The organism is Antarcticimicrobium luteum (genome assembly GCF_004358185.1).
Taxonomy (GTDB): domain Bacteria; phylum Pseudomonadota; class Alphaproteobacteria; order Rhodobacterales; family Rhodobacteraceae; genus Antarcticimicrobium; species Antarcticimicrobium luteum.
This window is the reverse complement of record NZ_SMUV01000073.1, coordinates 164,925-220,033: the sequence shown is the minus strand read 5'-3', so window position 1 is coordinate 220,033 and position 55,109 is coordinate 164,925. Positions and strand designations below refer to the sequence as shown.

The 55,109-nt window shown below is 66.3% G+C and carries 55 protein-coding genes (1 of these 55 only partly in view); 32 read left to right on the top strand and 23 right to left on the bottom strand.

Annotation, left to right across the window (positions count from 1 at the left end; all coding sequences use genetic code 11):
• Positions 1-7: 7 nt before the first annotated feature.
• Positions 8-841 (bottom strand): prephenate dehydratase, encoded by an 834-nt coding sequence (locus E1832_RS19555; protein ID WP_133361463.1) that lies wholly within the window; start codon positions 839-841, stop codon positions 8-10.
• A 119-nt stretch (positions 842-960) separates the two neighbouring features.
• Here E1832_RS19555 and E1832_RS19550 point away from each other — a divergent pair, with 119 nt between their 5' ends.
• From E1832_RS19550 to E1832_RS19530, 5 genes are all read left to right on the top strand, one after another.
• A complete protein-coding gene (locus E1832_RS19550; protein ID WP_133361462.1) occupies positions 961-1,464 on the top strand; it encodes a c-type cytochrome in 504 nt (167 codons plus the stop codon).
• A gap of 188 nt (positions 1,465-1,652) precedes the next feature.
• Positions 1,653-3,614: an extracellular solute-binding protein gene (locus E1832_RS19545; protein WP_425358988.1), complete on the top strand. Its 1,962-nt coding sequence runs from the start codon at positions 1,653-1,655 to the stop codon at positions 3,612-3,614.
• 22 nt (positions 3,615-3,636) lie between these two features.
• Positions 3,637-4,728, top strand: coding sequence for a microcin C ABC transporter permease YejB (locus tag E1832_RS19540; protein WP_133361461.1), 1,092 nt, complete (start codon positions 3,637-3,639; stop codon positions 4,726-4,728).
• A 3-nt stretch (positions 4,729-4,731) separates the two neighbouring features.
• A complete protein-coding gene (locus E1832_RS19535) occupies positions 4,732-5,844 on the top strand; it encodes an ABC transporter permease (protein WP_133361460.1) in 1,113 nt (370 codons plus the stop codon).
• The gene (locus E1832_RS19530) at positions 5,841-7,418 is read left to right on the top strand and encodes an ABC transporter ATP-binding protein (RefSeq protein WP_133361459.1); all 1,578 of its coding nucleotides are present in this window, start codon (positions 5,841-5,843) and stop codon (positions 7,416-7,418) included. Before E1832_RS19535 ends, E1832_RS19530 begins: the two co-directional genes overlap by 4 nt.
• Before the next feature lie 77 nt (positions 7,419-7,495).
• Here E1832_RS19530 and hemN read toward each other — a convergent pair whose 3' ends face one another.
• The gene (gene hemN, locus E1832_RS19525) at positions 7,496-8,851 is read right to left on the bottom strand and encodes an oxygen-independent coproporphyrinogen III oxidase (protein ID WP_133361458.1); all 1,356 of its coding nucleotides are present in this window, start codon (positions 8,849-8,851) and stop codon (positions 7,496-7,498) included.
• A gap of 70 nt (positions 8,852-8,921) precedes the next feature.
• Here hemN and fnrL point away from each other — a divergent pair, with 70 nt between their 5' ends.
• Both fnrL and E1832_RS19515 read left to right on the top strand, forming a co-directional pair.
• Complete coding sequence (gene fnrL / locus E1832_RS19520; protein WP_425358987.1) at positions 8,922-9,659, top strand: transcriptional regulator FnrL; 738 nt, start codon at positions 8,922-8,924, stop codon at positions 9,657-9,659.
• A 136-nt stretch (positions 9,660-9,795) separates the two neighbouring features.
• Positions 9,796-11,118, top strand: coding sequence for a serine hydroxymethyltransferase (locus E1832_RS19515; RefSeq protein ID WP_133361456.1), 1,323 nt, complete (start codon positions 9,796-9,798; stop codon positions 11,116-11,118).
• 114 nt (positions 11,119-11,232) lie between these two features.
• Here E1832_RS19515 and E1832_RS19510 read toward each other — a convergent pair whose 3' ends face one another.
• The 3 genes from E1832_RS19510 to E1832_RS19500 form a co-directional block, all read right to left on the bottom strand.
• The gene (locus tag E1832_RS19510; protein ID WP_133361455.1) at positions 11,233-12,264 is read right to left on the bottom strand and encodes a hypothetical protein; all 1,032 of its coding nucleotides are present in this window, start codon (positions 12,262-12,264) and stop codon (positions 11,233-11,235) included.
• Positions 12,265-12,277: 13 nt separating this feature from the next.
• A complete protein-coding gene (gene greA, locus E1832_RS19505; RefSeq protein ID WP_133361454.1) occupies positions 12,278-12,748 on the bottom strand; it encodes a transcription elongation factor GreA in 471 nt (156 codons plus the stop codon).
• A gap of 238 nt (positions 12,749-12,986) precedes the next feature.
• Complete coding sequence (locus tag E1832_RS19500; protein WP_133361453.1) at positions 12,987-13,370, bottom strand: VOC family protein; 384 nt, start codon at positions 13,368-13,370, stop codon at positions 12,987-12,989.
• 86 nt (positions 13,371-13,456) lie between these two features.
• Here E1832_RS19500 and soxR point away from each other — a divergent pair, with 86 nt between their 5' ends.
• From soxR to E1832_RS19480, 4 genes are all read left to right on the top strand, one after another.
• Positions 13,457-13,912 (top strand): redox-sensitive transcriptional activator SoxR, encoded by a 456-nt coding sequence (soxR, locus tag E1832_RS19495; RefSeq protein WP_133361452.1) that lies wholly within the window; start codon positions 13,457-13,459, stop codon positions 13,910-13,912.
• Positions 13,913-14,050: 138 nt separating this feature from the next.
• On the top strand, positions 14,051-15,700 hold the full coding sequence (locus E1832_RS19490) for an electron transfer flavoprotein-ubiquinone oxidoreductase (protein ID WP_133361451.1): 1,650 nt from the start codon (positions 14,051-14,053) through the stop codon (positions 15,698-15,700).
• Between the two features lie 71 nt (positions 15,701-15,771).
• Positions 15,772-17,514 carry a tetratricopeptide repeat protein gene (locus E1832_RS19485; protein WP_133361450.1) on the top strand — a complete coding sequence of 581 codons (1,743 nt, stop codon included), beginning with the start codon at positions 15,772-15,774 and terminating at the stop codon, positions 17,512-17,514.
• Positions 17,504-18,322: a 4-(cytidine 5'-diphospho)-2-C-methyl-D-erythritol kinase gene (locus E1832_RS19480; RefSeq protein ID WP_133361449.1), complete on the top strand. Its 819-nt coding sequence runs from the start codon at positions 17,504-17,506 to the stop codon at positions 18,320-18,322. The genes E1832_RS19485 and E1832_RS19480 overlap by 11 nt, the downstream gene beginning before the upstream one ends.
• Before the next feature lie 87 nt (positions 18,323-18,409).
• On the opposite strand, the gene E1832_RS19475 is transcribed toward E1832_RS19480, so the two are convergent.
• On the bottom strand, positions 18,410-19,396 hold the full coding sequence (locus E1832_RS19475; RefSeq protein ID WP_425358986.1) for a polyprenyl synthetase family protein: 987 nt from the start codon (positions 19,394-19,396) through the stop codon (positions 18,410-18,412).
• Positions 19,397-19,465: 69 nt separating this feature from the next.
• On the opposite strand from E1832_RS19475, the gene E1832_RS19470 reads away from it, so the two are divergent.
• The 3 genes from E1832_RS19470 (at position 19,466) to E1832_RS19460 (ending at position 20,739) form a co-directional block, all read left to right on the top strand.
• Positions 19,466-19,681 (top strand): putative signal transducing protein, encoded by a 216-nt coding sequence (locus tag E1832_RS19470; protein WP_133361447.1) that lies wholly within the window; start codon positions 19,466-19,468, stop codon positions 19,679-19,681.
• Positions 19,678-20,445, top strand: coding sequence for a tRNA1(Val) (adenine(37)-N6)-methyltransferase (locus E1832_RS19465; protein WP_133361446.1), 768 nt, complete (start codon positions 19,678-19,680; stop codon positions 20,443-20,445). Before E1832_RS19470 ends, E1832_RS19465 begins: the two co-directional genes overlap by 4 nt.
• A 129-nt stretch (positions 20,446-20,574) precedes the next feature.
• A complete protein-coding gene (locus E1832_RS19460; protein ID WP_133361445.1) occupies positions 20,575-20,739 on the top strand; it encodes a YdcH family protein in 165 nt (54 codons plus the stop codon).
• 232 nt (positions 20,740-20,971) lie between these two features.
• Here the strand turns inward: E1832_RS19460 and phbB are convergent, their stop codons facing one another.
• The 3 genes from phbB to E1832_RS19445 form a co-directional block, all read right to left on the bottom strand.
• A complete protein-coding gene (gene phbB / locus E1832_RS19455; RefSeq protein ID WP_133361444.1) occupies positions 20,972-21,694 on the bottom strand; it encodes an acetoacetyl-CoA reductase in 723 nt (240 codons plus the stop codon).
• A gap of 188 nt (positions 21,695-21,882) precedes the next feature.
• Positions 21,883-23,058, bottom strand: a complete 1,176-nt coding sequence (locus E1832_RS19450) for an acetyl-CoA C-acetyltransferase (protein ID WP_133361443.1) — start codon at positions 23,056-23,058, stop codon at positions 21,883-21,885.
• A gap of 219 nt (positions 23,059-23,277) precedes the next feature.
• Complete coding sequence (locus tag E1832_RS19445) at positions 23,278-24,126, bottom strand: EAL domain-containing protein (RefSeq protein ID WP_133361442.1); 849 nt, start codon at positions 24,124-24,126, stop codon at positions 23,278-23,280.
• Positions 24,127-24,236: 110 nt separating this feature from the next.
• Here E1832_RS19445 and E1832_RS19440 point away from each other — a divergent pair, with 110 nt between their 5' ends.
• On the top strand, positions 24,237-24,815 hold the full coding sequence (locus E1832_RS19440) for a DNA-3-methyladenine glycosylase I (protein WP_133361560.1): 579 nt from the start codon (positions 24,237-24,239) through the stop codon (positions 24,813-24,815).
• Here the strand turns inward: E1832_RS19440 and E1832_RS19435 are convergent.
• The 4 genes from E1832_RS19435 to E1832_RS19420 form a co-directional block, all read right to left on the bottom strand.
• Entirely contained in the window at positions 24,812-25,225 is a 414-nt protein-coding gene (locus E1832_RS19435; protein WP_133361441.1) for a lysozyme inhibitor LprI family protein, read from the bottom strand. The genes E1832_RS19440 and E1832_RS19435 overlap by 4 nt on opposite strands.
• Before the next feature lie 72 nt (positions 25,226-25,297).
• A complete protein-coding gene (locus tag E1832_RS19430) occupies positions 25,298-26,248 on the bottom strand; it encodes a sterol desaturase family protein (RefSeq protein WP_133361440.1) in 951 nt (316 codons plus the stop codon).
• Positions 26,245-26,631, bottom strand: a complete 387-nt coding sequence (locus E1832_RS19425; protein WP_133361439.1) for a hypothetical protein — start codon at positions 26,629-26,631, stop codon at positions 26,245-26,247. Before E1832_RS19425 ends, E1832_RS19430 begins: the two co-directional genes overlap by 4 nt.
• Positions 26,632-26,794: 163 nt before the next feature.
• The gene (locus E1832_RS19420; RefSeq protein ID WP_133361438.1) at positions 26,795-27,361 is read right to left on the bottom strand and encodes a TlpA family protein disulfide reductase; all 567 of its coding nucleotides are present in this window, start codon (positions 27,359-27,361) and stop codon (positions 26,795-26,797) included.
• A gap of 22 nt (positions 27,362-27,383) precedes the next feature.
• On the opposite strand from E1832_RS19420, the gene argH reads away from it, so the two are divergent.
• The 4 genes from argH (at position 27,384) to E1832_RS19400 (ending at position 33,232) form a co-directional block, all read left to right on the top strand.
• Positions 27,384-28,775, top strand: a complete 1,392-nt coding sequence (argH, locus tag E1832_RS19415; protein ID WP_133361437.1) for an argininosuccinate lyase — start codon at positions 27,384-27,386, stop codon at positions 28,773-28,775.
• Between the two features lie 186 nt (positions 28,776-28,961).
• Positions 28,962-29,279: a DUF2834 domain-containing protein gene (locus E1832_RS19410; protein WP_133361436.1), complete on the top strand. Its 318-nt coding sequence runs from the start codon at positions 28,962-28,964 to the stop codon at positions 29,277-29,279.
• Positions 29,280-29,320: 41 nt separating this feature from the next.
• Complete coding sequence (gene lysA / locus E1832_RS19405; protein ID WP_133361435.1) at positions 29,321-30,586, top strand: diaminopimelate decarboxylase; 1,266 nt, start codon at positions 29,321-29,323, stop codon at positions 30,584-30,586.
• Between the two features lie 36 nt (positions 30,587-30,622).
• Complete coding sequence (locus E1832_RS19400; protein WP_133361434.1) at positions 30,623-33,232, top strand: TIGR02302 family protein; 2,610 nt, start codon at positions 30,623-30,625, stop codon at positions 33,230-33,232.
• A 43-nt stretch (positions 33,233-33,275) separates the two neighbouring features.
• Here E1832_RS19400 and E1832_RS19395 read toward each other — a convergent pair whose 3' ends face one another.
• Positions 33,276-34,208, bottom strand: a complete 933-nt coding sequence (locus tag E1832_RS19395; RefSeq protein ID WP_133361433.1) for a zinc-ribbon domain-containing protein — start codon at positions 34,206-34,208, stop codon at positions 33,276-33,278.
• 178 nt (positions 34,209-34,386) lie between these two features.
• Between E1832_RS19395 and E1832_RS19390 the strand changes: the two genes are divergently transcribed.
• Genes E1832_RS19390 through E1832_RS19375 form a run of 4 tightly spaced genes read left to right on the top strand, consistent with a single transcriptional unit; the run spans position 34,387 to position 37,282 of the window.
• The gene (locus tag E1832_RS19390) at positions 34,387-35,064 is read left to right on the top strand and encodes a cell division ATP-binding protein FtsE (RefSeq protein ID WP_133361432.1); all 678 of its coding nucleotides are present in this window, start codon (positions 34,387-34,389) and stop codon (positions 35,062-35,064) included.
• Positions 35,061-35,960: a cell division protein FtsX gene (locus E1832_RS19385; RefSeq protein WP_133361431.1), complete on the top strand. Its 900-nt coding sequence runs from the start codon at positions 35,061-35,063 to the stop codon at positions 35,958-35,960. The genes E1832_RS19390 and E1832_RS19385 overlap by 4 nt, the downstream gene beginning before the upstream one ends.
• Positions 35,960-36,673, top strand: a complete 714-nt coding sequence (locus E1832_RS19380) for a lysophospholipid acyltransferase family protein (protein ID WP_245514052.1) — start codon at positions 35,960-35,962, stop codon at positions 36,671-36,673. The genes E1832_RS19385 and E1832_RS19380 overlap by 1 nt, the downstream gene beginning before the upstream one ends.
• Positions 36,674-36,676: 3 nt before the next feature.
• Positions 36,677-37,282, top strand: a complete 606-nt coding sequence (locus tag E1832_RS19375; RefSeq protein WP_133361429.1) for a pyridoxamine 5'-phosphate oxidase family protein — start codon at positions 36,677-36,679, stop codon at positions 37,280-37,282.
• Positions 37,283-37,286: 4 nt separating this feature from the next.
• On the opposite strand, the gene E1832_RS19370 is transcribed toward E1832_RS19375, so the two are convergent.
• From E1832_RS19370 to sucC, 8 genes are all read right to left on the bottom strand, one after another.
• A complete protein-coding gene (locus E1832_RS19370; RefSeq protein ID WP_133361428.1) occupies positions 37,287-37,658 on the bottom strand; it encodes a hypothetical protein in 372 nt (123 codons plus the stop codon).
• Between the two features lie 66 nt (positions 37,659-37,724).
• Positions 37,725-38,534: an arylamine N-acetyltransferase family protein gene (locus E1832_RS19365; RefSeq protein WP_133361427.1), complete on the bottom strand. Its 810-nt coding sequence runs from the start codon at positions 38,532-38,534 to the stop codon at positions 37,725-37,727.
• 106 nt (positions 38,535-38,640) lie between these two features.
• Positions 38,641-40,029, bottom strand: a complete 1,389-nt coding sequence (gene lpdA / locus E1832_RS19360; protein ID WP_133361426.1) for a dihydrolipoyl dehydrogenase — start codon at positions 40,027-40,029, stop codon at positions 38,641-38,643.
• A gap of 327 nt (positions 40,030-40,356) precedes the next feature.
• Complete coding sequence (odhB, locus tag E1832_RS19355) at positions 40,357-41,868, bottom strand: 2-oxoglutarate dehydrogenase complex dihydrolipoyllysine-residue succinyltransferase (protein WP_133361425.1); 1,512 nt, start codon at positions 41,866-41,868, stop codon at positions 40,357-40,359.
• Between the two features lie 6 nt (positions 41,869-41,874).
• On the bottom strand, positions 41,875-44,829 hold the full coding sequence (locus E1832_RS19350) for a 2-oxoglutarate dehydrogenase E1 component (RefSeq protein ID WP_133361424.1): 2,955 nt from the start codon (positions 44,827-44,829) through the stop codon (positions 41,875-41,877).
• A 315-nt stretch (positions 44,830-45,144) separates the two neighbouring features.
• Entirely contained in the window at positions 45,145-46,026 is an 882-nt protein-coding gene (gene sucD / locus E1832_RS19345; protein ID WP_133361423.1) for a succinate--CoA ligase subunit alpha, read from the bottom strand.
• 1 nt (position 46,027) lies between these two features.
• Complete coding sequence (locus E1832_RS19340) at positions 46,028-46,453, bottom strand: hypothetical protein (RefSeq protein WP_133361422.1); 426 nt, start codon at positions 46,451-46,453, stop codon at positions 46,028-46,030.
• A gap of 3 nt (positions 46,454-46,456) precedes the next feature.
• A complete protein-coding gene (gene sucC, locus E1832_RS19335) occupies positions 46,457-47,650 on the bottom strand; it encodes an ADP-forming succinate--CoA ligase subunit beta (RefSeq protein WP_133361421.1) in 1,194 nt (397 codons plus the stop codon).
• Between the two features lie 521 nt (positions 47,651-48,171).
• On the opposite strand from sucC, the gene E1832_RS19330 reads away from it, so the two are divergent.
• Positions 48,172-48,567: a DUF4345 domain-containing protein gene (locus tag E1832_RS19330; protein ID WP_165978932.1), complete on the top strand. Its 396-nt coding sequence runs from the start codon at positions 48,172-48,174 to the stop codon at positions 48,565-48,567.
• A gap of 98 nt (positions 48,568-48,665) precedes the next feature.
• Here E1832_RS19330 and mdh read toward each other — a convergent pair whose 3' ends face one another.
• The gene (gene mdh / locus E1832_RS19325; protein WP_133361419.1) at positions 48,666-49,628 is read right to left on the bottom strand and encodes a malate dehydrogenase; all 963 of its coding nucleotides are present in this window, start codon (positions 49,626-49,628) and stop codon (positions 48,666-48,668) included.
• Positions 49,629-49,787: 159 nt separating this feature from the next.
• On the opposite strand from mdh, the gene E1832_RS19320 reads away from it, so the two are divergent.
• The 8 genes from E1832_RS19320 to sdhA all read left to right on the top strand — a co-directional run.
• Positions 49,788-50,543 (top strand): sulfite exporter TauE/SafE family protein, encoded by a 756-nt coding sequence (locus E1832_RS19320; protein WP_133361418.1) that lies wholly within the window; start codon positions 49,788-49,790, stop codon positions 50,541-50,543.
• Positions 50,544-50,771: 228 nt separating this feature from the next.
• Positions 50,772-51,629, top strand: coding sequence for an HpcH/HpaI aldolase/citrate lyase family protein (locus E1832_RS19315; RefSeq protein ID WP_133361417.1), 858 nt, complete (start codon positions 50,772-50,774; stop codon positions 51,627-51,629).
• A 6-nt stretch (positions 51,630-51,635) separates the two neighbouring features.
• On the top strand, positions 51,636-52,187 hold the full coding sequence (locus tag E1832_RS19310) for an NnrU family protein (protein WP_133361416.1): 552 nt from the start codon (positions 51,636-51,638) through the stop codon (positions 52,185-52,187).
• 8 nt (positions 52,188-52,195) lie between these two features.
• Entirely contained in the window at positions 52,196-52,402 is a 207-nt protein-coding gene (locus E1832_RS19305; protein ID WP_133361415.1) for a DUF1737 domain-containing protein, read from the top strand.
• Complete coding sequence (locus E1832_RS19300) at positions 52,402-53,442, top strand: MaoC family dehydratase (RefSeq protein WP_133361414.1); 1,041 nt, start codon at positions 52,402-52,404, stop codon at positions 53,440-53,442. Before E1832_RS19305 ends, E1832_RS19300 begins: the two co-directional genes overlap by 1 nt.
• 265 nt (positions 53,443-53,707) lie before the next feature.
• Complete coding sequence (gene sdhC, locus E1832_RS19295; protein ID WP_133361413.1) at positions 53,708-54,091, top strand: succinate dehydrogenase, cytochrome b556 subunit; 384 nt, start codon at positions 53,708-53,710, stop codon at positions 54,089-54,091.
• A gap of 11 nt (positions 54,092-54,102) precedes the next feature.
• Positions 54,103-54,474: a succinate dehydrogenase, hydrophobic membrane anchor protein gene (gene sdhD / locus E1832_RS19290; RefSeq protein ID WP_133361412.1), complete on the top strand. Its 372-nt coding sequence runs from the start codon at positions 54,103-54,105 to the stop codon at positions 54,472-54,474.
• Between the two features lie 23 nt (positions 54,475-54,497).
• On the top strand, positions 54,498-55,109 hold the start of the coding sequence (sdhA, locus tag E1832_RS19285; protein WP_133361411.1) for a succinate dehydrogenase flavoprotein subunit. It continues 1,194 nt past the right edge of the window; 612 of the gene's 1,806 nt are visible here — the first part of the coding sequence; it begins with the start codon at positions 54,498-54,500; its stop codon lies off the right edge, out of view.

The following is a 55,109-nucleotide window of genomic DNA, read 5'->3' as shown; positions in this document are numbered from 1 at the left end:
TGCCGGTTCAGCCGCGCTCGGGCGAGGCCGGGTAAACACCGAGGATTTCCACGTCGGTGGTGAAGTAGGCAAGCTCGTCCAGCGCCAGCCGCACGTTCTCATCCTCAGGGTGCCCCTCGATGTCGGCATAGAACCGGGTCGCGGTGAACGAGCCGTCGACCATGTAGCTTTCCAGCTTGGTCATGTTGACGCCGTTGGTGGCAAATCCACCCATCGCCTTGTAGAGGGCGGCGGGAATGTTGCGCACCTGAAAGACAAAGCTGGTGATCATCCCGTGCCGGCCCCGGCGCGAGAGGTCGGCGGCACGCGACATGATCAGGAACCTTGTGGTGTTGTTGGAATGGTCCTCGATATGCCGCGCCAGCACGTTCAGCCCATAGATCTCGCCCGCCAGTTCGCTGGCCAGCGCGGCAGTGCCGCGTTCGCCCTGTTCGGACACCTGCCGGGCAGAGCCGGCGGTGTCCGCGCCGGTGATGCGGTGGATGCCGTGCTGTTGCAAAAAGGTCTTGCACTGGCCCAGCAGGACCGTGTGGCTCATCGCGTGGGTGATGTCCGAGAGCTGCGCGCCGGGCACGCCGAGCAGGTTGATATGGACACGGACAAAGGCCTCTTCGATGATGTGAAGCCCCGATTGCGGCAGCAGCGTGTGAATGTCCGCCACCCGGCCATAGGTCGAGTTCTCGACCGGCAGCATGGCCAGGTCCGCCTGGCCGCTCCGAACCGCCTCGATCGCGTCCTCGAAGGTGCGGCAGGGCAGCGCCTCCATGTCGGGGCGGGCCTTGCGGCAGGCTTCGTGGCTGTAGGCCCCGGGTTCCCCCTGGAAGGCGATGCGGTTCGTCATGGGTTCGGATTCCGTGCAACAATGGCAATTTGGTCGATTGGTCGCGCTGTCTATACCTTGCCACGGGCAAGGGGAAGCCTTAGACAACCTCGCAAACAGCTAGAATGGACGTGCGATCAATGTTTGACACGATGACAGTAACCAAAGCTGCCGCCGGCTTTCTTGGTGCCTTCCTGGTGCTTCTTCTGGCGAAATGGGCGGCCGAGGGGATCTATCACACGGGGACCCACGGGGAAGCGTCCTACGTGATCGAGACCGAGGACGCGGGTGCGACCGAAGAGGTTGCCGAGGTCAGCTTCGACGAGCTGATGGCGTCGGCCGATCCGGCAAAGGGCGCCAAGGTGTTCAAGAAATGCCAAGCCTGCCACAAGATCGAACCGGGTGCCAATGCCACCGGCCCGACCCTTTATGGCGTTGTCGGCCGTACGGTCGCCTCGGTTGACGGCTTTGGCTATTCCGCGCCGATGATCGACCATGGCGGCGACTGGACGCCGGAGGTGCTGGACGAATTCCTCGCCAAGCCCAGCGCAGCCGTGCCGGGCACCGCGATGAGCTTTGCCGGCCTGAAAAAGCAGGACGACCGGGTGAACGTGATCGCCTATCTCGACAGCCTGGACAACTGATCCTGTCCCGCTTCGGGCGTGAATTGAAAGCCGCTGCGCCATGCGCAGCGGCTTTTGTCTTTTTGCCGCTCCGGGTTCACGGAATCGCAACTTGAACATTGGCGGCGCGCGCCATTAGCTTACATCCCGACCCAAAGAGGCTGAACCGCCCGTTTCGAGAGAGCCCGTTTCAACAGAGGATGCGCCTGATGACCCAATCCCGTGCCGCCACGGACGCCGCCCGCGCGACCCCGCATGCCCGGGCGCGCTGCCAATCCCGTGTCTCCGCCCGCCCCATGCCGGACCGCATCCTGCCGGCGCTGGTGCTGGCGCTGCTGATTCTGCTGGCCTGGACCGGGCTGCTGGCCGCCGAGGGCGACAAAATCATCAAGAGCCACGGGTATTCCTATTTCGGGGATCTGAAATACGGACCCGATTTTCAGAACTACGACTACGTCAATCCCGACGCGCCCAAGGGGGGCGAGCTGTCCTTTGCCCAGCTTGGCACCTTTGATTCAATGAACCCCTATACGATCAAGGGACGCTCCGGGGCGCTGAGCTCGATCATGTATGAAAGCCTGCTGGGGGACATGCCGGCGGACGCTTATGGCGAAGGCTACGGGCTGCTGGCCGAATCCGTCGAATACCCCGAGAGCAAGGATTGGGTGATCTTCCACCTGCGTCCCGAGGCGCGGTTTTCCGACGGCACCCCGGTGACCGCGCAGGACGTGCTGTTCAGCCACAATCTGCTGCTGGAACAGGGGCTGCCCTCTTACGCCGCGGCGGTGAAGAAACGCATTCCCAAGGCCGAGGTGATCGACGATCTGACCATCAAGTTCTATTTCACCCCCGGCATTTCGCGGCGCAGCCTGATCGACCAGGTGGGCGGGGTTCCGGTCTGGTCGAAAGCGTGGTTCGAGAAGACCGGCGCGCGGCTGGACGAGACGCGGCTGGAAACCTCGCCCGGGTCGGGGCCCTATGTGGTCGACAAGGTCGACGTGAACAACCGCATCGTCTATCGCCGCAATCCCGACTATTGGGGCCGGGATCTGCCGATCAATCGGGGGCGGCACAATTTCGATACCATCCGGATCGAGTATTTCACCGACGACACCCCGGCGTTCGAGGCGTTCAAGGCCGGCGACGTGACCTTCCGCGAGGAGGGGGATTCCAAGAAATGGGCCAGCCAGTACGAGTTTCCCAAGATCCGAGACGGCCAGGTGATCAAGGTCGAACTGCCCGACGGCACCCCGCCGACGCCGACCGGCTTTGTCTTCAATCTGCGCCGCGAGATCCTGCAGGATACCCGCCTGCGCGAGGCGCTGGCGTTGGGATTCAATTTCGAATGGACCAATGAATCGCTGCAATACGGCCTGTTCCGGCAGCGCGTCTCTTTCACCCAGGACACGCCGTTGATGGCGACCGGCGCGCCCGAGGGGGCGGAACTGGACTTTCTCAAATCGCTGGGCGATCTGGTGCCGCCAGCGATGCTGTCTGAGCCTGCGCGGATGCCGCACAGCTCGAACGCCGCCAAGCTGAACGACCGCCGCAACCTGCGCCGCGCGATGGCGCTGCTGGACGAGGCAGGCTGGCCGGTGGGGGCCGATGGCATGCGCCGCAACGCCGGGGGCGCGCCGCTTCGCATCACCTTTCTGTTCAACACCGCCGCCGAGGGCACCCTGGGCGCGGTGGTGGAAAGCTATGTCTCGAATCTGGCCAAGATGGGGATCGACGCCCGGCTGGAAAAGGTTGATCCGTCGCAATACACCCAGCGTCAGAGACAGTTCGACTATGACCTGATCTTCGATGCCTATGGCGCCTTTCTGGGCACCGGCACCGGGCTGATGCAGCGCTATGGCTCGGACGAGGCGGCGTTTTCGATCTTCAACCCCGCGGGCCTTGCCAGCCCTCTGGTCGATGCGATCATCCAGGCTTCGCTGCTGACCACCAACAAGGCGGACCAGGACGCCACGCTGATGGCGCTGGACCGCGCCCTGCGTCACGAGTTCTTCATGGTGCCGGTCTGGTACAAGGCGAATTACTGGGTGTCCTATTACGATCAGTACGAGCATCCCGATCCGCTGCCGCCGTTCGATCTGGGGTATCTCGATTTCTGGTGGTACAACGCCGACAAGGCCGCCGCCCTGAAAGCCTCCGGCGCGTTGCGCTAACGAGAAGAGGATCCTCGCCCCGATGGGAGCCTACATCCTTCGCCGCCTGCTGTTGGTGATCCCGACACTTCTGGGCATCATGATCATCAATTTCGCGCTGGTGCAGTTCGTTCCGGGCGGGCCGGTGGAACAGGCCATTGCCCGGGCGCAGGGGCAGGGCGATGTGTTCGGCGGTTTCGCCGGCAGCGGCCAGACCGAGACCGACCTGGGCGATATCAGCGCGGCCAGCGACCGTTATGTCGGCGCGCGGGGCCTGCCGCCGGAGTTCATCGCCGAGCTGGAAAAGGAGTTCGGCTTTGACAAGCCGCCGCTGGAGCGGTTCCTGGGCATGCTGTGGAACTACATGCGGCTGGACTTCGGCCAGAGCTATTTCCGCTCGATCGGGGTGATAGACCTGGTGCTGGAAAAGATGCCGGTGTCGATCAGCCTGGGGCTTTGGTCCACGATCATCGCCTATCTGGTGTCGATCCCGCTGGGCATCCGCAAGGCGGTCCGGGACGGGACCAGTTTCGACACCTGGACCAGCGGTCTGATCATCGTGGCCTATGCGATCCCGGGGTTCCTGTTCGCCATCCTGCTGCTGGTGCTGTTTGCGGGCGGCTCCTACTGGCAGATCTTCCCGCTGCGCGGGCTGACCTCGGACAACTGGGAGTCTCTTGGTCTTGCCGCCAAGATCGGCGATTACTTCTGGCATATCGCACTGCCGATCGTCGCCTCGACCATCTCGGCCTTTGCCACGCTGACGCTGCTGACCAAGAACAGCTTTCTCGACGAGGTCAAGAAACACTATGTCATGACCGCGCGGGCCAAGGGGCTGTCGGAACGCGGCGTTCTCTATGGCCATGTGTTCCGCAATGCCATGCTGATCGTGATCGCGGGCTTTCCGTCGGTCTTCATCAGCATCTTCTTTTCCGGCTCGCTGATCATCGAGACGATCTTTTCGCTCGACGGGCTGGGCCGGCTGGGGTTCGAGGCGGCGGTGGCGCGGGATTACCCGGTGATCTTCGGCACGCTGTTCATTTTTGGCCTGATGAGCCTGGTGGTGGGGATTCTGAGCGATCTCATGTACGTTCTGGTCGATCCCCGCATCGACTTTGAAAAGCGGGAGGGCTGAGGCATGGCGCTGTCCCCGCTCAACCAGCGCCGCTGGCGCAATTTCAAACGCAACCGCCGCGCCTTGTGGTCGCTGTGGATCTTCGCGGTGCTGTTCGGGCTGTCGCTGTTTGCCGAGTTTCTGGCCAACGACAAGCCGATCCTGGTGCAGTACCGGGGCGAATATTACATGCCGATCTTCCGGTTCTACCCTGAGACCACCTTTGGCGGCGATTTCCAGACCGAGGCGATCTATCGAGATCCCGAGGTGCGATGCCTGATCGCCTCGGGCGGGCTGGAGGACTGTTTCGACGATCCCGACGAGATCATCGGCGCGATCGAGCGTGGCACTTTCGACCAGAGCGTCGAGGAGCTCCGGCGCGGCTGGGCGGTCTGGCCGCCGATCCCCTATTCGTTCAACACCGCGGTCGACCGGCCCGGCGCCGCCCCGCTGCCGCCCAATGGCGAGAACTGGCTGGGCACCGACGATACCAAGCGCGACGTGCTGGCGCGGGTGATCTACGGATTTCGCCTCTCGATCCTGTTCACCCTGCTGGTCACCGGTGCGGCCAGCCTGATCGGCGTCTTTGCCGGCGCGCTTCAGGGGTTCTTCGGCGGCTGGCTCGACCTGGTGTTTCAGCGGCTGATCGAGATCTGGAGCGCGACGCCGTCGCTTTACGTGATCATCATCATGTTCGCCATTCTCGGGCGCAGCTTCTGGCTGCTGGTGGTGCTGATGGTGCTGTTCTCGTGGACTTCGCTGGTCGGCGTGGTGCGCGCCGAATTCCTGCGCGCGCGCAATCTGGAATACGTCCGCGCGGCCAAGGCGCTGGGGGTGGGCAACCTGACCATCATGTTCCGCCACATGCTGCCCAACGCGATGGTGGCGACGCTGACCATGCTGCCGTTCATCGTCACCGGCACCATCGGCGCGCTGGCCAGCCTCGATTTCCTCGGCTTCGGGCTGCCGTCCTCGGCGCCGTCGCTGGGCGAGCTGACGTTGCAGGCAAAGCAGAACCTGCAGGCGCCCTGGCTGGCCTTCACCGCCTTTTTCACCTTTGCCATTATGCTGTCGCTGCTGGTCTTCATCTTTGAAGGGGTGCGCGACGCCTTTGACCCGAGAAAGACGTTTCAATGAGCCTTCTTGAGGTCGAGAACCTGTCCGTCGCCTTCCGGCAGGACGGCAAGAGCGTGCCGGCGGTGCGCGGCGTGTCGTTTTCCGTCGACAGGGGCGAGACGGTAGCGCTGGTGGGGGAATCGGGGTCGGGCAAGTCGGTCTCGGCGCTGTCCACGGTGTCGCTGTTGGGCGATAGCGCGGTTGTCGGGGGGTCGGTCACCTACAAGGGCCAGCAGATGATCGGGGCGTCCGAGGCGCGGCTGCGGCAGGTGCGGGGCAACGATATAAGCTTCATCTTTCAGGAGCCGATGACCTCGCTCAACCCGCTGCACACGATCGAAAAGCAGCTTGCGGAATCGATCGCCCTGCATCAGGGGCTGACCGGAGAGGCAGCGCGGGCGCGGATCCTGGATCTGCTGACCCGGGTGGGCATCCGCGACCCCGAGACCCGGCTGGACGCCTATCCGCACCAACTCTCGGGCGGTCAGCGGCAGCGGGTGATGATCGCCATGGCGCTGGCCAACAAACCCGACATCCTGATCGCGGACGAGCCGACCACGGCGCTGGATGTGACCATCCAGGCGCAGATCCTGGAACTTCTGGCCGGGCTGAAGGAGAGCGAGGGGATGGGCCTTTTGTTCATCACCCACGACCTTGGCATCGTGCGGCGCATCGCCGACCGGGTCTGTGTGATGAAGGCGGGCGAGATCGTCGAGAGCGGGCCGACCGCGGCGATCTTCGACAACCCCCAGCATCCCTATACCCGCAAGCTTCTGGCGGCGGAGCCGTCGGGCCGTCCCGATCCGGTGGCCGGGGAGGCGCCGGACCTGCTGCGCTCGGATCACCTCAAGGTCTGGTTCCCGATCCAGCGCGGGCTGATGCGGCGGACGGTCGATCACGTGCGGGCGGTCAACGACGCCTCGATTTCCGTGCGGGCGGGCGAGACGCTGGGCATCGTCGGCGAAAGCGGCTCGGGCAAGACCACGCTGGCGCTGGCGCTGATGCGGCTGATCGCGTCGGAGGGGGGCATCACCTTTGACGGGCAGGATATCCGGCAATGGTCGACGCGCGATCTGCGGCGGCTGCGCAAGGATATGCAGATCGTGTTCCAGGATCCGTTCGGCTCGCTCAGCCCGCGGATGACCTGTTCGCAGATCATCGCCGAGGGGCTGGGGGTCCACAGGATCGACCGCCACCGGGACCGCCGCGAGCTGGTCGCCGAGGTGATGGAAGAGACCGGGCTAGACCCGGCGTCGATGGACCGCTATCCGCACGAGTTTTCGGGCGGGCAGCGCCAGCGGATCGCCATCGCGCGGGCGATGGTGCTGCGGCCGCGGCTGCTGGTGCTGGACGAGCCGACCTCGGCGCTGGACATGACGGTGCAGGTGCAGATCGTGAACCTGCTGCGCGATCTGCAGCGCCGGCACGGGTTGGCCTATCTGTTCATCAGCCACGATCTGAAGGTGGTGCGGGCGATGGCGCACAAGGTGATGGTGATGAAACAGGGCGACGTGGTCGAGGCCGGACCGGCGGACCAGCTGTTCGACGCGCCGCAGACGGAATACACCCGCGCGCTGATCGCGGCGGCGGGGTAGGCGGCGGGGGCCCCTTCCGCGCCCCTCACCCCGTTGTCAGGAGGAGAGACCGGGCAAGGGCGAAGAGCCTGCCCGCCTCAGATCGCCGAGCTGTGGCCGGCCTTGCTCAGGTCGTAGGCATCGAAGCTGCGCGCGATTATGCGGGTCAGCGGCCGGGCCTCGGGCTTGATCGCAAGGCCCGCATCGCTGAGCGAGAGCATGTCCGGAAAGGCGCGCAGGGTGGCCGCGAACATGTCCTGCAACCGCACGTCCGACAGGCCGAATCGCGTGCGGATCTCCTCGGCATCGATGCGGAACTCGCACATCAGCATCTCGATCATGCGCCCGCGCATCCTGTCTTCGCCCTGGAACACATGCCCGCGCGAGGTGGAAAAGCGCCCGTCGCGGATCGCCGCGGTATGGGCCGAGGTGGCCGGGGCGTTCTGCGCGTAGCCCTGCGGGAACCGCGAGATCGAAGAGGCCCCGACGCCGATCAGAACCTCGGCCTGATCATCGGTATAGCCCTGGAAATTGCGCCTCAGAGTGCCGGCCTTCAGCGCCCGGGTCAGCCCGTCCTCGGGGCGGGCGAAATGGTCGATGCCGATCTCGGCATAGCCGTCCCACAGGAACAGCCGGCGGGCGGTGTCGAACAGATCCAGCCGGGCCTCGGGCGTGGGCAGCGCGTCCGAGGGAATCAGCTGCTGCCGCTTGGCCATCCAGGGCACATGCGCATAGCCATAGAGCGCCACCCGATCGGGATTGAGCGACAACAACTTCTGCACGCTCTCAGTCATCCGGGTCTTGTCCTGATGCGGCAGGCCGAACAGGATGTCGGCGTTCAGGCTTTCGATGCCATGGGCGCGAATCATCTCCACCGCCTGGCGGGTCACGTCATAGCTCTGGATGCGGCCGATGGTCTGCTGGATCTGATCGTCGAAATCCTGCACGCCGATCGAGGCCCGGTTCATGCCGGCCGCCGCCAGCGCATCGAGACGCGCCGCGTCGATTTCGTTGGGGTCGATTTCGACCGAGAATTCGGCCTCCGGCCCCATCGGGGCGATGGCAAAGATCGCCTCGGCCAGATCCGTCATCATCGCCGGGTTCAGCAGGGTCGGGGTGCCGCCGCCCCAGTGGAGCCGCGACAGCGTCACCCCCTCGGGCAGGTGCCGGCCCAGCAGGGCAAGCTCGGCCTTCAGGGTTTCAAGATAGGCGGCGACGGGGGCGTCCGACTGGGTTCCCTGTGTGCGGCAGGCGCAAAACCAGCACAGCCTGCGGCAGAACGGCACATGCACGTAGAGGGAGATCGCCCCCCCTGCCGGGATGGCCGAGATCCAGTCGGAAAACTGCCCGGACGTGACGTCCGGGCCGAAATGCGGGGCGGTTGGATAACTGGTATAACGCGGGACTTTCGCGTCAAATAATCCCAGCTTGGCCAATTGAGGTTTTACAGACATATGATTAAGTTAAGAGGAGCGAACAGTATTTTTCTTTGACCCAGATCAACTGAGGTTTCTTCTTATGTCCGTGCAAACTCAGAACGCCGCTGGAAATTGTTCGGACTGCCCGATCCGCCACCGGGCGGTTTGCGCGCATTGCGAGAAGCCTGAACTCAATGAGCTGGAAAGCATCAAGTATTACCGCAACTTCGAGGCTGGTCAGTCCATCATCTGGTCGGGCGACAAGATGGGCTTCGTGGGGTCGGTTGTTTCGGGCATCGCCTCGCTGACGCAGACGATGGAGGACGGGCGCACCCAGATGGTGGGGCTGCTGCTGCCCAGCGATTTCGTCGGCCGTCCGGGGCGCGAGGGATCGCCCTATGACGTGACGGCCACCACCGATGTGGTGATGTGCTGTTTCCGCAAGAAACCCTTTGAAGAGATGATGGCGCGCACCCCGCACATCGCCCACCGCCTGCTCGAGATGACGCTGGACGAGCTGGACGCGGCGCGCGAATGGATGCTGGTGCTGGGCCGCAAGACGGCCCGCGAAAAGATCGCCAGCCTGTTGTCGATCATCGCCCGGCGCGACGCCTCGCTCAGTTCGGGCGGGCCGGTGGGGACGCTGGTGTTCGATCTGCCGCTGACGCGCGAGGCGATGGCCGATTACCTGGGCCTCACGCTGGAGACCGTCAGCCGCCAGATGTCGGCGCTGAAGAAGGACGGGGTGATCCAGCTCGAAGGCAAACGGCACGTAACCATCCCGGACATGGGCCGGCTGATGGAAGAGGCCGGCGACGATACCGACGGGGGCATGCTGGGCTAGCTCCGCCCGGGTCCATTTTCCTGCGGTCATCGCGCCCCGCTTGCGCCGGCTTCGGCCTTGGCCTTCCGCAATTCTGAATTGCAGACCGGGGACAACCGGGTTTGGATGGGGCTGAACAATCAGCAGAGTGACCGCCATGACCCATCTTGTCCGCCGGCCCTGGGTGCCGGCGTTTTGCGAAGACTATGTGCAGCACATCGCCGCCAGCCTGGAGGGTGATTCCCCAGGCCAGATCACAGAGCGGATCGAGGCGCTGATCGACGACAACCGGCGAATCCACGACGAGGATTGCTTCAACCTGAATCCGGCCACCAATGTGATGAACCCGCGGGCCGAGGCGGCGCTGGCCGCGGGGCTGGGCAGCCGCCCCTCGCTTGGGTATCCGGGCGACAAGTACGAGATGGGGCTGGAGGCGATCGAGGAGATCGAGGTGATCGCCGCCGAACTGTCGGCGCGGGTGTTCAACGCCCGCTACGCCGAGATCCGCGTCGGCTCTGGCGCGCTGGCCAATCTCTATGGCTTCATGGCGCTGGCGAAACCGGGCGATGCGATCATCGCGCCGCCCCCTTCGATCGGCGGCCATGTGACCCATCACCACGATGGCTGTGCCGGGCTTTACGGGCTGGAGACCCATCCGGCCCCGGTCAATGCCGACGGCTACACCGTTGATCTTGGGGCGCTGCGCGATCTGGCGCGAAAGGTGCAGCCAAAGGTGATCACCATCGGCGGCAGCCTGAACCTCTATCCCCACCCGGTGAGCAAGGTGCGCGAGATCGCCGACGAGGTGGGCGCGCATGTGCTGTTCGATGCCGCCCATCAGTGCGGCATTATCGCCGGCGGGATCTGGGCCAATCCGCTGGACGAGGGCGCGCATCTGATGACGATGAGCACCTACAAGAGCCTCGGCGGGCCGGCGGGCGGGCTGATCGTCACCAATGACGCCGAGATCGCCCAGCGGCTGGACGTCATCGCCTTTCCGGGCATGACGGCGAATTTCGATGCGGCGAAATCGGCCGCGCTGGCGCTGTCGCTGCTGGACTGGGTCGAATACGGGCCGGCCTATGCCCAGGCGATGGTCGATCTGGCCCAGGCGCTGGCCGGCGCGCTGGAGGCCGAGGGGCTGCCGGTGTTTCACGGCGCCGGCGGGGCGACCCAGTCGCATCAGTTCGCGGTGGAGGCGGCGGCGTTCGGCGGTGGGCAGGCGGCGTCGAAAACCCTGCGCCGGGCCGGGTTTCTGGCCTGCGGCATCGGGCTGCCGATCGTCCCGGTTGAGGGCGATATGAACGGGCTGCGGATCGGCACGCCCGAACTGGTGCGCCGCGGTGTGACCCCCGAGGACGCGCCGGAGCTTGCCGCGCTGATCGCCAGGGCGCTGCGCAGCAACGATCCCGGCGCGCTGGCCACCGACACCGCCGCGCTGCGGGCGCAGTACCAGAACATGCACTACGTCAGAGCCTGAAGCGCGGATGCGCCCGCCCGAGCCTGACACCGCCTGTCCGACGGCCGGTGACCGGCTGCGGGCCGCGTTTCCAATACGAAGTAAGATTGCCCGAAAGCCGGGTGGGCGCGCGCCTTAGTCGAAGGTGCCCGCGACCCGCCCCAGCAGCATGAAGGCCCGTGCCGTCCGTGTCTCGGCCAGCGCGTTGATCTCTTCGTCGCTGGCCTCTTGCGCGAAGGCGGCGAAGGACTGATCGAACCGGCGCAGGAAATGGTGGGCGGCGTCGCGAAAGATCGGGTCCTGTTTCATACGCGCCGCGCTCAGCGCCAGCGAAGAGCGGTCGCGCACCCCGCCCAGCGCGGCCACCGCGCGGCCGCGGGTGCCCTGGGCGAACTGGCGCCAGACCTCGGGCCTTGCCCGGTCGGGGGACAGGTCGTCCATATAGATGCCATCCTGGCTGAGCAACGTCAGCACATCCTGTGCTGCCTGGATGAGCTGGGCCGATTTGCGGTCCTTGAGCGCGCGGCGCAGGGCGGCAAAGCCTTCCTCGTCCTCGGCGGTTTCGGGGAAATGCAGCGCGCGGATGAAATCCGCATTCGGCAACGGCGGGCTCAGCGCCTCGGCCGGGGTGCCCAGTTCCAGCGCGCCCTGGTCCGCGCCCGGGGCCTCGTCCCGGCTGGGCGCCGCCATCGGCACCACCGGCCGCGTCGCCGCCGCCGCCCGGCTCGACTGGAACATCGCCAGCGCGGTTTCCGTTTTCTTGGCGATCTCGGCGATCTCCTCGAGCTTCTTTTTCACCGAGGAATCCTGTTGTACCGCGCCCCTTTGCTGCTGCGCGATCTGGGCCTGGCGGATGGCGTCGATGGCGGTCTGCAACCGGCGGCTCTCGTCGCGCATCACCCGGGCGGCACGGGCGACGGTGGCGGCGACCCAGATCATCGCCACCGGCAGGAAGATCGCCATCAGGGTGATGACAAAGCGCAGCCCGTCGATCCCGGCTTCGCCGGCCGGCAGCGCGAAGAGAAACACCACCGCCCCCACCAGCCACAGCACGCTGAGCGCGACGGCCGTCAACTCGATGCCGGTGACCTGCGGCCGGCCGGGCCGGTCGTACATGCCCAGCGGTGTGCTCTGGGCCTTCTCGGTATCGGATCTGGGGCCGGCCATGCTGGGCGCTCCGTCAGGCGTAGACGATCTTCAGAACCTCGTAGGACCGCTCGCCGCCCGGCGTGCGGACTTCGACGCTGTCACCCTCTTCCTTGCCGATCAGGGCGCGGGCGATGGGCGATTTGATGTTGAGCAGCCCGGCCTCGATATTGGCCTCGTGCTCGCCCACGATTTTCCAGGTCTTTTCCAGGTCGGTGTCCTCGTCCACCAGCGTCACGGTGGCGCCGAACTTGATCGGACCGGAGAGTTTCGCAGGGTCGATCACCTCGGCGAGCGACAGGACGCCCTCCAGTTCCTTGATGCGGCCCTCGATAAAGGACTGCTTTTCGCGGGCCGAATGGTATTCGGCGTTCTCCGACAGGTCGCCATGCTCGCGGGCTTCGGCGATCGCCCTGATGATCGCCGGGCGTTCGACCGATTTAAGATGCTTCAGTTCCGCCTCCAGCGCGCCGTGGCCGGCCGGCGTCATCGGGATTTTTTCCATCGTATCCATCCACGCAAATTTGAGCGCCCCGCCGCGCGATGCGCCGGGGCGACGGATTGGGTTGACGATTACCTGACCCAAACGCGGGGCGGAATGCAAGGGGCTGTGCGCGCGGCCGGGCGAAACCCGGTCGGGGACTCAGGCCCCGGCACGGTCTTCGGTTTCGGTTGCGGGGGGCCGGGGCAGGGGCCTGCGCGCCGGCTGCCAGGCCGAGGGCGCGGCCGACAGAAGCAGAAGGTCAATCATCGTATTGCACCAGCTCAAACTCGATTCCGTCGGCATCGCGGAAATAGAACCGGCGGCCCGGCTTGTAATCGGCGTAATTGTGCGGGGTGAACCCGGCGGCCTTGACCCTTGCCTCTGCCGCGTCGAGATCGTCGACGATGACGCCCAGATGGTTCAGCCCGCCAATGAGGCCATAGCTGCTTTCGCCCGCATGCGGCGCGGACCTGGGGCGGTAGAGCGCGAGGTAATCGCCCGGGCCGCCCACATGCACGGAATAGCCTTCGTCGATCGCCGGTCCCGACCAGCGGATTTTCCAGCCGAAGACATCGCCCATCCAGGCGGCAGTGGCATCGGGGTCGGAGACGGTGAGGTTGGTATGTTCCAGTTTCGCGGTCATCGGGCGGGTACCTTTCGTTTTTTGCCTTGACCCGACTCGGTGTAGTTTCTCAACCTAACTTGAGGTCAAGGTATTTCGGAGGCGGCATGGCACAAAAGGCAGGGCTTTCCATCGGCGCATTGGCGGATCGCACCGGGATGGCGGTCTCGGCGATCCGCTATTACGAGGAGCAGGGGCTGATCGCGCCCTGGCGCAACGCGGGCGGCCAGCGGCGGTTTCCGCGCGCCGACATCCGGCGGCTGAGCTTTGTGCGCATCGCCCAGCAGTTCGGCTTTACCCTGCCCGAGATCCGCAGCCTGCTGGACGAGCTGCCCGGCGGGCGCACGCCGACGCCACAAGACTGGTCGCGCATCGCCGCGCGGTTCCGCGTCCGGCTGGATCAGCGAATCGAAACCCTGCAACGGCTGCGCGACAACCTTGACGGCTGTATCGGCTGTGGCTGCCTCTCGCTGCCCAAATGCGCGCTCTACAATCCAGACGACAGGGCAGGCGACAAGGGCAGCGGACCTCGCTATCTCATGGGGGACAAACCGGAAACCTGAACCGGCCGCGCTTTCTGCGCCGCAGCGAAATTACGCGGTGTTTCGATTGACCTCGGCCTGCGACAAAGGGTATTCAGCCGCGAAAGAAAATTGCCCCGAGCGCGGGCTTGACGACGGATTTAGCCAGGGAGCCGCTTGATGGCCGACATAGAACGCGAAGCGATGGAATATGACGTGGTGATCGTCGGTGCGGGCCCTGCGGGCCTGTCGGCGGCGATCCGTCTGAAGCAGCTCGACGCCGATCTGAACGTGGTCGTGCTGGAAAAGGGGTCGGAAGTCGGCGCGCATATCCTGTCGGGCGCGGTGCTGGATCCTTGCGGGCTGGATGCGCTGATCCCCGACTGGAAGGAGAAGGGCGCGCCGCTGAACGTGCCGGTCAAAGAGGACAATTTCTTCATGCTGGGCGAGGCGGGCGGGATCCGCGTGCCCAACTGGCCGATGCCGCCGCTGATGAACAACCACGGCAACTACATCGTCTCGATGGGCAATGTCTGCCGCTGGATGGCCGAACAGGCCGAGGGGATGGGGGTGGAAATCTTCCCCGGCATGTCCTGTTCCGAACTGGTCTATGGCGATAACGGCGAGGTCAAGGGCGTGGTCGCGGGCGAGTTCGGCAAGAATCCCGACGGCACCCCCGGCCCGTCCTACGAGCCGGGGATGGAGTTGCACGGCAAGTACGTGTTCCTCTCCGAGGGGGTGCGTGGGTCGCTCGCCAAGGAGGTGATCGCAAAATACGATCTGTCCAAGGGCCACTGTCCGCAGAAATTCGGCCTCGGCATGAAGGAAATCTGGGAGGTCGACCCGGCCAAGCACCGCGAGGGCACCGTCACCCATACGATGGGCTGGCCGCTGGGCGCCAACGCCGGTGGCGGGTCGTTCATCTATCACCTTGAGAACAATCAGGTTTACGTGGGTTTCGTGGTCCACCTGAACTATGAGAACCCGCATCTGTTCCCCTATATGGAGTTCCAGCGCTTCAAGCATCATCCGATGGTGGCCGAGCTGCTGGAGGGCGGCAAGCGCGTCTCTTATGGCGCCCGCGCCATCTCCGAAGGCGGCTGGCAGTCGATGCCCAAGATGGTGGCGCCGGGCGTGGCGCTGCTGGGCTGTTCGGTGGGCATGGTCAACGTGCCGCGCATCAAGGGCAACCACAATGCCATGTTGTCGGGCAAGGCGGCGGCCGAGGCCGCCCATGCGGCGATCCGCTCTGACCGCTCGGGCGACGAGTTGGGCGCGTATGAGACCGAAGTGCGCAGCGGCGCGATCGGCAAGGATCTGAAAAAGGTTCGCAACGTCAAGCCGATGTGGTCGAAATGGGGGCTGATGCCCTCGCTGGCGCTGGGTGGGCTGGACATGTGGACCAACACGCTGGGCTTTTCGCTGTTCGGCACCTTGCGCCATGGCAAATCGGATGCGGCGGCTACCGGCGAGGCGGCGAAGTTCAAGCCGATCGACTATCCGAAACCCGATGGCAAGCTGAGCTTTGACCGGCTGACCAACGTGTCGTTCTCCTTCACCAACCACGAGGAAGAGCAGCCCTGTCACCTGCTGCTCAAGGATCCGTCGATCCCGCTGAAGGTGAACCTGCCGAAATACGCCGAACCGGCGCAGCGCTACTGCCCGGCGGGGGTCTACGAGGTGGTCGAGGAAGACGGCAAGGAGCCGCGCTTTGTCATCAATTTCCAGAACTGCGTGCACTGCAAGACCTGCGACATCAAGGATCCCAGCCAGAACATCAACTGGGTGACGCCGCAGGGCGGCGACGGGCCGAACTATCCCAATATGTAACAGGTGCCGAAATGGCGCGGCTTTCACCGGCCGCGCCATTGCCCTCGCCTGCAGTTGTGCCTAGCTTAGACATGGTCCAGCAAAAGAGGCAGGTTTTGGTCAAATCCCTAGTTCGTCGCGCGGCTGCCGCGCTTGTCCTTGCCGCCATTGCGCTGCCCGCGCCGCTGGTGGCGCAGTCGGGGACCGGTGGCTATCTTGCAGGCCGCCATGCCCTGTTCGAGAGCGATTTCGACCAGGCCGCCAGCTATTTCACCCGCGCGCTCAGCCGCGATCCGGGCAATGCCGGGCTGATGGAAAACGTGATCGTCTCGCAACTTGCGCTGGGGCGGATTCAACGCGCTCTGCCGGTCGCCGAGAAGATGGAGGCGGACGGGCTGCGCAATCAGGCCGCCCGCATGGTGATTGCCGCGGATCGGATCAAGCGGGGCGAGTTTGCCCCGTTCCTCGAGGCGGACAACGATGCCGGCGGCATCGGGCCGCTGGTCGACGGGCTTCTGGCCGGCTGGGCCTATATGGGCACCGGTTCGGTCGCCCAGGCGCTGGAGCGGTTCGACCAGGTCGCCAAAGAGAACGGGTTGCGCAGCTTTGCGCTCTATCACAAGGCGCTGGCGCTGGCGATGGTTGGCGACTTCGAAGGGGCCGAGGCGCTCTATGCCGACCGCAGATCGGGACTGAGCGGGTTGTCGCGGCGGGCGGTGATCGCGCGGGCGCAGATCCTGTCGCAGCTGGGCCGCAACGACGAGGCGCTTGAGATGATGACCGACGCCTTTGGCGCCGGCTTCGATCCCGGGCTGACGGCAGTGGCCGACCAGCTTGCGGCGGGGGGGCAGTTGCCCTTCGATCTGGTTGGCGACGTCAGCGACGGCATGGCCGAGGTGTTCTTCAGCGTCGGTGCCGCGCTCAAGGGCGAGGCGGCCGACGATTATGCGCTGATCTATGTGCGCATCGCCAGCTATCTGCGGCCCGACCATATCGACGCGCTGCTGCTCAGCGCCGATCTGCTCGACGGGCTGGGACAGTACGATCTGGCCGTCGAAACGTACAAACAGGTGCCGGTCGGCAGCCCGGACCGCCACGCGGCCGAACTGGGCCGCGCCGATGCGCTGCGCCGCGCGGACAAGCCCAACGCGGCGATCGAGGTTCTGGAACAGCTCGCACGCGACTATCCCACGCTGCCGATGGTGCACAACGCGCTGGGCGACCTGCTGCGCCAGCAGGAGGATTACAAGGGTGCGGTGGCCGCCTATGACAAGGCGCTGGAGTACACCGAAGAGGGCGCGCCGAGCCAGTGGTTCATCCTATACGCCCGCGGCATCAGCCACGAGCGGCTCGACCAGTGGCCCGAGGCCGAGGCGGATTTCCGCCGCGCGCTGGAGCTGAACCCGGATCAGCCGCAGGTGCTGAACTATCTCGGCTATTCGCTGGTCGAGAAACAGGAAAAGCTGGACGAGGCGCTGGACATGATCGAACGCGCGGTCGCGGCCCGGCCCGACAGCGGCTTTATCGTCGATTCGCTGGGCTGGGTTCTGTTCCGGCTGGGCCGCTACCAGGAGGCGGTGAGCCATATGGAGACCGCGGTCGAGCTGATGCCGGTGGACCCGGTGGTGACCGACCATCTTGGGGATGTCTACTGGGCCGTGGGCCGCCAGCGAGAGGCGGAATTCCAGTGGCGTCGCGCGCTCTCCTTCATCGACCTTGACGATGCCGATGGCGAGGCGGACCCCGACCGCATCCGCCGCAAGCTGGCGGTGGGGCTGGACACGGTGCTGGCCGAAGAGGGGGCGGCGCCGTTGAAAGTGGCCAATGGCGACTGAGGCTTTCGCGCCGGCCAAGATCAACCTGACCCTGCATGTGACCGGCCAGCGCGCCGACGGCTATCATCTGCTCGACTCGCTGGTGGTCTTTGCCGGTTTGGGCGACCGGTTGCGGTTCGAGCCGGCCGGACGGATGTCGCTGAAGGTGACCGGCCGCTTTGCCGCCGGCGTGCCCGAAGACGGGCGCAATCTGGTCTGGCGTGCGGCGGAACTGGCTGGCGTCACCCTGAAAATACGGCTGGAAAAGGCCCTGCCGCATGGGGCGGGGATCGGCGGCGGATCGTCCGACGCGGCGGCGGTGCTGCGCACCTTTGGTGGGCAGGAGCGCGCGGCCGAGCTGGGGGCTGATGTGCCGGTGTGCCTCGCTGAGGCGCCGCAGCGGATGCGCGGGATCGGCAATGAACTGGAGGCGGTGCCGGACGTGCCCGCGGTGCCGCTGGTGCTGGTCAATCCGGGGGATCATGTGCCGACGCCCGAGGTTTTTCGCGCGCTTGCGCAAAAACAGAACCCGGACATGGGCGCTTTGCCCCGTTGGTCGTCGCAGGCGGAATTTCTCGCCTGGCTGGCGGCGCAGCGCAACGACCTGGAGGCGCCGGCCATCGCCGCAGCACCGGCGATCCGCGATGCGCTGAACGGTCTCGGCGGTGCAGAGGGGTGCCTGCTGGCGCGCATGTCCGGCTCGGGCGCGACCTGCTTCGGGATCTTCGGCAGCGACGAGGCGGCCCGGGCGGCCGCGGCTCAGATTGCCGCCGCGCATCCCGACTGGTGGGTGCAGCCGACCCGCAGTATCGGCAGCGCCGGAGCGTGAGGGGGCGCGCCCCGTTGGGGCGCGGCCTTCGGCGAGAGTATTTTCGGCCAGAAAAAGACAGGGGACCCGACCTGTCGGCGGGCGCGGTCAGGACAGGCGCGCGACCACGTAGCCCGCCAGCTCATGCAGCATGTCGCGGATCTCATGCGCGGGCAGCGGGGCGAGTGCGGCCTGCGCCTTGGCGGCCCAACCCTGCGCGTCGGCGCGGGTGGCGGTGAGCGTGTCGTATTTCGCCATCAGCGCCAGCGCATGGTCCAGATCGCCGTCTTCCTGACGGCCCTTTTCGATGGTGCGCTGCCAGAAGGCGTATTCCTCGGGGTTGGCCTGCGCGACCGCCTTGATCACCGGCAGGGTCAGTTTGCGTTCGCGGAAATCGTCGCCCACATTCTTGCCGGTGGCGCCGCTGTCGCCCTGATAATCCAGCAGATCGTCGGCGATCTGGAAGGCGATCCCCAGCGCGTCGCCATAGTCGTAGAGTGCCCGCACCTGTTCCTCGGGCGCCTCCGAGATCACCCCGCCCACCTCGGTCGCGGCCGAGAACAGCGCCGCGGTCTTGCCGCGCACCACCTTGAGGTAAACATCCTCGTCGGTCTTCAGATCGGTCGCCGCCGTCATCTGCAGAACTTCGCCCTCGGCGATGGTGGCCGAGGCATTGGCGAGGATGCCGAGCACCCGCAGACTGCCGGTTTCGACCATCAACTGGAAGCTGCGCGAGAACAGGTAATCGCCGACCAGAACGCTGGACTTGTTGTCCCACAGCAGGTTGGCGGTGGGCCGTCCGCGCCGCTTTGCGCTTTCGTCCACCACGTCGTCATGAAGCAGCGTGGCGGTGTGGATGAACTCCACCGTCGCGGCGAGGCCAAGGTGATAATCGCCCTGGTATCCACAGAGCCGTGCGGCAGCCAGGGTCAGCATCGGGCGCAGCCGCTTGCCGCCGGCCTCGACCAGATGGGCGGTGACCTCGGGGATGCGCGGGGCGTTTTCGGACTGCATCCGGGTGCGGATCAGCTTGTCGACCGCCGCCATTTCCCCCGCCAGTGCGGCGGCGAGGCGGTCATGCGGTTTGGTTGCCATGGGTATGTTCATCGTGGGTTTATTCCAAAGGCTCGACATCGCGCGCGGCTTGCCCTTACATCCGGTGTCATGAAGGAACTGTTGCGCAGCACCGACCCGACCGTCATGGCCTTTGCCTCTGCCCTTCTTGGAGGTGAGGATATAGACTGCTTTGAAATGGACGTAAACATGAGCGTTCTCGAGGGGGGGATCGGGATATTTCCCCGCCGGATGATGGTCCGCGATACCGATTACGACGCCGCGCTGCGGGTAATGCGGGACAATGACGTGCCGCTGGGCCGGTGAGCATTTTTTCCGACAGTGAGTTGAGCCGCGATGCGTTTCTGGGGGGGCGTGTGTCGCTGTTTCAGCCGCGCCGGGGCTATCGCGCCGGCATCGACCCGGTGCTGCTGGCCGCCGCGGTGCCCGCCCGCGCGGGGCAGGCGGTGCTGGAGCTGGGCTGCGGCGCCGGCGCGGCGATTCTGGCGCTGGCGGCCCGGGTGCCGGAGCTGGCGCTGACCGGGGTCGAGGTTCAGCCCGAGTACGCGGATCTGGCGCGGCGCAATGCCCGCGACAACGCCCGGGAGCTGGAGGTGGTCTGTGCCGATCTTTCTGATCTGCCCGCCGGGCTGCGCCAACGGCAATTCGATCATGTCATCGCCAACCCGCCCTATTTCCGGTCCGGTGCCCATACGGCGGCCGGGGATGCCGGGCGGGCCACCGCGCTGGGCGGGGCAACGCCGCTGGAGGCGTGGCTGGCGGCGGCGGCGCGGCGGCTGGCACCGCGCGGGGCCCTGCATGTGATCCAGCGCAGCGACCGGTTGCCCGAGCTGCTGGCCGGCTGCGCCGGGCGGCTGGGATCGGTCGAGGTGCTGCCGCTGGCGGCGCGGGCCGGGCGGGCGCCCGATCTGGTGATCCTGCGCGCCCGCAAGGGCGGGCGGGCCGCGTTTCGTCTGCATGCGCCGCTGATCCTGCATGAGGGGACGCGGCATCTTTGCGACGGCGAAAGCTACCGCGCCGAGGTTGCGCAGGTCCTGCGCGGCGGCGCGGCGCTGCCCTGGCCGGAATGATCGGCGGGCGGGGCGGCCCGGAGAATCGGCGAGATGTCGCTTTTGTGACAAAACCTCTGTGCCTGCCGGGTGACAGGTGGGGCGGGATATGCTCAACTTGTCGGGCAATGCATTCAGAGGAGGATTGCCATGAGCCTGAGTTCGCACCTGTCGGAACTTAAGCGGAAGCACGAGCTCCTGAGTCACGAGGTCGAACAGACCCAGCGTGCCCCCGGTGCCGATGCCCTGCATGTCGCGTCCCTGAAAAAACGCAAACTCAAGCTCAAGGAAGAGATCGAGCGGCTGTCGAACTGACCGGCACCGCCGGGGGCTGGCGCGGTGCGCCGGCCTGCGTGATCCTTGTGTCCGGCCAATGAGGACGGGCCTGGCGGTGTCCGCCGTCCTGCCGATCGGTCTGCGGCCTTGGCCGCGCGACCGGCCGGACTGCCAGGCGATGTTTTCGGGTCGCTGAACCGGAAAAACGGCGAACAGAAAAAGGGCCGGTCACAGCGCCGGCCCTTTTCATGATGTGCAGCTCGCCCGCGGCTCAGACGAAGAACTGGCCGCCATTGGCGGTGATGGTCGAACCGGTGATGAACCCGGCGTCGTCCGACACCAGGAAGGCCACGCAGCGTGCGATTTCCTCGGGCTCGCCCAGACGGCCCACCGGGATCTGCGAGATGATCGATTCGCGCACCTTTTCAGGCACCGCCATCACCATGTCGGTGCCGATGTAGCCGGGGCAGATGGCATTGGCGGTGATGTTGAACCGCGCGCCTTCCTGCGCCAGCGACTTGACGATGCCCAGATCGCCGGCCTTGGTGGCGGCATAATTGACCTGGCCGAACTGCCCCTTTTGACCGTTGATCGAGCTGATCACCACCACGCGGCCGAACTTGCGCTCCCGCAGGCCGGGCCAGATCGGGTGGATGGTGTTGAACACGCCGGTCAGATTGGTGTCGACCACCTCATTCCACTGCTCCGGGGTCATCTTGTGGAACGGCGCGTCGCGGGTGATCCCGGCATTGGCGACAACCACATCGATCGGGCCCAGATCCTGTTCGACCTGGGCGATGCCGGCCTTGGACGCCTCATAGTCGGCGGCGTTCCACTTGTAGGTCTTGATGCCGGTTTCCGCGGTAAAGGTCGCGGCGGCCTCGTCATTGCCGGCATAGGTTGCGGCGACGGAATAGCCGGCCGCTTTCAGGGCCTTGGAAATCGCCGCGCCGATGCCGCGCGATCCACCTGTGACGAGTGCTGTTCGTGCCATGTGAGGCTCCTTCAATTATCAAATGCTCTGGTAACTCTGTTACGCATTAAGTTCCGAATTCGCAATAATGTTTCGCAATGAAATTTTTGTAACGGTGAAAAACCCCGCCGCACCTGCCGCGAAATCCGGCAACTTCAAAGAAAAGGGCGCCAGATGGCGCCCTTTGCTGTTTCCTGCGCCGGCCCCTGTTACGGGCGCTCCAGGCACATGGCCACGCCCATGCCGCCGCCGATGCAGAGCGTCGCCAGGCCTTTTTTCGCCTCGCGGCGTTTCATCTCGAACAGCAGGGTGTTCAGGATGCGGCAGCCCGAGGCGCCGATCGGGTGACCGATGGCGATGGCGCCGCCGTTCACGTTCACGATCTCGGGATCCCAGCCCATGTCCTTGTTCACCGCGCAGGCCTGGGCGGCAAAGGCCTCGTTGGCCTCGACCAGGTCCAGATCCGCAGGCGACCAGCCGGCCTTTTCCAGCGCCTTGCGGCTGGCGCTGATCGGGCCGACGCCCATGATCGAGGGATCGACACCGGCTGTGGCGTAGGAGGCGATGCGCGCCAGCGGCTCGAGGCCGCGCTTCTCAGCCTGCTCTGCAGTCATCAGCAGCACGGCGGCGGCGCCGTCGTTGAGGCCCGAGGCGTTGGCGGCGGTGACCGATCCGTCCTTGGTGAAGGCCGGGCGCAGTTTGGCCATGGCGTCCATGGTGGCGCCGTGGCGAATGTATTCGTCCTTGTCCATCACGATGTCGCCCTTGCGGGTCTTGATGATGAAGGGAACGATCTCATCGGCGAACTTGCCGGCCTTTTGCGCCGCCTCGGCCTTGTTCTGGCTGGCGACGGCGAACTCGTCCTGCATGTCGCGGGAAATCTGCCATTGCTGTGCCACGTTCTCGGCGGTCTGGCCCATGTGATAGCCATTGAAGGCATCCCACAGACCGTCGCGGATCATGGTGTCGATATAGGTCATGTCGCCCATCTTGTGGCCGGCGCGGAGCGCGGCGGCATGGGGCGAGAGCGTCATGTTTTCCTGGCCGCCGGCGGCGACGATATCGGCATCTCCGAGCTGGATATGCTGGGCGCCCAGCGCAACCGCCCGCAGGCCCGAGCCGCAGACCTGGTTGATGCCCCAGGCGGCGCTTTCGATCGGCAGGCCGGCGTTGACATGGGCCTGGCGGGCCGGGTTCTGGCCCTGGGCCGCGGTCAGCACCTGACCGAGGATGGTTTCCGACACCTCGGCCTTGTCGATGCCGGCGCGTTCCACGATCGCCTCAAGAACGGCCGCGCCCAGATCATGGGCCGGGGTGTTGGCGAAGGATCCGCCAAAGCTCCCGACGCCTGTCCGCGCCGCCGATACGATTACTACATTTGTCATGTGATCCGGTCCTCTGCCATCCAACGGGCGGCCTCCTCAGATACGGCCGCGCGGGCAGAAACAGAGTGTCGCCCGGGGGCCGCCGCCCCGATGCCTGTGGTGATACCGGATTGCTGCACGTGCAGCAACAGAGGCGTTCGGCCCGGCACGCCGATTTGAAGATGCGCGCGGGCGGACGTGGCGGCAGGCGAGGCGGCGGACGTGTCGGCAGGCGGGGCCTCAGCCAGCGGCGCGGACGCCGGATCTGTTCGCCCAGGCGGGGCGGACGGTGGGCGCACCGAACAGGTATCCCTGCATGCAGTCGATGCCGAGTTTGACAAGGCAATCGGCCTCTTCCGCGGTCTCGACGGCCTCTGCGATGGTCAGCATCTCGAATTCGCGGGCCATGGCGATCAGCGCGCGCACCGCCGACTGGTTCTCATGGTCATCGTGAATCCCGCGGATGAACTGGCCGTCGATCTTGACCGCGTCGAAGAAGAAGTCGCGGAAATGTCGGATGGCGATGGCGCCGGAGCCGAAATCGTCCAGCGCAAAGGCGATTCCATGGCCCTGAAGGCGGTCCATGAAGTCGGTCACCAGTTCTGGCACGGTCATCGCCGAGCGTTCGTTGATTTCCAGGATCAGACGCTCGCCCAGCCGGGCGTCGCCGCGCAGGGCGCGCTCCAGCGTGCGCATCCATTGGCCATAGCCGATCGAGCGGGCGGACATGTTGATCGACAGCCGCAGCGCCGGATTCTGCGCCAGCGTCTTCAGGCCCATGTCGAGCGCGACGCAATCGATCTGACGGCCCAGTTCATCGGCCTCGACCGCCGGCATGAACTCCCGCGCGGGGATGACCCGCCCGGTGGCGTCGAGGATTCGAATCAACCCCTCGTAAAAGGCGGTGCGGCGCGATCCTGCGGCCTGCACCACCGGCTGAAAGGCCAGCATACACTGCCGGTGCCGCACCGCGGCGCGCACCATGTCGAGGGTCGAGGCATCGCGGTTCGCCACCGCCGCATTGAGGGGGTTGTCGGCCCCTTCGGGAATATCGGCCCAGGGCCTCGGGGGGGTCTCAGGTACGGTCATATCGGCTTTGATTCCCGTTGCTGTTCCAGCCTAGAGTCGGGGAAATTCCTTTCGCGGCGATTAACGCTTTCAGGGGGCATGGGTGCATGACGAAAACAGGGGCAATCAGCATGGAACGCTGCGGCTGGGCGGGGTCCGAACAGATCTATATCGACTATCATGACAGCGAATGGGGCGTGCCCGAATGGGACAGCCGGGCGCTGTGGGAGAAACTGATTCTCGACGGCTTCCAGGCCGGGCTGAGCTGGATCACCATTCTGAAAAAACGCGACAACTTCCGCGCCGCGTTCGACGACTTCGATCCCCATGCCATCGCCGGTTGGGGCGAGGATGAGGTTTCGCGCCTGCTGGCCGATCCCGGAATCATCCGCCACCGCGGCAAGATCGAGGCGACCATCGGCAATGCCCGCGCCTGGGCCGAGATCGAGGCGGCGCAGGGATTCGACCGCTATCTGTGGGACTTCGTCGGGGGCAAGCCGGTCCAGAACGAATGGGGGCATCTGAGCGAGGTGCCGCCCTTCACGCCGCTGTCGGAGGCGATTTCCAAGGATATGAAGAAGCGCGGCTTCCGCTTTTGCGGGCCGACCATCGTCTATGCCTTCATGGAGGCGGTGGGGATGGTGAACGACCACCTGACCACCTGCCACCGTTACGAGCCGGTGCGGGCAATGGGCGAAGCGGCGGCCTAGTTCATCTCGCCGAAATAGCGCAGATCCTCGGTTCGGGCGCGGGTCTGCCGCTCCAGGCAGGACAGCCGCAGCATCGGCTGCATCGAGCCGCCATAGGCCAGCAGACTTTCGGTTTCGCAAGCAAGGTCGCGGAAGGCGATCCAGGCGCGCTGGGCGTTGCGCAGGCGGGTCTCGGCGCCGGGGGCGCCGGCACCGTTGGCCGCGTCGATCTGCCGGGCGGTGTCGTGCGCCAGGCGATAGGCCAGGTTCAGATCGCCGTCGGCGGCCTCGTACATCAGCGCGGCGCATTGGGTCATGTCGGTCTGGGTCTGCGGCGCGGAACAGTCCAGCGCCTGTGCCCCTGCGGGCGCGGTCAGCAGCAGGGCGGCAAGGGCCAGGCGGGCAGGGCGGCGGGAAAGGGCAAGGGTCATGGTGGCGCGATCTCCTGTCAAAACGGGGGGCACGCGCCCGAGGATGCGGCGTCGGGGGGGCGGGGGCAAGGATTACTCCGCCGGCGGGCGCGGCGCCTCGAACCCTGGCGTGCCGGCGTCCTCGGGGTGGCGCGCCAGGTGCTGCGCCTTGATCCGGTCCGAGGTGTCGCGGCTGCCGTCATGGGAATAGCCCGGCGGGCCAAAGGCATAGCCAAGCCGCTGGCGCAGGCTCAGGCCGGGCCGGATCACATCGCGGATGAGGCCGACCCATTCGTGGAACGCCACCCGCAGCGGGTTGAAGGTGCCGAGGTTATGCACCAGCCCGTAATCCACCCGGTCCTCCCCCAGTTCCGGCACGAAGGTGCCGAACATCCGGTCCCAGACGATGAACACCCCGGCATAATTGCAGTCGAGATAGCGCGGGTTACGGCCGTGGTGGGCCCGGTGGTGGCTGGGCGTGTTCATCACCGCCTCGATCCAGCGCGGCAGCTTGCCGATCGCCTCGGTATGGATCCAGAACTGGTAGATCAGGTTCAGCCCGCCGCAGAACAGCACCATCGCCGGGTGGAACCCCAGCAGGATCAGCGGCGCCCGCACGATCATCATGAAGGTAAAGGTGCCGGTCCAGGTCTGCCGCAGCGCGGTGGTCAGGTTATAGTGCTGGCTGGAGTGGTGGTTCACATGGCTGGCCCAGACCCAGCGGATACGATGGCCGAACCTGTGCACCCAGTAATACCGCAGGTCGTCCAGCACAAAGCAGAGCGCCACCACCCACCAGCCATGGCCCAGGTCGAGCGGGGTGAGCTGCCAGAGCCACATGAAGAACCGCCAGGTGACGAAGCCCAGCGCGATGCCAACCGCCACGTTGCCCGCCCCCATGATCAGCGAGGTCAGCGCGTCGCGCGTCTCATAGCGCCCGCCGCGGCCGCGCCAGGCGATCCACAGGAATTCCGCAAGGATCAGCGCGACAAAGACCGGCACCGCCATCTGCACCACATCGGGATAGGTGAGGCGCTGGGTCATGGGGTCTGCATCCGGTTGAGCCAGTGGCGGCGCTCGAAGGGGTCGAGCGTCAGGGTCACGGTGGGGGCGGTGAAATCGTGGAACACCACGCGCAGCCGGTCGCCGCGGTCGATCAGGTCGTAGTCCAGCAGCCGCCGCGCCACGGTATCGGCGCCGAACGCCCAGAGCAGCCCCGGACCATGGTCAGTCAGGATCAGGGCGGCGTGGCCGTCGCGGGCCACTGTCGCCTCGGCCACCCGGTCGCCGGGGAACTGCCGCAGCCAGGCCATTTCGGCGCTGACCGGCGTCAGCACGCAGCGCTGCGACCGGCCAGCCAGATGCAGCAGCAGCGCGATCCCCGCGATGCCGAGAACGACCATCGGAATGAGCACGGTCAGCGGCATTCCTTCCCCCTCGGCACCGATTAAACCGCGCCGCGCGCGCCGCTGTCAAAAGGGAACGTGGGGTCAAGCGCGCGCCGCCGCCTGCCGCACCGCCTGTCGCACCGCCCGCCGAACCGGTGTGTCGCGCCGGCGGGCGGGCGGGGCCGCGATCAGCCGTCCGCGCTTATCCCGCCGGCGCGACCAGGGCCCGGATGATGGCCTTTGCGCTGTCCGAATCCCATTCCGCATCGCCCAGCAGCCGGCCGATCTCGCGCCCCTCGGGGTCGATGATCACGGTGACCGGCAGGCCCAGCACCCCCATGTCACGGGCCAACGCCTGTTTCGGATCCTGATGGCGGGGCAGGTTGGTGACCCCGATCTCGTCGAAGAACGCCGTGATGCGGGCGGGGATGTTGCGGCCCGTCGCCAGCGTCACCACCTCGAAGGTCTCGCCGCCGAACTCCTCCTGCAGGGCCGAAAGCATCGGCATCTCCTTGCGGCAGGGGGCGCACCAGGTGGCCCAGAAGTTGAGCAGCACGTATTTGCCGCGATAATCGGCCAGCGTGCCGGTTCCGGCGCCATCGGCCAGGGTGAAGCCTTTGTCCGACACCGGCTTGGGCGCGCTATGCAGCACCAGTTTCTTCATGTCGCCGTCGCGCAGCCCCTCCAGCGTGGCGAGATCGGCGGCCATAGCGGCATTTGCACCCAAGAGCAGGGCCATATAAAGGGTCAGGAAACGGAACAGGCGCATATTACCTCCACGGGTGCAGAACATGGCAGATCAATCCTCGAACCAGATGTGGGGCGGCCGCTTTGCCGCCGGCCCGGACGCGATCATGGAGGCGATCAATGCCTCGATCGGGTTCGACAAGCGGATGGCGGCGCAGGACATCGCAGGCTCCAGGGCCCATGCGGCGATGCTGGCCGCCACGGGCGTGATTACCGATAGCGATGCCGAGGCCATTCGGGAAGGGCTGCTCACGGTCTTGTCAGAAATCGAGGCCGGAACCTTCCAGTTCTCCACCGCGCTGGAAGACATCCACATGAACGTCGAGGCGCGGCTCAAGGCGATCATCGGCGAGCCCGCGGGGCGTCTGCACACGGGCCGGTCGCGCAATGACCAGGTGGCGACCGATTTCAAACTCTGGGTCCGCGACCAGTTCGACGCCGCCGAATCCGGTCTGCTCGCCCTGATCCGTGCGCTTTTGTCCCAGGCCGAGGCCGGGGCGGAGTGGGTGATGCCGGGCTTTACCCATCTGCAAACCGCGCAGCCGGTGACCTGGGGCCACCACATGATGGCCTATGTCGAGATGTTCGGGCGCGACCTCTCGCGGGTGCGCGACGCGCGCGCCCGGATGAACGAATGCCCGCTGGGGGCGGCGGCGCTGGCCGGCACCTCCTTTCCCATCGATCGGGAGATGACGGCGCAGGCGCTGGGCTTTGACCGGCCTTCGGCCAACAGCCTCGACGCCGTGTCGGACCGCGATTTCGCGCTGGAGTTCCTGTCGGTCGCCTCGATCTGCGCCATGCACCTGAGCCGGTTCGCCGAGGAGCTGGTGATCTGGTCGTCGGCCCAGTTCCGGTTCGTGACGCTGTCGGACCGCTTCTCCACCGGCTCCTCGATCATGCCGCAGAAAAAGAACCCCGACGCCGCCGAGCTGATCCGCGCCAAGGTCGGCCGCATCTATGGTGCCAATACCGCGCTGATGATGGTGATGAAGGGGCTGCCGCTGGCCTATTCCAAGGACATGCAGGAGGACAAGGAACAGGTGTTCGACGCCGCCGACAACTGGATGCTGGCGCTGGCCGCTATGGAGGGCATGGTTCGCGACATGACCGCCAACCGCGACAGCCTTGCCGTCGCCGCCGGCTCCGGCTTCTCCACCGCCACCGATCTGGCCGACTGGCTGGTGCGGGTGCTCAGGGTGCCGTTCCGCGACGCCCACCATGTCACCGGCACGCTGGTGGCGATGGCCGAGAAGAAGGGCTGCGATCTGCCCGATCTCACGCTGGAAGAGATGCAGGGCGTGCACGCCGGCATCACCGGGGACATCTTCACCGTTCTGGGCGTCGAAAACTCGGTCAATTCGCGCCTGTCTTATGGCGGCACCGCGCCGCAACGGGTGCGGGAGCAAATCGCCCGCTGGACCGAGGCGCTGGCATGATCCGGCGTGCGGCCCTTGCGGTTCTGGCGCTGAGCCTGCTGTCGGCCTGCGGCATCGATGGCGAGCCGGTGCCGCCCACCCGGGCGCTGCATGCGGGGCCTGCCGCCGGGTTCTGAGATCTGCGCGCTCTGGCCTCGTCGGGGTGCAGAGGCTATCGTGCGCGCGACGGCTGAAGGAGGTTCGCCGATGTCGATCCTGCGCATGATCTACCTGGCCCTGGCGATCTGGGGCACGTTGCACCCGATGTACCACTTCGTGACCTGGTTCGGCGAAAACGGGATCGACCTGGCCGGCCTGGTGGCGGCCTGGACCGCGAACGCCGCCAGCAGCGGGCTGGCGTGGGATCTGACCATTTCGGCCATCGCGCTCACCGTCTTTGTCATCGCCGAGGTCTCGGTGCGCCGCAACTGGGTCGCGCTTGTCGCCATTCCGGCAACATTCTGCATCGGGGTCAGCTGCGGTTTGCCGCTCTATCTGTTCCTGCGCAGCCGTCCTGTGGTGTGATTGCAATTGATCTGGCGCGCGCTTTCTCTTAAGCGCGCGGCATGGATCATTTTCTCTACAAGGGCGGCGTCCTGCACGCCGAAGATGTCCCGGTGGCCGAGATCGCGGCCGCCGTGGGCACGCCGTTCTACGTCTATTCCAGCGCGACGCTGCTGCGCCACTACCGCCTGTTCGACGAGGCGCTGGAGGGCACCGAGCATCTGGTCTGCTACGCGATGAAGGCGGCCTCGAACCAGGCGATCCTGACCACGCTGGCGCGGGCCGGGGCGGGGATGGACGTGGTATCCATCGGCGAATACCTGCGCGCCAGGGCCGCCGGCGTGCCGGGCGACAGGATCGTCTTCTCCGGCGTCGGCAAGACGGCGGATGAGATTCGCGCCGCGCTGGAGGGCGGCATCCGCCAGTTCAACGTGGAATCCGAGCCCGAGATGGAGGTGATCAGCACGATCGCCCAAGATCTGGGCAAGGTGGCGCCGATCACCATCCGGGTGAACCCGGACGTGGACGCGCGCACCCATGCCAAGATCGCCACCGGCAAGTCCGAGAACAAGTTCGGCATCCCGATCGCCCGCGCCCGCGCCGTCTATGCCCATGCCGCGACCCTGCCGGGGATCGAGGTGGTCGGCATCGACGTTCATATCGGCAGCCAGCTGACCGATCTGGAACCATTCGAACTGGCGTACAAAAAGGTCGCCGAACTCACCGAAACGCTGCGGTCCGACGGCCATGACATCCGCCGGCTCGACCTCGGCGGCGGTCTGGGCATCCCCTATACCCGCTCGAACGAGGCGCCGCCGCTGCCGCTGGACTATGGCGCGCTGATCAAGCGGACGCTGGGCCATCTGGGCTGCGAGATCGAGATCGAGCCGGGTCGCCTGATCGCCGGCAATGCCGGGATTCTGGTGTCGAAGGTGATCTATGTGAAAGAGGGGGAGGGGCGCGATTTCCTGATCGTCGATGCGGCGATGAACGACCTGATCCGCCCGGCGATGTACGAGGCGCATCACGATATCGACCCGGTCATCGAACCCGCCCCGGGGGTCGAGGAACACCCCTATGACATCGTCGGCCCGGTCTGCGAGACCGGCGATACCTTTGCCCGCCAGCGCCCGCTGCCGCCGCTGGCCGCCGGCGATCTGATCGTCTTTCGCAGCGCCGGGGCCTATGGCGCCGTGATGTCCAGCGAATACAACACCCGCCCCCTGATCCCCGAGGTGATGGTGCACGGGGATCAATTCGCGGTTATCCGCCGACGCCCGACCTTTGACGAGATCATAAATCGAGATACCATCCCCGAATGGCTCTGACGCGATCCTGCGCGGGCCGGAAGGAGGGAACCCTCTATGGCCCCTGCGCCTGAGCGCGATCCGAGGCTGACCCGCCTGCGCCTGCCGCTGTTTCTCACGCGGGCGGGGATGCTGGCCGAACGGGTTCTGCGCTGTTTCTGGCCGGTCCTGTCCATCGTCATGGGCGTTCTGGCGGCGCTGATGCTGGGTCTGCATGACCTGGCCCCGATCGAGGCGGTCTGGGGTCTGGGCGTGGCGGCGGTGCTGGCGGTTCTGGGCTTTGGCCTGCGCGGCGCGCTGCGGTTTCGCTGGCCCGGGCGCGGCGCGGCGCTGGCGCGGCTCGACGAGACGCTGCCGGGACGACCGATCCGGGCGCTGCTGGACGATCAGGCGATCGGTGCCGGCGATGCAGCCTCGGCCGCGGTCTGGCGCGCGCATCAGGCGCGGATGGCGGCCCGCGCCGCGGCGGCGCGGCCGGTGCGCCCGGACCTGCGGCTTGCCGCGCGCGATCCCTATGCCCTGCGTTACGTGGCCCTTCTGGCGCTGGCGATCGGGCTGATCTTCGGTTCGGTCTGGCGGGTGGGGTCGGTGGCCGAGATGGCCCCGGGCGGCGCCGCGCTGGCCGGTGGGCCGACCTGGGAGGGGTGGGTCGAACCGCCCCGTTACACCGGCCTGCCGACGCTCTACCTGAACGACATCCCCGAAGGCGCGATGCGGGTGCCCGAAGGCAGCCGCATCACCCTGCGATTCTATGGCGAAGTGGGGGCGCTGACGCTGGCCGAAACCGTGTCGGGCCGGGTGGGCGAGCTGCCCTCGGCGGCCGATCCTCAGCAGGAGTTCGGCGTCGCGCAGGGCGGCGCGCTGCGCATCGACGGCCCCGGTGGCCGCGCCTGGGATGTGTCGGTGATCGCCGACGCCGCGCCCGGGATCAGCGTTTCGGCCCCGCCCGAGACCGGCGCGGCGGGCGAGATGACGCTGCCCTTTGCCGCCCGCGACGACTATGGCGTTACCGGCGGCGAGGCGGTGATCGCGCTGGACATCGGCGCGCTCGACCGCCGCTACGGGCTGGCCGTGGCGCCGGAGCCGCGCGAGGCGATCACCGTGCCGCTGCCGTTGCCGATCGCCGGCGATCGGGCCGATTTCGATGAAAAGCTGATCGAGGATTTCTCCAAACATCCCTGGGCCAACCTGCCGGTGACCTTCACGCTCAGCGCCACCGACGCCGCCGGACAGGTGGGGCAGGCGGCGCCCTTTGCGGCGTCGCTGCCGGCGCGGCATTTCTTCGATCCGCTGGCCGCCGCCATCGCCGAGCAACGGCGCGACCTGCTCTGGAGCCGCGAGAACGCGCCGCGCGTGGCGCAGGTGCTGCGGGCGGTGTCGCACCGGCCCGATGAGGTGTTTCGTTCGGAAACCGCCTATCTGAGGCTGCGGGTGACGCTGCGGCGGCTGGAGAATTTCACCGCCCACGGGCTGAGCACGGCGCAGCGCGACGAGATCGCCGAGGCGCTGTGGGGGCTGGCGATGCTGCTGGAGGAGGGCGACCTCGGCGATGCGCTGGAGCGCCTGCGCCGGGCACAGGAACGGCTGTCGGAGGCGATGAAGAACGGCGCCTCGGATCAGGAGATCGCCGAGCTGATGCAGGAGCTGCGCGAGGCCACCGATGACTACCTGAGCCAACTTTCCCGTCAGGCGCAGCAGGAGGGGCAGCAGGGCGAGCAGGGCCAGCCGCAGGACGGCGACAGCATGCAGATGACCCAGAACGATCTGCAGCGGATGATGGACCGCATTCAGGAGCTGATGGAGCAGGGCCGCATGGCCGAGGCGCAGCAGGCGCTGGAGGAATTGCAGCAGCTGATGGAGAACATGCGCGTCACGCAAGGGCAACAGGGCGAGGGCGGCCAGTCCGAGGGCCAACGCGCGATGGAGGGGCTGGCCGACACCCTGCGCGATCAGCAGGGGCTGAGCGATCAGGCGTTCCGCGATCTGCAGGAACAGTTCAACCCCGGCGCCGGGGCCGGGCAGAGCCGGCAGAACGAGGGCCGCAATGGCGGTCAGGGCCGCGGCCAGAGCCATGAAGGTCAGGGCGAGGGCCAGCAGCAGGGTCAGGGCGGCGACGGTGACGACACCCGCCAGGGCCAAAACGGACAGCAGCGGGGCGACGAGTCGGGGGCCGGCTCGCTTGCCGACCGCCAGCAGGCGCTGCGCGAGGAACTGAACCGCCAGCAGGGCGGCCTGCCCGGTGCCGGCACACCCGAGGGGGACGCGGCACGCGATGCGCTGGGCCGCGCCGGCCGCGCCATGGACGGCGCCGAAGAGGCGCTGCGCGGCGACGATCTGGCCGAGGCGATCGACCGCCAGGCCGAGGCAATCGAGGCGCTGCGCGAGGGCATGCGCGCGCTGGGCGAGGCGATGGCGCAGGAGCAGCAGGGCAACCAGCAGCAGGGCCAGGGCATGGCCGAGGGCGACATGCGCGCCAATGACCGCGATCCGCTGGGCCGGCAGGCGGGCGCCAACGGCGCGCTCGGCACCGACGAGGGGATGTTGCAGGGCGAGGATGTCTATCGCCGCGCCAGGGAACTGCTGGACGAGATCCGCCGCCGTTCGGGCGAGGGGGAGCGGCCTGACGTCGAACTCGACTATCTACGCCGGTTGCTCGACCGGTTCTGAACCGGGACGGCCCGGCCGACCTGGCCGATCTGCCTGACCCGCCTTATTCGGGCAGAACCTTGGTCACGAAATCGCCGATCTGGGCGTCGAGCCAATAGCGCAGCTGATCGACCATCGCCACATAGGCGCTGAGCGCCGGATCCGCCTGCGGCAGGGTTTGGGCGATGCGCGGCGCGTTGACATAAACCAGCACCAGCGCCGCGCCGATCAGCAGGGCCACCGAAAAGCCGCGCATGAAACCGCCGCGACGCGCCGGTGCCTCGTCACCGACCGGCAGTTCGCCCTCATCGGCGCGGCTCCCCATGCTGGAGGAGGAGCGCAGGGTGGAATTGATCTCTTCGATGTCGGGCAGCAACTCCCGGCGCGCGGTGGGATTGGCGGCCCCCACCGCGAGACCCTGCGCGGCAGCCTCTGCGCCTGGCTCCTTGTGACCGCGCAACCGCGCCATGCGGTCGCGCGCCTCGCGGGCGTGGCGGGCCGATTCCGCCGGCGGGTTGTCCAGACCCAGCTCGGGCTGGCTTTCCAGCCCGCCGCCTTCTGCGGCGCGCAGCTGAGCCTCGTGTTCGGCCTCGGCGCGCAGGATCTCGGACACGGAGACGTCCAGCTCCTGCCGTGGCGGCTCAGGGGCGGGTTCAAAGGCCGGCTCCGGCGCGTCCTCAGGCGTCGCCGGGGCCGCGTCGCCCGGCGCGTCCCATGGCTCTGATGCGTCTTCGCTCTCCGCTTCCGGCTCCACGTCCTTGGGATCGTCCCCCAAGGGCGCTTCCCAGCTTTCGCCGCCGGAGTCCTGCATCTCTTCTCGGTCGACAGCGTCCCGCGCCGCATCCAGCCGTGTGCGGTCCGCTTCGGCGGCGGTTTCCGGGTGGGCCACAAACCAGGTGTCCCCGCAGTTGGAACATTGCACGTCGCGGCCCTCGAACGGGATCACCTCGTCCGGCACCTCATACTGCGCACCGCAATTCGGACATGTCAGACGCATGCTGCCCCTCCTGGCCCGCGAACCCATTGGTTTTCGGCGATCATAGGGCGATGCCGCGATCTGTGAAAGGGTTGAAACCAGCCCGTTTCGCCGCGATGCGCCGCTCAGGCGCCCGACCCCATTGAAACTGAGCCCGGGCTGGGGCACAAGACCATGTGACCACCGCAGGGGGCAGGGCGTGATCGAGCTGGACGATGTCGGCTATAGCTATGGCGGCGGCGAGTTGTTGAGCAATCTCTCCGTCAGGCTAGCACCGGGCTCTTTCCACTTTCTGACCGGGCCATCGGGGGCGGGCAAGACCACCCTGCTGAAGCTGTGTTACGGCGCGCTCACCCCCACTTCGGGCACGGTGCGGGCCTTCGACGCCGACATGCGCGGGCTTGACCGGGACCAGATGGCGCTGCTGCGTCGCCGGATCGGCGTGGTGCATCAGGACTGCCGCTTTCTCGATCACCTGCCGCTGGCCGACAATATCGCGCTGCCGCTGATCGTCTCGGGCCGCGACATGGCGCAGGAATCCGACAATCTGAAGGAGTTGATGTCCTGGGTCGGGCTGACCGCGCGCGCCGATGCCCGTCCGCCGGAGCTGTCGGGCGGCGAACGCCAGCGCGCCGCGCTGGCCCGCGCGGTGATCCTGTCGCCCGACGTGGTGCTGGCCGACGAGCCCACCGGCAATGTCGATTGGGACATGTCGATGCGCCTGCTGACGCTGCTGGTGGAGTTGAACAAGATGGGCAAGACGGTGCTGATCGCCAGTCACGATCTGGCGCTGATCCGTGCCGCCAAGAGCCAGGTTCAGGCGCGGGTGCTGCGCATTTCGAACCGGCGGCTGCAATTGGCGGGGGCGGACCTGTGAGCAGCGGCATGTTGCGCAATGTGCTGATCGGCGACGCACAGGCCGACCGGGTGGTGCCGCCCAGCGGCTTTACCGCCCAGCTTACGCTGTTCGCTTCCGGCGCGATGGCCTTTCTTGCGGTCTTTGCGCTGGCGCTGTCGCTGGCCTCGGGCCGGCTGGCCGAGCGCTGGGCGAGCGAGCTGGCGCGCAGCGCCACGCTGCGCATCACCGCGCCGGAGGATCAGGTCGCGGCCCAGACCGACGCGGCGCTGCGCGTCCTGCGCCAGACCCCCGGCGTGGCCCGCGCCCGCGCGCTCAGTCAGGAAGAGCAGGCGGCGCTGCTGGCGCCCTGGTTCGGGCCGGGGCTGGACCTCGCGGCGCTGCCGGTGCCGCAGCTGATCGAGGTGATGGAAGACGAGCTGGGCTATGATGCCGCCGGTCTGCGCCTGCGGCTGGCGGCCGAGGTGCCGGGCGCGGTGCTGGACGATCATACCCGTTGGCGTAAACCGCTGGTCGAAGCCGCCAACAGCCTGCGCCGCCTGGGCTGGATCTCGGTCCTGCTGATCGGCGGGGCGATGGCGGCGATGATCACGCTGGCGGCCAATGCGGCGCTGGCGGCCAATGCGCAAGTGATCGAGGTGCTGCGGCTGGTGGGCGCGCGCGACAGCTATATCGCCGGGGCCTTCGTGCGCCGCTTTACCCTGCGGGCGTTGATCGGCGCCGGTATCGGCGTCGCGCTGGGGCTGGGCGGCGTGCTGCTGCTGCCCGAGGCCTCGGACGAGGGCGGCTTTCTCACCGGTCTGGGCTTTCGCGGGCTGGGCTGGCTTTGGCCGCTGCTGATCCCGGTGCTGGGTGCGCTGGTGGCCTTTGCCGCGACATGGTTCGCCGCCCGCCGCCGATTGAAGGAGCTGAGTTGATGCAATACCTGCGTTCGCTTGTCTATGTGATCCAGGTCTATCTCGCCATGGCGGTGCTGGGGATCTCCTTCACTCCTTGGGCGATCCTGTCCAAACGCGGCGCGCTGGTCGCCTGCAAGCTTTATGCGCGCTATGCGCTGTGGTCGGCCCGCTGGATGATCGGTCTGAAGTCCGAGGTGCGCGGCACCGTGCCCACCGGCGAGGTGATGATCGCGGCCAAACACCAGTCGTTCTTTGACATTTTGGTGATTTTCAAAGCATTGCCGCATCCCAAATTCATCATGAAGCGCGAACTGCTCTGGACCCCTTTCATCGGGCTCTATGCCAAGCGGCTCGGCTGTATCCCGGTCGATCGCGGCAAGCGCGGCGGAGCGATCGCAAGGATGGTCAAGGATGTGGCGGCGGAGTTCGACGAACCCGGGCAACTGGTGATCTATCCTCAGGGCACCCGCGTCGCGCCGGGCGACTACAAACCCTACAAGGTCGGGCCGGCGGTGCTCTATGAGGGCACCGGATACCCTTGCGTGCCGGTGGCCACCAACGTGGGGCTGTTCTGGCCGCGCACCGGCATCCTGCGCAAGCCCGGCACCGGGGTGGTGGAATTCCTCGACACGATCGGGCCGGGCACAGAGCGCGCCGAATTCATGGCGCGGCTGGAAGAGGCGATCGAGACCCGCTCGGACGATCTGATGCGGGAGGCTCAGGGAGGCTAAGGCGTGCGGTATATCGACAGCATCGAGGGGCTGGAGGCGCTTTACGGCACGCCTCCCTCGGCGGCCCTGCGCAAGGTGGCGCGGCGGATGACGCCGCTCTACCGCCGCTGGATCATGGCCTCGCGGCTCTGTGTCCTCACCACCGTCGGGCCCGAGGGCACCGACGGCAGCCCGCGCGGCGACGATGGCCCGGTGGTGCAGGAGCTTGACCCCGGAACGCTGGCGATGCCCGACTGGCGCGGCAACAACCGGCTGGACTCCTTGCGCAATATCGTGCGCGATCCGCGCGTGTCGCTGATGTTCTTCGTGCCCGGCTCCAACACCGTTGTGCGGGTGAACGGCGCCGCGCGGGTGACCACCGATGCGGGGATGCGGGCGCGGTTCGACAAGGGCGGCCGCCAGCCCGCCACCGTGATCGTGATCGCCATCGACGAGATCTATGCCCAATGCGCCCGTGCCCTGATGCGGGCCGGCACCTGGACGCGCGGCGACGAAACCGCCGGTCTGCCCAGCGTGGGGGCGATCCTGGCCGAGATGACCGACGGCGAAGAGGGCGGCAAACCCTATGACGACGCCTGGGGCGCGCGGGCGGCCAGGACGATGTGGTAAGGGGTTAATCCCTGGTCACGGGATGCGTCACCGGCGCGGGTCTGGCGGTTGTGGGGGCATCCTCTGGCACCGGATCGCGCAGCCGGGCCCAGAGCAGCAGCATCGCCAGACCTACGGCCAGCGCCAGCGCAAGCAGCACCGGCACCCGGCTGAGCCAGCGCGTCGCCGCGTCCGCCTGGATCCCGCGTCCGGTCAGCCACAGGGCCAGCGCGACACCGGCTGCCGCCGCCTGCCATCCGAGCAGGGCCAGCACCCGGTTCATCCCGCGAACGAAGCTGTCGCCGGTGGGCGGCAGCGTGAGAAACTGCCAGACGGACAGTGCATAGCGCGCGGCCCAGAGAGAGAAGAGCAACCAGACCGCCTGTTGCCGGGACATGGGGGGCCTCCTTTTCGCGGGCAGTCTACCGCAAATGGGCCCATACCCGAAACGCCAGCTCCCGCGTCAGGTTTCGCCCCCGAGCCGCGACCAGACCTGCCGCAGGGTGGCGTCGTCCATCCGCAGCCCCAGATCCCCGGTGATAAGTTGCGCGAGACCGTCGAAATCGGCGATCTCCGATTTCGACGTTCCCTCCGGCCCCTCGCGCGTGACCGCCCGGTTGAAGACGCCGATCCTTGTGTCGCCGTCAAAGCCCGCCAGCATCAGGTTGTCGCGAAAGGGCATGCCGGCCCAGGTGGCGCAGAGGTAATTCGCCGCCTCGATATCCGCCGCGCCGACATGGGCGTCGTCGAAGCCGTAGAGGGGAAACCAGCCCGCCTTGGTGTGCTTGTCGACGACGCGCTCGCCGGTTCTTTCGTCGTGCCAAAGGCGATAGGTGCCGTTGGGGGCGACTTGTTCGGTGTCGGTGTCCAGCCGCAGTGGGATCAACGCGCCCGGCCCGCCATAGCCGGCATCGGCCAGAAAAATCCCCTCCGGCAGCTGGACCTGCAACGCCAGATGGCTGCGCGGCCCGCCCTCGGCGGCGCCCTTGCGTACACGGGCCAGACAGAGGCGCGGGGCGAACCCCAGCGCCTTGAGCGCAGCACCCAGCAAGGCATTGAGTTCAAAGCAATACCCGCCGCGTCCCCGGATAACGATCTTGTCGAAGATTGCGGTCATGTCGAGACCGGGCAGACGACCGAGAAAGGGGTCGATGTCCTCGAACGGCAGGGCGCGCAACTGCGCCGATTGCAGATCGCGCAGGCCCCGCGCGGTGACCGGGACCGGGTTCAGCCCGAGACGGTCGAGATAGGCGGTCAGGTCGAATCCGGTCATGTTGCACCCCTTCGCGCGGACGGTGCAGACGGGCCGCGAAGTCGTCAAGTCGGCAGCGTAGGAACGTCGCGGCAGCACGATGGGGGCGGGCCGCCGCGACCAGCGCTCAGGAATGAATTGGCCCGTCGCCGCAGGCCAGCGCGGCCTCGCGCACGGCTTCGGAATAGGTCGGATGGGCGTGGCAGGTCAGGGCCAGATCCTCGGCCGAGGCGCCGAACTCCATGGCGACGCAGATCTCGTGGATCAGATCGCCCGCCGCCGGGCCGATGATATGGGCGCCGAGGATGCGGTCGGTGTCCTTGTCGGCGAGGATCTTGACGAAACCCTCGGCGGCGAAATTGGCCTTGGCGCGCCCGTTGCCCATGAACATGAACTTGCCGACCTTGTAGTTATGGCCTTGTTCCTTCAGGATTTCTTCGGTCGCGCCCACATTGGCAACCTCGGGGGCGGTGTAGATCACGCCGGGGATCACGCCATAATTCACATGCCCATGCTTGCCTGCCACCTGCTCGGCCACCGCCATGCCTTCGTCCTCGGCCTTATGCGCCAGCATCGGGCCCTCGATGACATCGCCGATGGCATAGATGCCGGGAACGTTGGTCTGCCAGTCGGCGCCGACGTTGATCTGGCCGCGCTTGGTCATCTCGACCCCGAGGGCGTCGAGGCCGAGCCCGTCGGTATAGGGTTTGCGGCCGGTGGCGACGAGGACGGTGTCGGCGTCGATGGTGTGTTCGCTGTCGTCCTTGCGCAGTTTATAGGTGACCTTGGCCTTGGTCTTGGTCGCTTCGGTCTTTTGCACCGCGGCGCCCATGATGAAGTTAAGCCCCTGCTTTTTAAGGATTCTCTGGAAGGTTTTTTGAACCTCACCGTCCATCCCGGGGGTGACGACGTCGAGATATTCGATCACCGTCACCTCCGCGCCGAGGCGGCTGTAGACGCTGCCCAGTTCCAGGCCGATCACGCCGGCGCCGATCACCACCAGTTTCTTCGGAATCTTGTTCAGCTCAAGCGCGCCGGTGGAGGTGACGACGACGTTTTCGTCCACCTCGACGCCGGGGAGCGAGGCGGGCTCAGACCCGGTGGCGATGATGATATTCTTCGCCTCGTGCACCTCGTCGCCGACCTTGACCTTGCCGGCCCCGGGGATGGTTCCCCAGCCCTGAATCCAGTCTACCTTGTTCTTTTTGAACAGGAATTCGATGCCCTTGGTGTTGCCCTCGACGACCTCGTCCTTATAGGCGAGCATCTGTTTCCAGTCGACGCTGGGGGATTTTCCCTTGAGGCCCATCTTGGCAAAGTTGGTCTCGGCCTCGTGCAGCTGGTGGCTGGCGTGCAGCAGCGCCTTGGAGGGCATGCAGCCCACGTTCAGGCAGGTGCCGCCGAGCGCGCCGCGCCCCTCGATGCAGGCGGTTTTCAGGCCCAGCTGGGCGCAGCGGATCGCGCAGACATAGCCGCCGGGGCCGCCGCCGATGATGATCACGTCATAGTTTGCCATCTTTGGTCTCCTGTCGTCATTTGTACGGAAAGGGGCGCGTTCCGTACGTTTTCAGGGGGGCGTTCAAGCGGCTGATTTGCCGGTTTGGGGAGTTTTCGCCCGGTTTTGTACAGTTCGGCAGATGTGTGCGTCTTGGAGGCAAATTCGGGACCGTCGGCGCGAGGTCTTTGTCCGTGACGCTTGCGTCACGGGCAGCGCCCGACCGCCCGCCATGGGCGGGCGCTTCGCACCCACCCTGCGGTCGGACTCTGCCCTCTGTCGGTCCTGGCAAGGCATGCCGCCTCCTAAGCTCGGTTCACAGGCCGGGTCCAGACCCGGCCTGTTATCTTACAGATCCATCAGCAGACGCCGCGGGTCTTCCAGCGCCTCTTTCACCCGCACCAGGAAGGTCACGGCGCCCTTGCCGTCGACGATGCGGTGATCGTAGGACAGCGCCAGATACATCATCGGGCGGATCTTGATCTCGCCGTTGATGACCATCGGGCGGTCCTGGATCTTGTGCATGCCGAGGATGCCCGACTGCGGCGGGTTCAGGATCGGCGAGGACATCAGCGAGCCGTAGACGCCGCCGTTGGAGATGGTGAAGGTGCCGCCCTGCATCTCGGCCATCGACAGTTTGCCGTCGCGGGCGCGCTTGCCCTTTTCGGCGATCGCCTTTTCGATCTCGGCAAACGACATCCGGTCGGCGTCGCGGATCACCGGAACCACCAGGCCCTGGGGCGTGCCGGCGGCGACGCCCATGTGGACGAAGTTCTTGTAGACGATGTCGGTGCCGTCGATCTCGGCGTTGACCTCGGGCACCTCTTTCAGCGCGTGGCAGCAGGCCTTGGTGAAGAAGGACATGAAGCCCAGGCGCACGCCGTGCTTCTTCTCGAACTGGTCCTTGTAGGTGTTGCGCAGCGCCATCACCTCGGTCATGTCCACCTCGTTATAGGTGGTCAGGATCGCGGCGGCATTCTGGGCGTCCTTCAGGCGGCGGGCGATGGTCTGGCGCAGGCGGGTCATCTTGACCCGTTCCTCGCGCGCGGCATCGTCGGCGGGCACCGGGGCGCGCGGGGCCACGGCGGGGGCGGTCGCCGGGGCGGCGGCGGGTTTGGCGACGCTGGCCGACAGCGCCTTTTGCACGTCTTCCTTCATGATGCGGCCGTCGCGGCCGGTGCCGGTGACCTGCGCGGCGGTGAGACCGGCCTCGGCCATCGCCTTTTCGGCCGAGGGGGCGTTGGCCACATCCTTGTCCGCGGCGGCGGGGGCGGCGGCGGGGGCAGCCGCCGAGGGGGCGGCGGCGGGGACGACGCCGGCGGCAGAGCCGGAGATCACGCCCAGTTTGCCGTTGGCTTCGACCGTGGTGCCCTCGGGGGCGAGGATTTCGGCCAGCACGCCGGCGGCGGGGGCGGGCACCTCGACCGAGACCTTGTCGGTTTCCAGCTCGCACAGCATTTCGTCCTGCGCCACGGTGTCGCCGACCTGCTTGAACCAGGTCGAGACGGTGGCCTCGGTCACGCTTTCGCCTAGGGTGGGGACCATGACATCGACGCTGTCGGCGGCGGCGGGGGCCGCGGCGGGGGCAGATGCGGCGGCTGCGGCGGGGGCTGCGGCGCCCGCGCCCTCGGCGATGGTGGCCAGCAGGGCGGCGACGCCCACAGTCTCACCCTCGGCGGCGACAATCTCGCCCAGCGTGCCGGCGACGGGGCTGGGCACCTCGACGGTGACCTTGTCGGTTTCCAGCTCGCACAGCATTTCGTCGACGGCGACGGCGTCGCCCGGTTTCTTGAACCAGGTGGCGACGGTCGCCTCGGTCACGGATTCGCCAAGCGTGGGGACGCGCACTTCGGTTGTCATGTTCCGTTATCCTTCGATCGTCAGCGCTTCGTTCACGAGCGCCTGTTGTTGGGCTTTGTGTTGGCTGGCCAGGCCCGTGGCGGGCGAGGCGGATGTGGCGCGGCCGACGTAACGCGGCCGTTGATGCTTGGCCCCGATGCGGGTCAGCGCCCATTCGATGTTGGGTTCGAGGAAGGTCCAGGCGCCCTGATTCTTGGGTTCTTCCTGGCACCAGACCATCTCGGCGGTCTTGAAGCGTTCCAGTTCCTTGACAAGGCTGATCGCCGGGAACGGATAGAACTGTTCGATCCGCAGCAGATAGACATCGTCGATGCCGCGCGCGTCGCGTTCCTCGAGCAGGTCGTAATAGACCTTGCCCGAGCACAGCACGACGCGGCGGATCTTGTCATCGGCCACCAGTTTGGTGTCCGAGTTGCCCTGTTCCGCATCGTCCCAGAGGACACGGTGAAAGCTGGACCCGGTTGTGAAATCCTCGGTGCGGCTGACCGCCAACTTGTGGCGCAGCAGCGATTTCGGGGTCATCAGGATCAGCGGTTTGCGGAAGCTGCGGTGCAACTGCCGGCGCAGGATGTGGAAGTAGTTGGCCGGGGTGGTGCAGTTGGCGACGATCCAGTTGTCCTGGCCGCACATCTGCAGGAAGCGTTCCAGCCGCGCCGAGCTGTGTTCGGGGCCCTGTCCCTCGAAGCCGTGCGGCAGCAGGCAGACAAGGCCGGACATGCGCAGCCATTTGCTTTCGCCCGAGCTGATGAACTGGTCGAACATGATCTGGGCGCCGTTGGCGAAATCGCCGAACTGGGCCTCCCACAGGGTCAGCGCGTTGGGTTCGGCCAGCGAGTAGCCGTATTCGAACCCGAGCACCGCGTATTCCGACAGCATCGAGTCGATGACATCGTACTGGGCCTGACCGGCGCGGATGTTGTTGAGCGGGTAGTAACGCTCTTCGGTCTCCTGGCTGATCAGGCCGGAGTGACGCTGGGAGAAGGTGCCGCGGGTGCTGTCCTGACCGGAAAGGCGGACCGGATACCCTTCCGTCAGCAGCGAGCCGAAGGCCAGCGCCTCGCCGGTGGCCCAGTCGAAGCCCGCGCCGCTGTCGAACATCTCTTTCTTGGACTCGAGCAGGCGGCCGACGGTGCGGTGCAGCGCGAAACCCTCCGGCACCGAGGTCAGCGCGCGGCCGATCTGTTCCATGGTCTCGGGGGCGATGGCGGTTTCGCCGCGCACGTATTCCTCGCCCTCGCGGTTCAGGTGCGACCAGCGCCCGTCCAGCCAGTCGGCCTTGTTCGGCTTGTAGTCCTTGCCGGCCTCGAACTCCTCGTTCAGGTGGGCCTGGAACGCGGCCTTCATGTCCTCGATCTCGCCCTCGGGGATCAGCCCGTCCCGCACCAGCGTCTCGGTATAGAGGCTGAGCGTGGTCTTGTGGGTCTTGATCCGCTTGTACATCACCGGGTTGGTGAACATCGGCTCGTCGCCTTCGTTATGGCCGAAGCGGCGATAGCAGAAGATGTCGATGACCACGTCCTTGTGGAATTTCTGGCGGAACTCGGTGGCGACCTTGGCGGCGTGGACCACCGCCTCGGGGTCGTCGCCGTTGACGTGGAAGATCGGCGCCTCGACCATCAGCGCGAGGTCGGTGGGATAGGGCGAGGAGCGCGAGAAATGCGGCGCGGTGGTGAAGCCGATCTGGTTGTTCACCACGATATGCATGGTGCCCCCCGTGCGGTGGCCGCGCAGGCCGGAGAGGCCGAAGCCCTCGGCCACGACGCCCTGGCCGGCAAAGGCGGCGTCGCCGTGCAGCAGCACCGGCAGAACCTGGGTGCGGTCGGTATCGCCGAGCTGGTCCTGTTTGGCGCGGGCCTTGCCCAGCACGACGGGGTTCACCGCCTCGAGGTGCGAGGGGTTTGCGGTGAGCGACAGGTGCACCTTGTTGCCGTCGAATTCGCGGTCGGAGGAGGCGCCGAGGTGGTATTTCACGTCGCCGGATCCGTCCACGTCCTCGGGTTTGAAGCTGCCGCCCTGAAATTCGTTGAAGATGGCGCGATAGGGTTTCGCCATCACGTTGGCCAGCACGTTGAGCCGGCCCCGGTGCGGCATGCCGATGACGATTTCCTTGACGCCGAGGGCGCCGCCACGCTTGATGATCTGCTCCATCGCCGGGATCAGCGCCTCGCCGCCGTCGAGGCCGAACCGCTTGGTGCCCATGTATTTGACGTGGAGGAATTTCTCGAAGCCCTCGGCCTCGACCATCTTGTTGAGGATCGCCTTGCGCCCCTCGCGGGTGAATTTCACCTCTTTGCCGAAGCCTTCGATCCGCTCCTTGAGCCAGGCGGCCTCTTCGGGGTTGGAGATGTGCATGTATTGCAGCGCGAAGGTGCCGCAGTAGGTCCGTTTCACGATGTCGACGATTTCACGCATGGAGGCGACCTGAAGCCCCAGCACGTTGTCGATGAAGATCGGCCGGTCCATGTCGGCCTCGGTGAAGCCATAGGTGCGCGGATCCAGCTCGGGGTGCGGGGCGTTGGCGCGCATGCCCAGCGGATCGAGATCGGCGACCAGATGGCCGCGGATGCGGTAGGCGCGGATCAGCATCAGCGCGCGGATCGAATCCAGCACGGCGCGTTTGATGGCGTCGTCACTGACCGGAACGCCGGCCTCTTTCGCCTTGTCGGCGATCTTCTTGCCCGCGGCCTTTGACTCGTCCGCCGGCCATTCGCCGGTCAGCGCGCCGGTGAGATCGTCGTTCGGGGCGGGCGGCCAGTCGGCGCGCGCCCAGGAGGCGCCCTGTGCCTCGGCCTTTACGTCCAGTTCGGCATCGCCCAGCTGACGAAAGAACTCGGCCCAGGCGGCATCCACCGCGGCCGGATCGCTGGCGTAGCGGGCGTAGAGCTGTTCGAGATACTCGGCATTTGCCCCCTGCATGAAGGAGGAGGCGTGGAACTGGTCGTTGGGGGAATGCTCGGTCATTGTGCTACCTCTGGCGGGCTGGCGCGCTGAAAGTCGGGGGAAACGGCGGGGAGAATGGAGGGGCGGGCGCCGCGGCCACGTGCCCCGCAATGGGGGCCGGCGCGGCGGACATATGGGGGGAAGGACCACGGACGGCCCCGAACGGCATCGGGGCCGGAGCTCGGCCGGAGCCACCGCTCGGGGGCGGCCGCCGGGGATGGGTCTTGCGCGGTTTCGTCTGGCATGCGCCAGTCTCCCAGGGATCGCGCCGCCGGAGATGGCGGCGCCACGCTTCAGAGAGCGGGCGGCGTCAGGACAGCCGCCCGCTCCAGTGTCTTAGCCGATGGCCTTGAGCACGGCTTCGCCCAGGCCCGCGGGGCTGTCCGCCACCACGATACCGGCCGATTTCATCGCCTCGATCTTGTCCTCGGCGCCGCCCTTGCCGCCGGCGACGATGGCGCCCGCGTGGCCCATGCGGCGGCCCGGAGGGGCGGTGCGGCCGGCGATGAAGCCGGCGACCGGCTTCCAGCGGCCCTTTTTCTTCTGCTCGGCGAGGAACTCGGCGGCCTCTTCTTCGGCGGAGCCGCCGATTTCGCCGATCATGATGATCGACTGCGTCTCGTCATCGTCGAGGAACATGTCGAGCACGTCGATATGCTCGGTGCCCTTGATCGGGTCGCCGCCGATGCCGACAGCGGAGGACTGGCCCAGACCGATGTCGGAGGTCTGCTTGACCGCCTCATAGGTCAGCGTGCCGGAACGGGACACGACGCCGACGCTGCCGCGCTGGTGAATATGGCCGGGCATGATGCCGATCTTGCAGGCGCCGGGGGTGATGACGCCGGGGCAGTTCGGGCCGATCAGGCGCGACTTGCTGTCGATCAGGGCGCGTTTCACCTTCATCATGTCGAGCACCGGAATGCCCTCGGTGATGCAGACGATCAGCTCCATCTCGGCGTCGATCGCCTCGAGGATCGAGTCGGCGGCGAAGGGGGGCGGCACATAGATGACGGTGGCGTTGGCCTCGGTCACATGTTTGGCCTCATGGACCGAGTTGAAGACCGGCAGGTCCAGGTGGGTGGTGCCACCTTTGCCCGGGGTGACGCCGCCGACCATTCTTGTGCCATAGGCGATGGCCTGTTCGGTGTGGAAGGTGCCCTGCGAGCCGGTCAGGCCCTGACAGATGACTTTGGTGTTTTCGTCGACCAGTACGGACATTTTATTGTTCCTCGAAGTGCGACCTGACAAAGTCCGCGACTTCGGACTCTATCGAGGTGATCTTGTTGAGTGCGTGTGTGTAAAGGAGTTTTCCGGCCGCAGGCTCCGGCGCCGCCTCGTCGTCGTCGCGTCGCGGGGCGATCTGATCGAGCGTCAGCGCGCGCGCGGGGGCGGCGCCGACGATCTTCACGTCGAGCACGAGTTCCTTGTGCTCGCCGGGGCCTGTCTTGTTGGGGAGGCTTTCGATCCGGGCATCCAGGACGGTGCCGCGCGCGGCAAGCCCGTGCCCGCCGGACCCTTCCGAGGTCCAGACGAAGATTTCCTCTCCGGTTCGGGCCACCGACTGTTTGTACGGGCGCGCATGGATCTGCGCGACACCGTTTTCGTCGACGGTCAGCGGAGGGTCGATTTTCGCGATCAGCGACATCCCTTAGCCCTTCACGGCCTTCACGATCTTTTCGGCCCCGTCGCTGAGATTGTCGGCGGCGATGACGTTCAGACCGGAGTTCGCGATGATCTCCTTGCCCTTTTCCACGTTGGTGCCCTCAAGCCGGACCACCAGCGGAACCTGAAGGCCGACCTCTTTGACCGCGGCGATCACGCCCTCGGCGATCACGTCGCAGCGCATGATGCCGCCGAAGATGTTGACCAGGATGCCTTTGACGTTGGGATCGGAGGTGATGATCTTGAACGCCTCGGTCACCTTCTCCTTGGTGGCGCCGCCGCCGACGTCGAGGAAGTTGGCCGGTTCCGCGCCGTAGAGCTTGATGATGTCCATTGTGGCCATCGCCAGGCCGGCGCCGTTCACCATGCAGCCGATCTCGCCATCCAGCGCGATGTAGTTCAGGTCGTATTTGCTGGCTTCGAGTTCTTTGGGATCTTCCTCGGTGGTGTCGCGCAGTTCGGCGATGTCGGGGTGGCGATAGATCGCGTTGCCGTCAAAGCCCAGCTTGGCGTCGAGCACCTTGAGGTTGCCGTCGGTCATGACGATCAGCGGGTTGATTTCCAGCATCTCCATGTCCTTCTCGACGAAGGCTTTGTAGAGGTTGCCCATCAGCGCGACGCATTGCTTGACCTGCGGGCCCTTCAGGCCCAGCGAGAAGGCGATGCGGCGGCCGTGGAACGGCTGGTAGCCGGTGGCCGGATCGACGGAGAAGGACAGGATCTTTTCCGGGGTGCTGGCGGCGACCTCTTCGATGTCCATGCCGCCCTCGGTCGAGCAGACGAAGGAGATGCGGGATGTCACGCGGTCCACCAGCAGCGCCAGGTACAGCTCGGTGGTGATGTCCGAGCCGTCCTCGATATAGATGCGGTTCACCTGTTTGCCGGCCGGGCCGGTCTGGTGGGTGACCAGGGTCTTGCCCAGCATCTGCTTGGCCATCTCGGCGGCCTCTTCGACCGATTTGGCCAGGCGCACACCGCCCTTGTCGCCGGCTTCGGCCTCCTTGAACTTGCCCTTGCCGCGACCGCCGGCGTGGATCTGTGCCTTGACGACCCAGAGCGGACCGTCGAGTTCGCCTGCGGCGGTCTTAGCGTCTTCGGCCTTCAGCACCGGGCGGCCGTCGGACACCGGCGCGCCGTAGCTGCGCAGAAGCGCCTTGGCTTGGTATTCGTGGATGTTCATGGATAAACTGTCCCGTCTGGCTGCGATTTAGGCCTGTATAGGCATGTCCGGACGCCGCAGTTAAGGGGCTTTTGGCCTGTGGAAAAGGTTTGGGCGCAATTTAGCGCAGAATGTGATCACACGTGAAAAATCTGTGATCACATTCGGGGAATCATGCCTGAATGTGAATATGTGGAAAGGAATCAAACCGCTTGCCCGGGCCGGTGCAGGGACTGCCCCGATGTGGACCGCAGGACGGGGAATCAGGGCGCCGGTCGCCGCCGCGCCGGGGGCGGGGCGGCTGGCGCGCCAACCTTGTCCGCGGTCCTGCGGCGGCAACGGAGACAGCAGGGCCTTACAGCGTTGCGGATCATGCGATCATCCCATCGTCCATACGTCAATGGCAAGGCAACGCCGGCGGAAGGATCCGGCAGGCGGGCACATCGACTTGACGCGGTGTCAAGTAACCGCTATTCAGCCGCGATAACCGCTTGTCGTGGTGTCAAGGTGATTCCGGCAAGCTCATGCAGACAGGAGGGCGTATGACGCATTCTTTTTGGACCAATTTCATTCTGTTTCTGGCCGGGGCGGTTGCCGCCGGAATCGGGCTGGCCGGGCTGATCTGGCCGGTGGCATTTCACGCAAGCTCGGGCATCGTGCTGGGCGACAACCCAAGCCTGATGAGCGAGGTGCGGGCGCCGGCGGCGGCGCTGCTGGTGGCGGGCGGGTTTATTCTGGCATCGGTGCGGGTTGCGCGCTGGCGTCCGGCGGCGATCCGGGTTTCGGCGGCGGTCTATCTGACCTACGGGCTGGCCCGGGTGTACAGCATCGCCGTGGACGGGGCGCCGGACGGCATGCTGCTGATGGCGGCGGCGGTCGAGCTGATCATCGGCGGGATCTGCGGAATGATGATCCTGAGATCGCGGGCGGCGACCTGAGCCGCCGGACCAGAGCCGACAGAGGCCCGAGACCGGCCGGACAAAAAACAGGGCCTGCCGATTGCGGCAGGCCCTGTTCGACTGAAGGCTGAGGGCTTTTAGGCCAGCGAGCCGTCGATGCCCTTGCAGGCCTCGACCAGGCCTTTGACGGCCTTGACCGAGTTGTCGAACATCGACTGCTCTTCCTTGTTGAGCTTGATCTCGACGATCTTTTCGATGCCGCCGGCGCCGATCACGGTGGGCACGCCCACATACATGTCCTTTACGCCCAGTTCGCCGTCGCAATAGGCGGCGCAGGGCAGAACGCGTTTTTGGTCTTTCAGATAGGCTTCGGCCATTTCGATCGCCGAAGTGGCCGGTGCGTAGAAGGCCGAGCCGGTCTTCAACAGGCCGACGATCTCGGCGCCGCCGTCACGGGTGCGCTGCAGGATGCTGTCCAGCTTCTCCTGCGTGGTCCAGCCCATCTCGATCAGGTCGGGCAGCGGGATGCCGGCGACAGTCGAATAGCGGACCGAGGGAACCATGGTATCGCCGTGGCCACCCAGAACGAAGGCGGTGACGTCCTTCATCGAGACGCCGAATTCCAGGCTGAGGAAGTGGCGGAAGCGGGCCGAGTCCAGCACGCCGGCCATGCCGCAGACCTTGTTCGCGGGCAGGCCCGAGAATTTCTGCAGCGCCCAGACCATCGCGTCGAGCGGGTTGGTGATGCAGATCACGAAAGCGTCGGGGGCATGTTTGCCGATGCCCTCGCCGACCGACTTCATGACCTTGAGGTTGATGCCGAGCAGGTCGTCGCGGCTCATCCCCGGTTTGCGCGGCACGCCGGCGGTGACGATGCAGACATCTGCGCCTGCGATGTCCTCATAGGACTGGGTGCCCCGCAGCGCGGCATCGAACCCCTCGGAGGGGCCGGATTCGGCGATATCGAGCGCCTTGCCTTCGGGCGTGCCTTCGGCAATGTCAAAGAGGACGACGTCGCCAAGTTCTTTCAGCGCGGCAAGGTGTGCGAGCGTGCCGCCGATCTGACCTGCGCCGATCAGGGCAATCTTGGGTCTGGCCATGGAAAATATCTCCGGTCCGGTTGGAAGTGCGCGTTGCCTAGTGCTTAACGGGCGCGCGCGCAAGGCTTACGCGCGGGCCGATGCCGCAGTGCGGCGCGGCGCAGGCTGTGACTATGGATGGGAAAACGCCGAAAACCCGGCGTCTTAAGAGGAATCAGGATGCTGGAACTGGATGCGGGCTTTTTCGCCATTGCGGCGCCGGCCGTGCTGTTCGCGGGGGTCTCCAAGGGTGGCTTTGGCTCTGGTGCGGCCTTTGCCTCGTCGACGATTCTGGCGCTGGTCCTTGAGCCGGGTCAGGCGCTGGGGGTGATGCTGCCGCTGCTGATGCTGATCGACCTGGCCTCGCTCAGGCCCTACTGGCGGCGCTGGAGCTGGCCCGACGCGCGGCTGTTGCTGCTGGGCGGGGTGCCCGGCGTGGTGTTGGGGGTGGCGCTGTACCGGGTGGCGGATGCCGATGTGATGCGGCTGCTGATCGGTGGCATCTCGGTGCTGTTCGTGGTCTGGCAGCTTGGCCAGCGGGGCGGCTGGATCCACCCGTTCCGCGACAGGCTGCCGGGTTGGGCCGGGCTGCTGGCGGGGGTGGTGACCGGGTTCACCAGTTTCGTCAGCCATGCGGGCGGGCCGCCGGCGGCGGTCTATCTGCTGTCGCAGCGGCTGGACAAGACCCGGTATCAGGCCAGCACGGTGCTGATCTTCTGGGTGCTGAATATCGTGAAGTTCGTTCCCTATGCCTGGCTGGGCATGTTCACCTGGCAGACGGCGGCGGCGAATCTGGCGCTGACGCCCTTTGCGCTGATCGGCACCTGGCTGGGCGTGCGGGCGCACAGCATCGTGCCCGAGCGGGTATTCTTCGGGCTGACCTATGTGCTGCTGCTGGCGACCGGCGGCAAGCTGATCTGGGACGGGCTGGTGTAGGGGGCGTTTTGTCCCCCCCTGTCTCCCGCCCCGGTCCCTCCGGGCCGCTGTCGCGCGTTTAACAGAGAGTCGCCGAGAGAGCCGGGCGCGGCCTGCGCCGGAGCGGGCGCGCGGCGGGTTCTGCGCCTCGTCCGGGTCGGCGATTGCTGCGATGCGGCGATTTCCTCTTGAATTTTCCGGAAAAGAATGCCCCTTTCCGGCGCAACATTATGACCCGAGGAGAGATTCATGGACCCCCGCTCGCGCCCCTACCGTTCCGTCCTTTATATCCCCGGCTCCAAGCCGCGCGCACTGGACAAGGCCCGCAGCCTGCCGGTCGATGCGATCATCTTCGATCTGGAGGATGCGGTTTCGGCCGATGAGAAGGACAACGCCCGCGACACGCTGAAGGCGGCGCTGGCCGAGGGCGGCTATGGCGCGCGGGTCAAGATCGTGCGGATCAACGGGCTGGACACCCCCTGGGGCGCCGACGATGCCCGCGCGGTGGGCGAAATGGACGCCGATGTGGTGCTGTTGCCCAAGGTCGGCTCGGCATCGGACATCGACGCGCTGGCGGCGATCACCGGCGATCTGCCGGTCTGGGCGATGATGGAGACGCCGCGCGGCATGCTGAACGCCGCCGGGATCGCCGCGCATCCGCTGCTGACCGGCATGGTGATGGGCACCAACGATCTGGCCAAGGAGTTGCAGACGCGGTTCCGGCCCGACCGGCTGCCGATGATGGCCGGCCTCGGCCTCTGCCTGCTGGCGGCCAAGGCCGAGGGGTTGATCATTGTCGATGGCGTCTACAACGCCTTCAAGGACGACGAGGGGCTGGCGGCCGAATGCGCGCAGGGCCGCGACATGGGGTTCGACGGCAAGACGCTGATCCATCCGGCACAGGTGGATGTGACCAATGCCGCCTTCGCCCCGTCCGAGGCCGAGATCGACCTGGCGCGGCGCAAGATCGCCGCGTTCGAGGCGGTCGAGGCCTCGGGGCAGGGGGTGGCGGTGGTCGACGGCAAGATTGTCGAAAACCTGCATGTTGTCACCGCACGGGAAACTCTGGCAAAAGCAGAGGCGATAGAGGCGCTGCAAGCGGGGTAGCCAGCGATGGGTTTTGGTCTTTTGATTCTGGGCGTGGCACTTTGGTGGGCCGGGCATTTGTTCAAGCGGGTGGCGCCGGCGCGCCGCGCCGCCATGGGCGACAAGGGCAAGGGCGCGGTGGCGCTGGTCCTGTTGGCCGCCGTGATCCTGATGGTCCTTGGCTATCGCATGGCTGACGGCGCGTTCTTCTGGGGGCGGCACCCGGCCACAGTGGGGATCAACAACGTGCTGATGCTGGTGGCGCTGTACCTGACCTCGCCGGGTCCGTCGAAGGGGGCGCTGCTGTACCGGATGCGGCATCCGATGCTGACCGGCGTCCTTTTGTGGGCGGCGGCGCATCTTCTGGTCAACGGCGATGTGCCGTCCTTTGTTCTGTTCGGCGGACTGGGGCTGTGGGCGATCGTCGAGATGGCTGTGATCAACCGGGCCGAGCCCGGCTGGACCGCGCCGGGCAAGGGCAGCCTGGGCAAGGATGTGATGTTCCTGGCAATCAGCGCCGTGCTGTTGGTGGTGATCGGCTACATTCACCTCTGGCTCGGCTATCCGGCGTTCGGGTGAGGAACGGCATGAGCACGCTTTACCGTCTGCTGACCGAGGACGACACCTCGGCGTTCTGCCACAAGGTCAGCAAGGCGCTGGCCGAGGGGTGGGAGCTTTACGGCGATCCCACCTATACCTTTGACGCGGCGCGCGGCGTGATGCGCTGCGGCCAGGCGGTAACCAAGCAGGTCGAGGCCGCCTATACCCCCGACATGAAACTAGGAGCGCAGTGATGGCCCAAAGCCAGCAAAAGACCAATGCGGGCCGGTTTTTCGAGGATTATGCGGTGGGCCAGACGCTGGTCCATGCGGTGCCGCGCACCGTCTCGGGAGGCGAGCGGGCGCTTTATCACGCGCTGTATCCGGCGCGCCATGCGCTCTATTCCTCGGATACTTTCGCGCAGTCCTGCGGGCTGCCTTGCAGCCCGATCGACGATCTGGCGGCCTTTCACCTGGTGTTTGGCAAGACGGTGCCGGATGTCTCGCTCAACGCGGTGGCGAACCTGGGCTATGCCGAGGGGCGCTGGCTGAAGCCGGTCTATCCCGGCGACACGCTGCGGGCGGTCTCCGAGGTGATCGGAGTGAAACAGAACTCCAACGGCAAGACCGGGGTGGTCTGGGTGCGGACCCGGGGCCTGAATGAGACCGGCGAGACGGTGCTGGAATATGTGCGCTGGGTGATGGTGCGCAAGCGCGACCCGCAGGCGCCGGCGCCGGAAACCGTGGTGCCGGAACTGGCGGCGGCGGTTGCGCCCGATCAGCTGGCGATCCCCGAGGGGATGGAGTTCGAGGATTACGATTTCGCGCTGGCCGGCGAGGCGCATCGCTGGGGCGACTACGAGATCGGCGAGCGGATCGACCATGTGGACGGCGTCACCATCGAGGAAGCCGAGCATATGATGGCCACGCGTCTTTGGCAGAACACCGCCAAGGTGCATTTCGACCTGAGCGTCCGCCCGGAGGGACGGCTGATCTATGGCGGCCATGTGATCAGCATGGCGCGCGCGCTGTCGTTCAACGGGCTGGCCAACGCGCAGATGATCGTCGGGCTGAACGCCGGGGCGCACGCCAATCCCTGTTTCGCCGGCGACACGGTCAAGGCCTGGTCGGAGGTGCTGGACAAGGCCGAGACATCGGCGCCAGGGGTCGGCGCGATACGGCTGCGGCTGGTGGCGACCAAGGGCGGCGCGCCCTTTGATCTGCGCGGCGCGGATGGCAAATACCTGCCGCATGTGCTGCTCGATCTCGACTACTGGGCCTTGATGCCGATGTGATCGCGGCGCCGGCCGCGCCGGTTCGGACGTCGGCACGGCAACAACCGGGCGCACGGGGCGAGACTCAGCGCGGCGCGCCCGGCGCGGTTTTCAGGCCGGATTTGACCGGCGACCGGATTTGTGATCACGCGCCGGTTTCATGTGATCACAAATTGAATTTTTCTGCGTCGCCGCATCGGGATTTCACGAATTTTGTCCCGCTGCGACGTGACAGACGCGAAAAAAGGCGTAAAAACGGGCGCAGCCAACCGGAAAAGGAGCCAACATGGCCGATGTTAATCGGGGCAATCGCCCGCTTTCGCCGCACCTCTCGATCTATCGCCCGCAGCTGACCGCCATCACCTCGATCCTGACGCGGATCACAGGCAATGCGCTGATCGTTGCGGCGCTGCTGATCGTCTGGTGGTTCCTTGCCGCCTCGACCTCGCCAGAGTATTTCTCCCTGGCCGATGCGGTGATCACAAGCTGGTTCGGGGATCTGGTGATGGTCCTGTCGCTCTGGGCGCTGTGGTATCACACGCTGGCGGGGATCCGGCACCTGATCTGGGACAATGCCAAGATGCTGGAAATGGAAACCGCAACCAAGCTGGGCTGGGCGGTCGTCATCGGCTCGGTCCTGCTGACGCTCATCACCGTCGCTGTCATCTGAGGAGGCCCTCCATGCGTTACATTACCGACCGCAAGCGCGTCGACGGCCTGGGCGCCGCCAGATCCGGCGTTCATCATTTCTGGGTCATGAAGGTCAGCTCGGTCGCGCTGCTTGGGCTGATCCCGCTGTTCGTCTTTACCTTTGGTCCGATGCTGGGCCGGCCCCATGACGAGGTGATCGCCTATTTCGCGCAGCCGTTCCCGGCCATCGTCGCGGCGCTGACCATCCTGGTGAGCTTCCGCCACTTCAAGGACGGGGTTCAGGTGCTGATCGAGGATTACGTCCACGGCTGGAAACAGCGGGCCCTGATCATCGCCACGATCCTGCTGAGCTATTCGGCGGCGGCCGTGGGTCTGTTTGCCATCGCCCGCATCGCGCTCTAACTCCGAACGGGAGACACAAGACAATGGCTGCATACGAATTTGAGACCCACGAATACGACGTCGTGGTTGTGGGCGCCGGCGGCGCCGGGCTGCGTGCGACGCTGGGCATGGCCGAACAGGGGCTGCGCACCGCCTGCGTGACCAAGGTGTTCCCGACCCGCTCGCATACGGTGGCGGCGCAGGGCGGCATCGCCGCCTCGCTGTCCAACATGGGGCCCGACCACTGGCAGTGGCACATGTTCGACACCGTCAAGGGGTCGGACTGGCTGGGCGATACCGATGCGATGGAATACCTTGCCCGCGAGGCGCCCAAGGCGGTCTACGAGCTGGAGCACTATGGCGTGCCGTTCAGCCGGACCGAAGAGGGCAAGATCTATCAGCGCCCGTTCGGCGGCCACACCACCGAGTTCGGCGACGGCCCGCCGGTGCAGCGCACCTGCGCCGCCGCCGACCGCACCGGCCATGCCATCCTGCACACGCTTTATGGCCAGAGCCTCAAGAACAACGCGGAATTCTACATCGAGTATTTCGCCATCGACCTGATCATGTCCGAGGACGGCGTCTGTCAGGGTGTGGTGTGCTGGAAGCTCGATGACGGCACCATGCATGTGTTCAACGCCAAGACCGTGGTGCTG

Excerpts from the sequence above, each read along its gene's own strand:
- E1832_RS19555 (WP_133361463.1), bottom strand. The coding sequence starts at position 841 with ATGACGAACCGCATCGCCTTCCAGGGGGAACCCGGGGCCTACAGCCAC.
- E1832_RS19550 (WP_133361462.1), top strand. The coding sequence starts at position 961 with ATGTTTGACACGATGACAGTAACCAAAGCTGCCGCCGGCTTTCTTGGT.
- E1832_RS19545 (WP_425358988.1), top strand. The coding sequence starts at position 1,653 with ATGACCCAATCCCGTGCCGCCACGGACGCCGCCCGCGCGACCCCGCAT.
- E1832_RS19540 (WP_133361461.1), top strand. The coding sequence starts at position 3,637 with ATGGGAGCCTACATCCTTCGCCGCCTGCTGTTGGTGATCCCGACACTT.
- E1832_RS19535 (WP_133361460.1), top strand. The coding sequence starts at position 4,732 with ATGGCGCTGTCCCCGCTCAACCAGCGCCGCTGGCGCAATTTCAAACGC.
- E1832_RS19530 (WP_133361459.1), top strand. The coding sequence starts at position 5,841 with ATGAGCCTTCTTGAGGTCGAGAACCTGTCCGTCGCCTTCCGGCAGGAC.
- hemN (WP_133361458.1), bottom strand. The coding sequence starts at position 8,851 with ATGTCTGTAAAACCTCAATTGGCCAAGCTGGGATTATTTGACGCGAAA.
- E1832_RS19515 (WP_133361456.1), top strand. The coding sequence starts at position 9,796 with ATGACCCATCTTGTCCGCCGGCCCTGGGTGCCGGCGTTTTGCGAAGAC.
- E1832_RS19510 (WP_133361455.1), bottom strand. The coding sequence starts at position 12,264 with ATGGCCGGCCCCAGATCCGATACCGAGAAGGCCCAGAGCACACCGCTG.
- greA (WP_133361454.1), bottom strand. The coding sequence starts at position 12,748 with ATGGAAAAAATCCCGATGACGCCGGCCGGCCACGGCGCGCTGGAGGCG.
- E1832_RS19500 (WP_133361453.1), bottom strand. The coding sequence starts at position 13,370 with ATGACCGCGAAACTGGAACATACCAACCTCACCGTCTCCGACCCCGAT.
- soxR (WP_133361452.1), top strand. The coding sequence starts at position 13,457 with ATGGCACAAAAGGCAGGGCTTTCCATCGGCGCATTGGCGGATCGCACC.
- E1832_RS19490 (WP_133361451.1), top strand. The coding sequence starts at position 14,051 with ATGGCCGACATAGAACGCGAAGCGATGGAATATGACGTGGTGATCGTC.
- E1832_RS19485 (WP_133361450.1), top strand. The coding sequence starts at position 15,772 with ATGGTCCAGCAAAAGAGGCAGGTTTTGGTCAAATCCCTAGTTCGTCGC.
- E1832_RS19480 (WP_133361449.1), top strand. The coding sequence starts at position 17,504 with ATGGCGACTGAGGCTTTCGCGCCGGCCAAGATCAACCTGACCCTGCAT.
- E1832_RS19475 (WP_425358986.1), bottom strand. The coding sequence starts at position 19,396 with ATGGCAACCAAACCGCATGACCGCCTCGCCGCCGCACTGGCGGGGGAA.
- E1832_RS19470 (WP_133361447.1), top strand. The coding sequence starts at position 19,466 with ATGAAGGAACTGTTGCGCAGCACCGACCCGACCGTCATGGCCTTTGCC.
- E1832_RS19460 (WP_133361445.1), top strand. The coding sequence starts at position 20,575 with ATGAGCCTGAGTTCGCACCTGTCGGAACTTAAGCGGAAGCACGAGCTC.
- phbB (WP_133361444.1), bottom strand. The coding sequence starts at position 21,694 with ATGGCACGAACAGCACTCGTCACAGGTGGATCGCGCGGCATCGGCGCG.
- E1832_RS19450 (WP_133361443.1), bottom strand. The coding sequence starts at position 23,058 with ATGACAAATGTAGTAATCGTATCGGCGGCGCGGACAGGCGTCGGGAGC.
- E1832_RS19445 (WP_133361442.1), bottom strand. The coding sequence starts at position 24,126 with ATGACCGTACCTGAGACCCCCCCGAGGCCCTGGGCCGATATTCCCGAA.
- E1832_RS19440 (WP_133361560.1), top strand. The coding sequence starts at position 24,237 with ATGGAACGCTGCGGCTGGGCGGGGTCCGAACAGATCTATATCGACTAT.
- E1832_RS19435 (WP_133361441.1), bottom strand. The coding sequence starts at position 25,225 with ATGACCCTTGCCCTTTCCCGCCGCCCTGCCCGCCTGGCCCTTGCCGCC.
- E1832_RS19430 (WP_133361440.1), bottom strand. The coding sequence starts at position 26,248 with ATGACCCAGCGCCTCACCTATCCCGATGTGGTGCAGATGGCGGTGCCG.
- E1832_RS19425 (WP_133361439.1), bottom strand. The coding sequence starts at position 26,631 with ATGCCGCTGACCGTGCTCATTCCGATGGTCGTTCTCGGCATCGCGGGG.
- E1832_RS19420 (WP_133361438.1), bottom strand. The coding sequence starts at position 27,361 with ATGCGCCTGTTCCGTTTCCTGACCCTTTATATGGCCCTGCTCTTGGGT.
- argH (WP_133361437.1), top strand. The coding sequence starts at position 27,384 with ATGGCAGATCAATCCTCGAACCAGATGTGGGGCGGCCGCTTTGCCGCC.
- E1832_RS19410 (WP_133361436.1), top strand. The coding sequence starts at position 28,962 with ATGTCGATCCTGCGCATGATCTACCTGGCCCTGGCGATCTGGGGCACG.
- lysA (WP_133361435.1), top strand. The coding sequence starts at position 29,321 with ATGGATCATTTTCTCTACAAGGGCGGCGTCCTGCACGCCGAAGATGTC.
- E1832_RS19400 (WP_133361434.1), top strand. The coding sequence starts at position 30,623 with ATGGCCCCTGCGCCTGAGCGCGATCCGAGGCTGACCCGCCTGCGCCTG.
- E1832_RS19395 (WP_133361433.1), bottom strand. The coding sequence starts at position 34,208 with ATGCGTCTGACATGTCCGAATTGCGGTGCGCAGTATGAGGTGCCGGAC.
- E1832_RS19380 (WP_245514052.1), top strand. The coding sequence starts at position 35,960 with ATGCAATACCTGCGTTCGCTTGTCTATGTGATCCAGGTCTATCTCGCC.
- E1832_RS19370 (WP_133361428.1), bottom strand. The coding sequence starts at position 37,658 with ATGTCCCGGCAACAGGCGGTCTGGTTGCTCTTCTCTCTCTGGGCCGCG.
- E1832_RS19365 (WP_133361427.1), bottom strand. The coding sequence starts at position 38,534 with ATGACCGGATTCGACCTGACCGCCTATCTCGACCGTCTCGGGCTGAAC.
- lpdA (WP_133361426.1), bottom strand. The coding sequence starts at position 40,029 with ATGGCAAACTATGACGTGATCATCATCGGCGGCGGCCCCGGCGGCTAT.
- odhB (WP_133361425.1), bottom strand. The coding sequence starts at position 41,868 with ATGACAACCGAAGTGCGCGTCCCCACGCTTGGCGAATCCGTGACCGAG.
- E1832_RS19350 (WP_133361424.1), bottom strand. The coding sequence starts at position 44,829 with ATGACCGAGCATTCCCCCAACGACCAGTTCCACGCCTCCTCCTTCATG.
- sucD (WP_133361423.1), bottom strand. The coding sequence starts at position 46,026 with ATGTCCGTACTGGTCGACGAAAACACCAAAGTCATCTGTCAGGGCCTG.
- E1832_RS19340 (WP_133361422.1), bottom strand. The coding sequence starts at position 46,453 with ATGTCGCTGATCGCGAAAATCGACCCTCCGCTGACCGTCGACGAAAAC.
- sucC (WP_133361421.1), bottom strand. The coding sequence starts at position 47,650 with ATGAACATCCACGAATACCAAGCCAAGGCGCTTCTGCGCAGCTACGGC.
- E1832_RS19330 (WP_165978932.1), top strand. The coding sequence starts at position 48,172 with ATGACGCATTCTTTTTGGACCAATTTCATTCTGTTTCTGGCCGGGGCG.
- mdh (WP_133361419.1), bottom strand. The coding sequence starts at position 49,628 with ATGGCCAGACCCAAGATTGCCCTGATCGGCGCAGGTCAGATCGGCGGC.
- E1832_RS19320 (WP_133361418.1), top strand. The coding sequence starts at position 49,788 with ATGCTGGAACTGGATGCGGGCTTTTTCGCCATTGCGGCGCCGGCCGTG.
- E1832_RS19315 (WP_133361417.1), top strand. The coding sequence starts at position 50,772 with ATGGACCCCCGCTCGCGCCCCTACCGTTCCGTCCTTTATATCCCCGGC.
- E1832_RS19310 (WP_133361416.1), top strand. The coding sequence starts at position 51,636 with ATGGGTTTTGGTCTTTTGATTCTGGGCGTGGCACTTTGGTGGGCCGGG.
- E1832_RS19305 (WP_133361415.1), top strand. The coding sequence starts at position 52,196 with ATGAGCACGCTTTACCGTCTGCTGACCGAGGACGACACCTCGGCGTTC.
- E1832_RS19300 (WP_133361414.1), top strand. The coding sequence starts at position 52,402 with ATGGCCCAAAGCCAGCAAAAGACCAATGCGGGCCGGTTTTTCGAGGAT.
- sdhC (WP_133361413.1), top strand. The coding sequence starts at position 53,708 with ATGGCCGATGTTAATCGGGGCAATCGCCCGCTTTCGCCGCACCTCTCG.
- sdhD (WP_133361412.1), top strand. The coding sequence starts at position 54,103 with ATGCGTTACATTACCGACCGCAAGCGCGTCGACGGCCTGGGCGCCGCC.